Origin of the sequence: Shewanella litorisediminis (assembly GCF_016834455.1) — a bacterium.
Taxonomy (GTDB): Bacteria; Pseudomonadota; Gammaproteobacteria; order Enterobacterales; family Shewanellaceae; genus Shewanella; species Shewanella litorisediminis.
Window position 1 is genome coordinate 3,824,861 of the sequence record NZ_CP069213.1, and the last position, 57,671, is coordinate 3,882,531.

Here is a 57,671-nt window from a genome sequence, read left to right on the forward strand (position 1 = left end):
ACTGTTGCTGAGCACCACCCTGAGCCTCGCAATGGGCTGCGGCTCAAACAGCACAGGCATTTCAATTCCGGCATTGGGGTTGGTCTGCGCCGAACTGGCGGCATGGCCCGAACGCACAGTAAAACCATCGAGACTGGCCAGCTCAACAAAGCTGACCGCGGGCAGGCGCGACACCGCCAACACAAGATCATTCAGCAGAGGCCTGTCCGCATCCCACAACGCCTGGGCGATGGACGGCAGTATCAGCTCGCTGTAACCGCGAATTTCGGCCTTGGCATTGTCCACGGCCCCCAGATAGTTCCACACAAACTGGATAAGCATGGTAACCAGCGCCAGCAGAGTGCTGACGCCAATGATCATGCCTGTCACCTTACGGCTGATGGAATGTACGCCGGAGCTCAACAGTTCACCTTCATTCGAGTTAGATTGACACGGGAAAACCCATCACAGGCTTCCGGGTATCCTTGTGGGGTCGAGCACCAGATCCAAAAGTCCCGCCCAGTCACGCTTTTCCAACGCATCAAACAGCGGCGTGTCCGGCTCCAGCAATCGGAACAATGAAATATGCACCTCAGGGTACTGGCCGGTGTCCCTGAACTGGCGAATATTCGCCAGGGCAACACCAGCAACCAGAAAATGCCCGCCGCCCAGGGCATTGATTTCCCCGGCGCGCCTGAGAGCCAGTACCTGGGGTGACGTGTTGATGGTGGACAGCAAGACATCCTTACCCGGTGTAAGTTGCTTTTCTTTCAGCGCCCGGATAACACCAAAGGCCATATGGTCGTTGGCGGTCCACACCGCATTCAAAGAGGGATAGCGCTGCAACAGCACCTGAGCCTGCTGATATGCCTTGTCTTCCTGCCACTGACCATAGACGGTTTGCTCCACAGTGACGTCCGACTCAGCCTGAAACACAGCCAAAGCCCCTTGCGTCCGCTCCACCGAGGCGGGCGTTGTTTTATCGCCGGAGATCAGCACCAATTGAGCTGGTTGCTGCCCCAGTTTCTTTACCAGTGCCGTCGCCGTCAGAGTGCCAACGTCCTGATTATCTGGGACAACCGCCGGCAATAAGTAGGTGCGCCAATGTGGATCCTTAAGCAGGTTTTGGCGCTCTTCGAGACTGATATCATTGAGGATGAACTGGATATATACGGGTTTGCGGTAAAAGGCGTCGAGCATCCGAAGACCGCCGTGCTTTTCGTTAACCATCAGCACAAATGCCGGAAGTGTCGCACGCCCAGCTACTTCCGTGGCCTGACGTATCATATGGAAGTGGTTGCGGTCCGAGTGCAGGGTCTCGACTTGCATGTCCAACCGGGCGGCGCTGGCCTCGAGCAAGCTATCAACATCGCCCCAAAAACTTTCGCTGCTGTATCCCGGATTCAGAAACAACACTGGCGTTTTTGCATAAGAAGGGGAAAAAATCAGCCAGAACCCCAAGATAAACAACAGCCGCATGAGCACACCTTAATCTCCCAAGAGCCTTGTATCCGTGCCGGTGGAGCATCTTCCCTGATGATTATTTACAGTCAATTTAACCATAAATCTCACATTTGATAACACAATGCAATGTAGCATTTGGTGGCCTTGTCTCTTGGTGAGATAAAACACCATGGGATTACATTTTCCCGACACCTGCTAAGCTTAGGTCATCTTTGGAACAAAAGGACTTGTCCCATGGCCATTGCCTGTGTCGCCACCCGTGCCAGCCTGGGGGTTGAAGCCCCGGCGGTTACCGTTGAAGTCCATCTCGCCAATGGCCTGCCCGCCTTTAATCTGGTTGGCCTGCCGGAGGCCTCGGTCAAAGAGGCCAGAGAGCGGGTACGCAGTGCCCTGGTGAACGCCGGGTTCGAGTTCCCCATGCGCCGCATCACAGTGAATCTCGCCCCCGCCGATCTGCCCAAACAGGGTGGCCGTTACGATCTGCCCATCGCCATCGGCATTCTTGCGGCCTCCGGCCAAATCCCCCTCACCAGTCTTAAAGACCGCGAGTTTGTTGGCGAACTGGCACTGTCGGGAGATATTCGCCATTGTCCGGGTCTGCTGCCCGTTATTGTGGCGGCTCGCCGGGGTGGTCGCGAACTTATATTGCCGCTCGCCAACCGTGCCGATGCCGAACTGGTGGATTATCCCGCCATTCGCCTGTGCAGCCAGTTGGTACATCTGGTGGCCTTCCTTCACGGCCAGCAGCCCCTGCCGGGGCTGGAGCAGGGCGCCGAATGGCTCGATGACACGCCAAGCAGCGCGCTTTGCCTGAGCGACGTGATTGGCCAGTATCAAGCCAAACAGGCACTGGAAATCGCCGCTGCAGGTTCACACAATTTACTGATGCTGGGCCTTCCCGGCTGCGGTAAAACCATGCTCGCCAGCCGTATCATGGGGCTGCTGCCCCCCTTGGGCTATGACGAAGCCCTCGAGGTCGCGGCGCTGCATTCAGTAGCAGGGCTCAATATCAAACCCAGCGAGTTCCACCGCCGTCCGTTCAGGTCGCCCCACCACACCTGTTCAGCCATCTCCCTGGTGGGGGGTGGCAGTGTGCCCAAGCCCGGGGAAATCTCCCTCGCCCACCGGGGCGTGCTGTTTCTCGATGAGCTGGCCGAATTCCCCCGCAAGGTGCTCGACTGTTTGCGCGAACCCATGGAAACCGGCGAAGTGGTGATTTCACGGGCAGCCGCAAAGCTCACCTTTCTCAGCCGATTTCAATTAGTTGCCGCCATGAACCCCAGCCCCTGCGGCAGCATGGGACCAGGCAGCCGCTCAAGCCCTGATCAGATAAACCGCTACCTCGGCAGGCTCTCGGGCCCTTTTCTTGACCGCTTCGATTTGTCCATCGAAGTCCCCCCTCTGCCACCGGGCACCCTGACTCAGGAAGGCAACAGTGGTGAAACCAGCCAAAGCGTCGCCCAGCGCGTTCACCGCGCCAGGGAACGGCAGCTTGCCCGGGCAGGCGTACTGAATGCCGAACTCTCGGGCAAGGCACTGAAAAACGCAGGATTTAACAGCACAGACCTCAGTTTTCTTGAGCAGAGTGTCAATCGACTTGGGCTGTCGGTACGCAGCTTTCATCGCCTGCAGCGGGTCGCCCGCACCATCGCAGATTTGGAAAACAGCAATACGGTAGAGAGGCGCCATATCGCACAGGCGCTGGGTTACAGGGCCATGGACAGGCTGCTCGCCAATCTTGGACAGCAACTCGGGCGCTGACTCTATCACATCCCATAAAGCAACAAAGGACTGATTTTTGAGGAATCATCCCTTTGGATTCTGGGTACAGAGCCATAACTATCCCGGATACATTGCAGCGAAATTCAGGCGGGATTCAGATTGATGGACTGGATCCACCATTGGATATTGGCCAGGGAGGAGACAACAGTGCACGCAACGCCCTGTGCTTATCGGGCCGATACCAGTGGTCATCGAAGTGCGCTGACAGCGACGTCAGTGGCTTTGTGCGGGGAGCGTATCTGTGGCAGCGTTCAGGTACCTTTGATATAGCGTATCGAGCGTGCCATCCTGGCGCATCTCATACAGCGCCGCCGCCAAACGCGCCGGCACACTGCCAGCCACAAAACGCTGTGGCTGATTGTCTACACCGACAGGAATTGACGGATCGTAGTCAGGGTTGGGTTCAAGCTCCGCCCATCGGGAATTTTTGGAAAACCCCAGGCTTGCCCACTCATTCCCCTGATGCAACCGGCGGTGCAATTGCACCTTGGTACTGCGACTCTGTGCCAGAGCGTATTCAAGGGGTTCGGCCTCGTACAGATAGGCATCGGCTCGACCTTTTTCAATCATATGAATGGCTTTTTGCAGGTCCATTTCGGCCACGTCTATCCGGGTAACCCTGGCCTCACCAAAGCCGAGCATCCCCAGATAGTCTGGGTTACCGAGGACATGAAGCATAACCAAGCCATCAAAGTCTTCCGTACGCTCCAATCGCTTCACCTCTGGGCGGGAAATGGCGTAGTAATTGACCCTGAGACCATTGGCCACGAACTGACAATAGCCCTGTCGGCTATCGCTGAAGGTGAACTGAGGATAAAAGTCCACACTGCCATCCATCAATCCCTTGATAACCCTGACCTTGGGCAAGCGAACTATCTGAAGCGACACCCCAATACGCCGTGCCGCCTCGAGGTACATGTCTTCAAACAGCCCGTGATTATCGGGCGCCCTGGCGATAAAGGGCAACTTTTCGGTGGTGCGGTAAGCCATGGTGAGCGTCACCGCATCGCCAGCAAGAATGGGCAAGCTCAGCACAGGAAGCAAAAGCATCAACAGCAATATAAGTTTGGAGGGCATAAAACCAATCAGGACGAAAATGCCATGAACGAAGTGTTACCCATGTCCCCTCACTATGCCATCGCCTGTTGCGTCTTCAGCCGAAAAAGAACTGCTGCCTGTGGTAGTCGATGACCAGCCTACCCTTGGAAAACTGCGCAAGACCAAGCAATAAAAAGGGTTTTTCAGCATACCCCAGCTGATTGAACACATGCAGGTCCGCCTGATACATGCCGGGGTCAGTGACTTGATGCGATCCCAATTGGTACTGCACATTGGCCAGCCCCAGCCGCGACTGAGTGGCGCCTGACAACCCCTGGGTACTGTCGCTCTCCAACTGCTCAACGTTCTGCAGCAGGCTTAGCAGCGCCGAGTTCATGTAGCTTTTTGGTGCCCCGGTATCCAGCAGCACATCCACTTCGACGCCCTCAAAAGTCGCCTTGGTCCAAATAAACTCATTACGGATCTCGAAGGGAACTGCCTTGAGTCCACGTGTCCATTCATCCGGGCAGGCAGAGTCTGCCAGCATCAATGCGCCCTGACCAAGATTGGCTGCCACACAGAACTGTGCGAGAAAATTGTGCCCCACAATGCCGGGAACCAGGCCATTACTGAGTGTCAGCTCATCCATGTCCCTGAACAAAAAGTCCAGCTGCTGCCGCGCATACCCTGCCAGTCGAACCTCTTCCACCTCGGCCTCTTCCAGCTTGATGGCGCCGGTCGCCGTTTGTACTTCGGTAGTCTCAAGGCGAAGGCCCGCGTCAGTCAGCCTGCTTTTGAGGCTTTCGGGCAATACGCCTTTTTGGGCAGCGGTATCCAGAATCAAGGGATAATCCTCAACGCCATTAATGCCGGCATAAACGTAGGCGTGGCCCTTGTCGGTAAACTTGAGCGGCAAACTGATGGCCACCGGGGCTGCCGGAGACGGGGTGGGGGATGACAGGCCACAGCCAGCCAGCAAACAACCTACAACCACTAAAGAAATCAAAGGCTTTTTCATTAACTTAGTCCTTAACACTGAGGCGATAGGGCTAAGTTAACAGGGAGTTGTCAAGAAATTATCAAGGCGCCTTAACCAACCAAAGCTCAAACAGGCACCCCTCGCCCGGTGCCGTCGTCAGGGTCAGTTCGGCGCTCATCAGCCTTGCCAGCTCGGCAGAAATCGCCAGCCCCAGCCCCAAGCTATGACGTTCACTCCTGTGCTCTGCGGCGCGATAGAAACGATCGAATGCCCGCGCCTGCTGACCAGCCGACATCCCAGGCCCCCGGTCTTTCACATAAATGCACGCCCTGTCATCCCCAAGCCGGCAACCCAGGGTCAGCACTCCTCCGGCATGGGCATATTTAATGGCGTTGGTCATCAGATTGGCCAGTATTTGAGTCAGTCGCTGAGTGTCAGCCACACACCTGGCATCGGTGGCAATCTCCAGCTCAAGCGTCATCCCAGCCTGTAAACACTGGGGCATAAAGCTGCTTTTCAGGCTTGGCAGCAATGCGTCCACCGTCACAGGCTCAAGCTTCATTGGCAACTGACCGGATTCGGTGAGCGATAACAGACACAGCTGATCGATAAGGTGGGTAATGCGCCCCAAATCCGCCTGCACTAACAACAGCTGGTTATCATCCCTGGGCAACAATCCATCCTGCATAGCCTCGAGCCGCGATTGTACGCCGTTTAGCGGAGTGCGAAGCTCATGGGCCATATCGGAGCTGAGCTGCTTGTACTGCCCTTGGAGCCGTTGAAGCGCCTCAGCCAACTTGTTGAAATTATTTCCTATCTCAGCAATTTCATCCCGCCCTGCAATTTTCACCCGTACGCCGAGATCGCCCGAACCCAATTGAGAGAATCCCAATTCCAGCTGTTTGAGAGGACGCAGAAACAGCTTTGCGCCCACCCAGGCCAACACCACAGCAAGCAGCGAGAGCAGTGCAAAGCTCATTGCAAAGCCGTTACTGAGCTGACGCTTGAGCGCATCCTGCTCATCCCCAAGTGCCAACAAGGACTTAGGCACCCAAATCAACCCCAGCTCCGGCGGCATACCGGGGATCTCATAAGGCTTACGGCCAAAATTTATCGCCACAGATGGCAGACTGCCGACCCTCAATCTGAAACTCAGGCCCTGGGACGTTGGCCATAGCGCCTCCAACGACACACTTGACGGTAAGTTGTGGGCTCTCAGCACGCCGCTTTCAAGCAGAAAAAAGAAATGATCATCGAAGCGGTTTGCCAGCCGCTCTACCACCTGTTGTGGCGGCAGGGGCATATCACCTGTTTGGCCCCAGTTGGCGACGTCCCCCAACACCAGATCATCATCCAGCAGCACATGCCCCAGGGTCACGGCGCTGCGCTGATTGAAGTCAACGATGGCATTGCTGGCATTGAACATCGCCAACAGATAGTAGCCACCCAGCAGCGTGAAAGTACAAAGTCCCACCAGCAGGGCAGCTCGGGTGGCAAGCTTCATGGTTGGCACTCCTTCGCAATAAAGCAGTAACCAAGCCCATGACGGGTTGCAATAAAACGCGGGGCTTGTCTGCTGTCGGCCAACTTTTTCCTGAGATTCGCCAGATGAGTATCGACAGTGCGCTCTGTCACGTCCGGATTTTCACGCCAGAGAGCATCCAGCAAACTGGTACGGCTGAACACCTGACCCGGGCGGGATGCGAGCCATACCAGCAAGCTATATTCACTGGCCGTCAGTGCCACGGGACCCCCGCTCAGAGCGACTGCCGCACTGTCCAAATCGATACTGAGGTCTTCAAACACCAGACGACGCTGCTGATGGCCGCGATAGCTGCGTTTCAGCAGCGCATTGACTCTGGAGACCACTTCCCTTGGGCTGTAGGGTTTGCAAATGTAGTCATCGGCCCCAAGTTCAAAGCCCTCAAGGCGCGCTTCTTCATCGACTCTGGCGGTGACCATGATAGCGGGGATGTGCTTTTCCACGGCCGTTTTCAACAGGCTCCGGCCATCGCCTCCCGGCAGCATCACATCCAGAAGCGCCATATCAAACACCAGGTTTTGCAGGGCCCGTGCGGCATCCTCCGCGTTGTCGAAGTGACTGACACTGTAGCCTTCGCGCACCAAATACAGCTTGAGGATCTCTGCGGAGCCCGGCTCGTCCTCCACATACAGCACCCTGTAATTGCCTGACACTGAAACAACTCCGGTTATCCTTGTTGGCATCTATCTTACCAAGCAACGCAAAAATGGCCATGGAGACAACCCGACAAGCGGGCATCACTGGTAGTGCCAACCGCATCGGCACTGCGGCGCGATTGAGCAATGGGTCATTCACGGTTAACATAGGCATCCACAAATTTATGGAGGTATGAATGCTCGCGTTGCTGTTGCTTATCCGAGGCTCACTGGTTTTTCTGGGTTACACCCTTAACACCTTGTTTTGGTTTGTCCCTATCCTGCTGCTTGGTCTGGTAAAGCTGCTGCCCATTCCTGCCCTGCGCAAGCTGATGTCACATCTTGTGGATGGTTGCGCCTCCAACTGGATTTCAGTGAACGGTTTTATCCAAAATGTGCTGCACCCGGTGCGCATTGAGGTGCTGGGTGACGCTGAACTCACCCGTGACGAGTGGTACATGGTGATAGCCAACCACCAGAGCTGGGTCGATATTCTGGTGCTGCAACGTATCTTTAATCGCAAGATCCCCTTCCTGAAGTTCTTCCTCAAGCAACAGCTGCTCTATGTGCCTGTGCTGGGTCTCGCCTGGTGGGCACTGGATTTCCCTTTCATGCGCCGTTATTCCACCGCCGAGCTGAAAAAGAACCCCAAGCTTAAGGGCAAAGACATTGAAATCACCCGCCGCGCCTGTGCCAAGTTCAAAGACAAGCCGGTGAGCGTAATGAATTTTGTGGAAGGTACCCGTTTTCGGGCTGCCAAACATAAGAAGCAGAACTCCCCCTTCCAGCATTTGCTGCGCCCCAAAGCAGGCGGTATGGCCTTTGCGCTCTCCGCCATGGGGGCGCAAATCCATAAACTGGTGGACGTGACCATTTACTACCCCGGCAAGGTGCCCAGTTTCTGGGAATTTATTTCAGGCCAGGTGGATGAAATCCGCGTCCATGTGACAGTGGCAGACATCGCCGCCGAGATGCGCGGTGACTATATCAACGACCGCGAGTTCAAACAGGATTTTCAGGAACAACTCAATCGCATTTGGTCGCGCAAGGATGGCATACTCGAGCAACTGTCGGGGCAGGAAGAGTTGAAATCAGAGGTTGTTGAACAACATGTTTAATTTTTTGCCGGGGCCGCTGCTGTTTGTAATAAGTAGCATCTTGCTCATTATCAACACCGCTATTTGCGGCTCGCTGGTGTGCATCGGCGGCCTGTTTAAGCTGCTGACGCCCTTTAAAGCAGGCAGGGTCAACATCACCAGGCTGATGAACCGCTTTATGTGGCTGTGGGCAACCTGTAACGGCGGCATCCTGCGCCTGATTGCCAAAATCGAATGGGACGTGAAGGGCCTGGATCAGCTGGATAAAAACGGCTGGTATCTGGTCATAAGTAACCATCTGAGCGGCTTCGATATCGCCGCCCAGACCTATATCCTGCGTAACCACATTCCCATGCTCAAGTTCTTCCTCAAAAAAGAACTTATCTATGTGCCCATCATGGGGCTGGGCTGCTGGGCGCTGGACATGCCCTTTATGAACCGTACCAGCCCCGAGAAGCTCAAGAAGAACCCCAAGCTCAAGGGCAAGGATCTGGAAACCACCCGCAAGGCCTGTGAGAAATTCCGCGATCTGCCAACCTCCATCATCAACTACGTGGAAGGCAGCCGCTTTACTGAAGAAAAGCGCGACAGGCAAAATTCCCCTTATCGCTATCTGCTGCGCCCCAAGGCAGGCGGTATCGCCTTTGCGCTCTCCGCCATGGGAGAGCAGTTCAGCCACCTGCTGAACGTCACCGTGGTGTACCCCGATGCCCCCAAAGACATTCTTGCCGGGGTAATGCAGGGCAAGGTGAGCAAGATAGTGATTCGGGTCGAAGCACTGCCCGTGCCCGAGGTGGACGACAAGCAGTACTTCAGCAATGCCGAGTACCGTGCCCAGTTCCAGCGCTGGCTCAATGGCATCTGGCAGGAAAAAGATGAGCAAATCCACGGGCTGCTGGCCGAGCACAAGGCCAGCACCAGCAGCTACCGCGAGCTGGCCGAGCGCAGCCGCTGAGTTACCTAAATCGCCCATAAAAAACGCCGACCCGAGTCGGCGTTTTTTATGGCTGATGTTTTATTGGGGCTGTGGCTTATCCGTGGTCAGTTCTCAAGCTGCGCCAGCCGCTCGGCCAACTGCTGCAACTGATATTCGGTAAACACTTCAATGCCGTGGCGACCGAGCAGGGCCGCAGTAATGCCGTCGCCCTCAATCAGGGTGCGGGAAAAGCTGCCATCGTAAATCTGCCCATTGCCACAGGACGGGCTGCGGGCTTTTAACACAGCAAAACGAATATTGGCATCACGGGCAAGCCTTAATGCCGCCTCGGCGCCCTGCACAAAGGGGGCAGTCACATCCTCCCCCGTGACTGTAACGACCCGGATGGCGTCTTTGGGATCAGGCACCTGTGTTTCTGCGCCACGTCTTTTGACGTCTGCTGACGGGCTCTTGATTTCTGCCGGAGGCCGGGGCGTCGGCAAACCACCGGCGCACTCGGGGCAGACGCTGACAAAGCGTCCCTCACGCTGCCAGCCTTGCCACAGGGGCGAATCGACCAGATTATCTTTGCCGTCGTATCGCACCGCTTCACCCAGCAGGCAGGCGCTCACCAAAATTTTTTCCATTGCTTCTTTGCTCGACACGGGGCAGCGTCTTTCGCGAAATACCGCCGCAGCTACCCTTATTGGCTGATAGCCACATCATCCCATGCCTTGCAGACAAAGTGCAAAACCGCCAGTTGTCGACAATAAATCTTTTTAACTCGTTGTAACGCTAACAAAACAGCAAACAATACACCTTTAATTAAGCGTTTTTATTCAATAATTTAAGACGCTTTTAAATCAAAATACACCAATGGTTAGACTTACGTCTACGTCAACAGATTGTTGACAATCCGCCATAAGAGGTCTAATTTTCAACCATTGTCAGCGACAGGGCCGCAGCTAAAGCGGCAGCAAGCACCCAATGAGCCAGAGCACCCCAAAAGATCTCAGCACTGAACGCGGCGCCAGCGAGCGCGGCGCGGCCACCCTGGCCGATCAGATCCTGAGCGCCATTCAAACTGCCATCATCAAGGGCGAACTGGCCCCCGGCAGCAAGATCAACGAACAGGCACTGGCCGCCCAATTCGGCATCAGCCGCGGTCCCACCCGTGAAGCCCTGCAAACCCTGGAGCGCCAACGTTTGGTGGTGCGCATGCCCCATGTGGGTGCCCGGGTGGCTCAGCTTTCAGTGGAAGAACTGAACGACCTCTACGACCTGCGCTCCACCCTCGAAGCCATGGCCTGTCGCCTCGCGGCTGAGCGGATCACAGAGGCACAACTTGCCGAGTTGCAGGCACTGCTCGAACGCCAGGAAGCCGCGCTCAAGCAGGGTGACACCTATTTCCAGGAGCAGGGTGATGTGGACTTCCACTATCAAATCATCCGCGCCAGCGGCAACAAACACCTGCAGGAAACCCTGATGGGTGGCCTGTACCACCTGCTGCGCATGTACCGTTATCAGTGCAGCAACCACCAGCGCCCAAGCCGTGCCATCGCCGAACACAGACGCATAGTCGAGGCCATTGCCGAGCGTGATGGCGAGCTGGCGGCGCTCTTGATGCAGCGCCATATCGAACAGGGACGACGCAACACAGAGGCGCGTCTTAAAGAACTCAAGGCCGAGGCCAGCGCCCGTGAGCACAGCTCAGCTACCTTCGCCAATACACAGCAATTAAAGGGAGAGACAGCATGACCCACAGCGCAGGCAAGCGTTTTCGCGACGCACTGGCACGCTCCAAGCCACTGCAAATCGTCGGCACCACCAACGCCTATTTCGCTCTGATGGCCGAAAAGACCGGCTTTCAGGCCCTCTATCTGTCAGGTGCCGGGGTGGCCAACGCCTCCTATGGTCTGCCTGATCTGGGCATGACCTCCATGAACGATGTGCTGATTGATGCCGGTCGCATCACCTCCGCCACCAAGCTGCCACTTTTGGTCGACATCGACACCGGCTGGGGCGGCGCCTTCAACATCGCCCGCACCATCAAGGAATTTGAAAAGGTCGGTGTTGCCGCGGTGCACATGGAAGATCAGGTATCGCAAAAGCGTTGCGGCCACCGCCCCAACAAGGCCGTGGTAAGCACCGAAGAGATGGTTGACCGCATCAAGGCCGCCGTGGATGCCCGCACCGACGAGAACTTCGTCATTATGGCCCGCACCGACGCGGTAGCCGTGGAAGGCCTCGACGCCGGTATCGAGCGCGCCCAGGCCTATATCGAGGCCGGTGCCGACATGATTTTTGCCGAGGCGCTGACTGAACTGCCCCAGTACCGCAAGTTCAAGGACGCGGTAAAAGCCCCCATCCTCGCCAACATGACCGAATTCGGTCAGACCGAGCTGTTCGACAAGTCAGCCCTGTATGAAGCCGGTGCCGACATGGTGCTGTACCCGCTCGGCACCTTCCGCGCCGCCAACCAGGCCGCTCTGAAGGTGATGCAGGCGCTGATGAACGATGGCCACCAGCGCAATGTGTTGGGCACCATGCAAAGCCGCAAAGAGCTGTACGAGTTTTTGAACTACCACAGCTTTGAAGACACGCTGGACCGCCTCTTTGCCGAAGGCAAAAACAAATAAGGCCGCAGGCCTGAACAAGTAAAAGATAAGCAAGGACGAAGACAGCGGGGCATTAAGCCCAGGCAGTAGCTGCTTCCCGCACCGGGCAAGACCCCGGGGCACCAAAAGTAACCCATAAATAGTGCCGGGACCCCATCGACCCTACCCGATGCCGGCAGCCAAGAACAAACGAGTTAACGAGAGGGAATGCAAAATGGCTGAGACAACCGATAAAAAACTGAGTGGTGCAGGCCTGCGTGGTCAAAGCGCCGGTGAAACCGCCCTGAGCACAGTAGGTAAATCCGGCTCAGGCCTCACCTACCGCGGCTATGACGTAAAAGATCTGGCCGAAAACGCCAGCTTCGAAGAAGTGGCCTTTCTCATTCTCTACGGCGAACTGCCCACTCAGCTGGAGCTGGACAACTACCGCGCCAAGCTCAAGGGCCTGCGCGGTCTGCCACAGGCACTGAAAGAAGTGCTGGAGCGCATCCCCGCCAATGCTCACCCCATGGACGTGCTGCGTACCGGTTGCTCTATGCTCGGCAACCTGGAAACCGAACACAGCTTTGCTGACCAGTTTGACGTGACCAACCGCATGCTGGCGGTGTTCCCGTCCATCATCTGCTACTGGTATCGCTTCAGCCACGATGGCGTGCGCATCGAAACCGAGACCGATGACGAGCAAATCGGTGCCCACTTCCTGCACCTGCTGCACGGCAAGGCGCCTTCTGCCCTGCACGCCCGTGTAATGGATGTATCACTCATCCTCTACGCAGAGCACGAGTTCAACGCCTCTACCTTTACCGCCCGCGTCTGTGCCTCCACCCTGTCTGATATGCACTCCTGCGTAACCGGTGCCATCGGCTCACTGCGTGGCCCGCTGCACGGCGGCGCCAACGAGGCGGCCATGGAGCTTATCCAGGACATGCGCGACGAGCAGCACGCCCGCGACGTACTGGCCGGTATGCTGGAGCGCAAAGAGAAGATCATGGGCTTTGGTCACGCCATCTACCGCGAGTCCGACCCACGCAACGCCATCATCAAAGAGTGGTCTGAAAAGCTTGCCAAGGAATACGGCGACGACCGTCTGTACCGTGTTTCCGTGGCATGTGAAGCCTTTATGTGGGAACAGAAGAAACTCTTTTGTAACGCCGACTTCTTCCACGCCAGCGCCTATCACTTCATGGGCATTCCCACCAAGCTGTTCACCCCCATCTTCGTATGCTCACGGGTCAGCGGCTGGACAGCCCACGTGATGGAGCAGCGCAGCAACAACCGCATCATCCGCCCAAGCGCCGATTATGTGGGTGTGGAACTGCGCAGCGTTACTCCCATCAGCGAGCGCGGCTGATAACCGCGGGGCCGACGAGCAGTCGGCCCCCTTAACGCCTGTCGCACCAAAAACAACAGCCACTCACTATTCGCGCCCCTTTTGCATGTCTGGAACGCCGTTATGAACACTCAATTCCGTAAGCCGCTGCCCGGCACCAATTTAAGCTTCTTCGATACCCGCGAGGCGGTGGACGCCATCGCCCCCGGCGCCTTCGACAAACTGCCCTACACCTCCAAGGTGCTGGCCGAAAACCTGCTGCGCAAGGCCGAGCCTGCGCGCCTGAACGACTTCCTGAGCCAGCTGATTTTCCGCAAGCAAGACCTCGACTTCCCCTGGTTCCCTGCCCGGGTGGTATGCCACGATATTCTCGGCCAAACGGCCCTGGTAGATCTTGCCGGCCTGCGGGATGCCATTGCGGCCAAGGGCGGCGATCCGGCCAAGGTAAACCCTGTGGTGCCAACCCAGCTGATTGTGGACCACTCACTGGCGGTGGAACACGGCGGCTTTGAAAAGGATGCCTTTGAGAAAAACCGCGCCATCGAAGACAGACGCAACGACGATCGCTTCCACTTTATCAACTGGACCAAAAAGGCGTTTCGCAATGTGGATGTAATTCCACCCGGCAACGGCATCATGCACCAGATAAACCTGGAAAAGATGTCGCCGGTAATTCAGGTGCGTGACGGCATCGCCTTCCCCGACACCTGTGTCGGCACCGACAGCCACACTCCCCACGTGGATGCCCTCGGCGTTATCGCCATCGGTGTGGGCGGCCTTGAGGCCGAAAACGTGATGCTGGGCCGCGCCTCCTGGATGCGTCTGCCCGATATCGTGGGTGTTGAGCTCACCGGCAAGCCAAACCCCGGCATTACCGCCACCGACGTGGTACTGGCCCTGACCGAATTTTTGCGTAAAGAGCGGGTGGTGGGTGCATACCTTGAGTTCTTCGGCGAAGGCGCCAAGGCGCTCACCCTGGGTGACCGCGCCACCATCTCCAACATGACCCCCGAATATGGCGCTACCGCCGCCATGTTCTATATCGACGAGCAGACCATCGACTATCTGCGCCTCACCGGCCGCGACGAGCAGCAGGTGCAGCTGGTTGAAAACTATGCCAAAACCACAGGTCTGTGGGCGGATGCCATGACAGGCGCCGACTATGGCCGGGTACTGACGTTTGACCTCTCCAGCGTAGTACGCAACATGGCGGGGCCTTCCAACCCCCATGCCCGTTTGGCCACCAGCGACTTGGCCGCCAAGGGCATTGCCGCCGACTGGCAAGAGGAAGAAGGCAAGATGCCCGATGGCGCGGTGATCATCGCCGCCATCACCAGCTGTACCAACACCAGTAACCCCCGTAACGTAATCGCCGCGGGCCTGATTGCCCGTAACGCGGTGCAAAAAGGTCTGGTGCGCAAGCCCTGGGTGAAAACCTCTCTGGCGCCCGGCTCCAAGGCGGTAGAGCTGTACCTGAAAGAAGCAGGCTTGCTGCCGTATCTTGAACAGCTCGGCTTCGGTATCGTCGCCTTCGCCTGCACCACCTGTAACGGCATGAGCGGCGCCCTCGACCCAGCCATTCAGCAGGAAATCATCGAGCGGGATCTGTACGCCACCGCCGTATTGTCTGGCAACCGTAACTTCGACGGCCGTATTCACCCCTATGCCAAGCAGGCGTTTCTGGCCTCCCCGCCATTGGTGGTGGCCTACGCCATCGCGGGCACTGTGCGCTTCGATATCGAAAAAGATGTGCTGGGTACTGATGCCGATGGCAACGCGGTAACGCTTAAAGACCTGTGGCCTGAGGATGCGGAAATCGATGCCATCATCAAGTCGTCGGTGAAGCCTGAGCAGTTCCGCGCCGTGTACGACCCTATGTTTAATCTCGCGGTGGAATACGGCACCGAGAAGCCACTGTACGACTGGCGTCCACAGAGCACCTACATCCGCCGTCCACCTTACTGGGAAGGCGCCCTTGCCGGTGAGCGAACCTTAAGCGGCATGCGGCCACTGGCGGTGCTGGGTGACAACATCACCACCGACCACCTGTCGCCCTCCAATGCCATTCTGGCAAGCTCGGCCGCCGGTGAGTATCTCGCCAAGATGGGCCTGCCGGAGGAAGACTTTAACTCCTACGCCACCCACAGGGGCGACCACCTGACTGCCCAGCGCGCCACCTTCGCCAACCCCAAACTCTTCAACGAGATGGTGAAAGACGCTGACGGCAAGGTGAAGCAGGGCTCACTCGCCCGCCTGGAGCCGGAAGGCAAGGTGCTGCGCATGTGGGAAACCATTGAAACCTACATGGAGCGAAAGCAGCCGCTGATCATCGTGGCTGGTAAGGATTATGGTCAGGGCTCCAGCCGTGACTGGGCCGCCAAGGGCGTGCGTCTTGCCGGTGTTGAAGTGATTGTGGCCGAAGGCTTCGAGCGCATTCACCGCACCAATCTGGTGGGCATGGGCGTGTTGCCGCTGGAATTTATGCCGGGCGAAACCCGCCTGACCTATGGCATCGACGGCACCGAGACCTTCGATGTGAAGGGCGAGCGTACGCCGGGTGCCGAGCTTACGCTGGTGATTCGTCGTCAAACCGGCGAGACAGTGGAAGTGCCGGTGCGCTGCCGTTTGGATACCGCAGAAGAAGTGTCCATTTACGAAGCAGGTGGGGTCCTCCAACGCTTCGCCCAGGACTTTTTGGCCAATTCATAACGCGACCTGTTGCGCCCGGGGCTTTGTTGGCCGTGCTCATGTAGGACCTCCTACACTGCGCGCGGCCGCCTCGCCCCACACGCAACATACCTGCGTCTGAAACAGCCAGTGTTTGAGAAACGGGTAGCGAAGAGCTAAAGACAGAGATGCTTACAGTTTTCAGAACCAATTTATGTCAAAGGATCCAATGCCATGGCATGTAAACCACAGATCCGCATTCCAGCCACCTATATGCGTGGCGGATGCTTTGTCGATCCGGCTTCGCGGTGTCAACCGCTTCGCCTTATCGCTGCACAAAAATGCGATTTTTCCTTGCTCGCAGGCACTGCCGTGCCTGGCGGTAGTTCCCTCTACCGCTGAGGTTCCGCCCACGGTTTTTGGAGACAAGTATGTTTAAACCACAGATCCGCATTCCTGCCACCTATATGCGTGGCGGAACCTCTAAAGGGGTGTTTTTCCGCCTCGACGATTTGCCTGAGGCAGCCCGGGGGCCGGGCGCAGCGCGTGATGCGCTGCTGCTGCGGGTGATTGGCAGCCCCGACCCCTATGGCAAGCACACCGACGGCATGGGCGGCGCCACTTCCAGCACCAGCAAGTGCGTGATCATGAATAAAAGCAGCGTGCCCGGTCACGATGTGGACTACCTCTATGGTCAGGTGTCCATCGACACCGCCTTCGTCGACTGGAGCGGCAACTGCGGCAACCTGTCCACCGCCGCGGGGGCTTTTGCCATTCACGCAGGCTTGATGGATTCTTCCCGGGTGCCTGAAAACGGTATCTGCGAAGTACGCATCTGGCAGGCCAATATCGGCAAAACCATTATCGCCCATGTGCCTGTGACTAATGGCGAAGTGCAGGAAACCGGTGATTTTGAGCTCGACGGGGTGACCTTTCCGGCGGCCGAAATCGTGCTGGAGTTTGTCGACCCGGCCGATGGCTCTTCTCAGGACGGGGGCGAAGACGGCGGCGCCATGTTCCCCACCGGCAATCTGGTGGACGAGCTGGACGTGCCCACCGAGGTGCACTTAAGCGGCAAAATTCAGGCAACCCTGATCAACGCCGGTATCCCGACCATTTTTGTCAATGCCGAAGACCTTGGCTATCGCGGCGACGAGCTGCAGGAGGCCATCAACGGCAATCCCGCAGCCCTTGCCATGTTCGAGCAGCTGCGCGCCCACGGCGCCATCAAGATGGGGCTTATCAAGACCCTCGATGAAGCCAAGACCCGCCAGCACACCCCCAAGGTGGCCTTTGTGACGAGGCCGATGACCCATGTGGTGTCGAGCGGCAAGACAGTGCAGGCAAATGATATCGACCTCTTGGTGCGGGCGCTGTCCATGGGCAAGCTGCACCACGCCATGATGGGAACAGCCGCGGTGGCCATAGGCACGGCGGCCGCCATTCCCGGCACCCTGGTGAATCTTGCCGCCGGTGGCGGTGAGCGGCAGGCAGTGCGTTTCGGCCACCCCTCGGGCACGTTGCGGGTTGGCGCTGAGGCCAAACAAGTGGACGGCCAGTGGACCGTCACCAAGGCCATCATGAGCCGCTCGGCGCGGATTCTGATGGAAGGCACGGTGCGGGTGCCCCAGGACTGATGCCAGCTTTGTCAGCGGCAGCATTATTGATGTGACCGGAGGCCTGTAGTTTGTTTGAAGCCTTATCCTTACTGGCCATCGCCACTGTGCTGTTGCTGGGCTCACCGGGTCCAGCACCGCTGACATTGGCAGCCCTCGGTGCCGCCCAGGGATTCAGGCGCAGCCTGCCATTTTTGGGCGGATTGATAGCTGGCCTGCTGCTTATCATGTTGGCCGCGGCCAGTGGCCTTGCCAGCCTGCTGCAAAGCTTTCCTGTGCTGGTAAGCACGCTCAAGTGGCTGGCGGCGGCCTATATTCTGTATCTGGCATTTCGCATTGCCACCGCCCCCTTGGTGATGGTCGATAGCGACAACGCCGTAGGGTTCAGGAATGGACTGCTGTTTAACCTGATGAATCCCAAAGCCTATATGGCGCTGTTGTCACTGCTGAGCCAGTTTGCCCTGCCCCTTGGCAGCCCGCTGGCAAGCTACGCACTCACCATCGCCGTGTGCCTGCTGCTGGCAACCTTAGTGGATGTGCTCTGGCTGGCGCTGGGCAAACTTGCGGGCAGTAAGCTGCTATCGCCCAAGCAGATCATCTGGCTTAAGCGTTTGATGGCGCTTGGGATATTGGTGGCGCTGCTGGTATCGCTGGCCCAAGGGATGCCCCGATTCAGCCAATAGCCACATCTTTCATTGAGGCATTGGCAGCACTGAAATACCTCATTCAATTCGGTTTTTGAAGGCTCCGCTTATTCCCTTCCGGCGGGGCCTTTTTTCTTTTTATCATTTTGCGTTACATGCAAATTGACACACCTTTCCCCGACGCTAAAATCTAACACTGACAACAAAAATGAAACACCAGGTTATCCTCTGCAAGGATCGCAGTGCATTCATGCCACCCGGCACTGTCAATCCGGGTCGTAAGCAGACGCAGCCCACTGCGCACAGGCCAATACCTTGAAGATTGGAGAAGCATGTTTCGAGCACTATTTTGCGCTCTGTTGAGTTTGATTCTTCTGTTTGGCGCCTTACCGGCCAGTGCAGAACACGGCAGTTATCACTATCACAACACCCTGGAATTTCAGCATTTCAGCAGCAGTGACGGCCTGAATCAGAACACCATCACTCGCCTCTATACCGACAAGGCCGGCATGCTCTGGGCCGGCAGTCAGGATGGGCTGCACTATTTCAACGGCCAGGAATTTGGCGTCTTCTTACCCGACCCCAGCAATGCAGACAGCCTGTCGGAAGGCTTCATCACTGACATAGTCCAGGACCCGGAAGGCTTCCTGTGGGTCAGCACCTACACCCAGGGGGTGAACCGTTTGGATTTGCAAACGGGCAAATTTACTCGCTACGGCGAAGCCGATGGGTTGAGCGAACTTAGAGTCAGACGACTTGCCGTTATCGGTGACAGCCTCTGGATAGGGACAGAGAAGGGCCTGTTTGCAATGCAAAGACGCAGCGGGCAGATCCGGCCCATTCCCCTTGGCAATGCGCTGACACCTCAGATAACCAGCCTGGGCAATATAGAAGACGAGTATCTGTTGGTGGGCACACAGGCCCACGGCACCTATGCCATCAGCAGCAACAACATAGTTAAGCTTAAGCTGCCCGCCACCAGCCCTGTTAATCAGATCCACAGCCGAGGCAATACTGCTTATCTCGCCATTGGCAAAGAGTTATGGCAGTACGAGATGGATACCCATACGGCAAAAACACTGTGGCAGAGCGAACCCCAGGGGTTCTTCCATGGTGATATCCGGGATTTTACCCTGGCCTCGTCCGAGGAAATCTGGGCTATAGCCCCGGGTGCCGGTTTAATCGAGCTGAAAAAAAACGACCGCTGGCGTGCCCGCTACCACAGAAACAACTCCCGCAGTTTTCGCGATATCAGCGACAACAACCTGATGAGTGTCCTGCTTGACCCCAACGGGGTACTGTGGCTCGGCGGCAGCTTCTCGGGGCTCGACAAAATCAATATCCGCCGCCAGTACTTCGAGCACCTGTTCGATAACAGCATATCTTTACCTCAACAAGTCAATATGGTGCGGGCCATCCATCAAACCCGCGATGGGGTCATCTGGATTGGCACCGAAGGCGCGGGACTCAAAACCCTCAAGCCCAACGAAGACAGTTACCAGTATCACACAGATCTCTTTGCCAATGCCCTTAACGTCGCCCCCGAAGCCATCTCTCTGGTGGTGCGCGACATCATCGAAGACAAAGAAGGCTCACTCTGGTTTGCCAGTAATTATGGCCTGGGCCATCTTCATCCTTCCGGGGCCTTCAGGCTGCTGCAGCCTCCCCAGCATAAGGGGCTGGGACGCACCCTGGCCATAGACAAAAATGGCACACTCTGGATGGGTTCTGACGAAGGGCTGTTTTATCTGCCCATTCAAGGAACTGAGCTTCAGCGCTTCACGCTGGGTGAAAAGCTCGCCAACACGCTGACTGAAAGCCAGATTTTGGTGCTGGAATTTATCGACGACTGGCTCTGGATTGGCACCCTGGATGGCCTTATCCGTCTCAACCCCAACACCAATGAAGTCCAGGTCTTTACCCACGACCCGAGCAACAGCAACAGCCTTGGCAACAACCGTATCCGCGATATCTATGGCGCAGCCAATGGCGATATTTGGGTAGGCACCCACGGCGGTATCAGTATATTGCGCCTTGAAGAAGACGGCTGGCATATTCGCCATTTGAGCAGTAATGAAGGGGTTCCCAGCGATACCATCTATGCCATTCTGGAAGACAGGCAGGGTCAATTCTGGTTTTCCAGCAACGCGGGCATCAGCCGTTATACCCCAGGTGAAGACAGCATCATTACTTTCAACAAATTTGAGGGGCTGCAGGAGCAGGAGTACAACGGCGGGGTGAAATTTGTCGGACAGGATGGGTATTTCTGGTTTGGCGGCATTAATGGCATCACCCGCTTTGTGCCTGAGCTTATCCCCAAAAAACGTCAGGAGCCCCCGCTGGCACTCACCAGCTATAGCCTGGGCGGCAAGCGCACCCGTATTCTGGATCTGAGCGCCCCGCCCAGCGTCGAGATGAGCTTCGAAGACAAGGTCGTCAGCTTTGAAGTCACGTCGCTGGATTTCTCCTATCCGGGAGTTGACCGGTTTGCCTACTATTTACAGGGCTTTGATAGCCAGTGGCGCAGCGCTCAGGCTCAGACCCACATCACCTATACCAACCTTAGCCCGGGTAATTACCTGCTCAGGGTTCGCCATGGGCTGGCGCAAAACCCACTGGGCTACCAGATCCTCACAGTGCCCTTAACCGTGGTCGCCCCCTGGTATCGCACGCCCCCGGCCTATTTGCTGTATACCCTCACGCTTGCCGCTATTCTGGGATGGTTATGGCGCGAGCGGCACCTTAAACGGCGCCAGCGGCGCGATTTTGAAACCAGTATCCGCGCCTCGGAAGAGCGCCTTAAACTGGCGCTGTGGGCCTCGGGTGATGGCATGTGGGACTGGGATATTCCCAGCGGTCAGGTGTTTCGCACCCGTATGCACCCCCATACACAGCAACAGCTCAATGGCCCAGTGCTGCTTGATCGCATCCATCCGGAAGACAAGCCCAGGGTGCTCAAAGCCATCGAACAGCATATCGACGGCAGCCGTGCCTTTTACGAAGCCGAATACCGCATCGAAGACAGACCCGGTCACTGGATATGGATCATGGACAGGGGCAAGGTGGTGGAACGGGATAAGCATGGCAAACCCGTGCGTATGGTGGGCACCCATAAGGACATCACCAGCCGTAAAAACACCGAAAACGAACTCAGGCTGTCGGCTCAGGTGCTGGCCAGCATGAACGAGGCCGTGGTGGTGGGTGGCCTGGATTACCGTATCGCTTCGGTCAACCCGGCCTTTAGCCTGATCACCGGCTTCAATCCTGAACAGGTGCAGGGCAAGCATTTCCTGTTTTTAACCCATGACCGCAAGCAGCAACAAATTTACCAAGCCATAGAGCAGCAACTGCTGCGCAATAAGCACTGGGCCGGGGAGCTGAAAATCCGCACCCGGGATCAGCGCTCTATCCTGATTTGGCTCGAAATCAATCAGGTACTCGACAGCAAGTCCGAAGCCAGCCACTTTGTGGCCGTATTTACCGACATCACAGACCGCAAGAAGGCCGAAGAAGACCTGCGCCTCCTGGCCTCCTACGATCCGCTCACCAACTTACCCAACCGCACCCTGTTCCAGGACAGGTTGGATCATGCGCTGGCCCAGGCACACAGAACCGGCAACATGGTGGCCTTGCTGTTTTTGGATCTCGATCGATTCAAACACATCAACGACTCCATGGGGCACCATATAGGGGATCTGCTGCTCAAGGCCGTTGCCAACCGGCTGCAAAACTGTGTGCGCGAAGGTGATACCGTGGCCCGCCTGGGTGGTGATGAGTTCACCATCATTCTGGAAGGCGTTGCCAAGACCAAGGCCGCCACCGTGATTGCTGAAAAGCTGATTCGAGCCTTTCAGACACCTTTTATTCTTGAAGACCAGGCGCTGAATATTTCCCCCTCCATAGGTATCAGCCTCTACCCCATGGATGCCAGCGACAGCACCTCGCTGGTGAAATACGCCGATACCGCCATGTACCACGCCAAGTCGCTGGGACGAAACAACTTCCAGTTTTACACCTTAAGGCTGAACGAATACGCCATGCGCCACGTGCAGCTGGAAGCCGGGATCAAGCAGGCCATAGTCCGCCAGGAACTCAGCCTGATGTTCCAGCCCAAATTCCGGGTCAGCGATGGCAGTATCACAGGTTTTGAGGCACTGCTGCGCTGGAACAGCAAGGAGCTGGGGCCCATTTCACCGGCGGAGTTTATTCCGCTGGCCGAAGAAATCGGCATCATCAATCAACTGGGGCACTGGGTGGTCAACGAGGCCTGTCGCCATATGGCGCACTTCGCTGCCGCAGGCTTTGATAACCTCCATGTAGCGGTCAACCTGTCGGCGCGCCAGCTCAAGGCCGATATTCTGTCCACCATCGAAGTGGCATTGGCGGTGGCGGGACTGCCGGCCAAATGCCTCGAGCTGGAACTGACCGAGTCGATGATCATGAAAAGCCCACAGGAATCTGTGGCCGTATTGCAGCGGCTCAAGGCCCTTGGGGTGTCGCTGGCGGTGGATGACTTTGGTACCGGCTACTCGAGCCTCGCGTATCTCAAGCGATTCCCGCTGGATACCCTGAAAATTGACCGGGAGTTTGTGCGCGACATCAGCACTGACCCGGACGACGCCGCCATCACCGGCGCCATTATCGCCCTCGCCCACAGTCTGGAATTGAATGTGGTGGCCGAAGGGGTTGAGAACGAAGCCCAGCTCGAGCACCTGCGCAAACACGGCTGCGATCAGGTGCAGGGCTTCCTGCTTGGCAAGCCCATGTCAGCAAGGGATGCCATGGCGCTGCTGAAGAGTAGCAGTCTGGAGACCTGAACCGCGCTACCAGCGGTTTACAGGCATGAAAAAGGCTCCCACGGGAGCCTTTTTGTTTTGGCTGAGTGCCCGGCTATCAGCCGCGGCGCTCGACCTTACGCACCCAGCCTTCCGGCGCGGGGCGCAGGCCCTTTTGCATCTCGGTGTACACCTTGTAGATGTGGCTGATGCGCTCACCCACCTTGCCATCGCCCACGGTCACGATACGGCCATCTTCAAAGATGTAAGAGCCAACGGGGGAGACCACGGCGGCAGTCCCAAAACCACCGGCCTCAACGATGTCACCGGCTTCGATATCGGCAATAAAATCGCTGAGTTTTACGGTCTCCTGACGCACTTCACAGCCCAGCTCTTTACCCAGAGCCAGAATCGACTCAGAGGTAATGGAGCGCAAAATGGTGTCGGTGAACTCAGGAATAATCAGGGTGCCATCTTTACGGATATGGAAGTGGTTCATGGCGCCCACTTCTTCGATGTACTGGTTGGTTGAGTCCAGATACAGCACCTGGGCAGCACCATGGGCGGCGGCGGCTTTGCCGGCACGCAAGGATGCGGCGTAGTTACCGGCGGCCTTGGAGGCACCAGTGCCACCGGATACGGCGCGGTGGAACTGGGTGGTAATAAGCAGGCGAATGGCATTGAGGTTTTTGCCATAGTAGGCACCGCTTGGGCTTAACACCACACAGAAGGTGTACTGGTTCGCCGGGCTCACTGACAGGCGGTCTTCAGTGGCAAATACAAAGGGGCGGATATAAAGACAGGCACCTTCCTGACGGGGGAACCACAGGCGGTCCACATCAATCAGGGCGTTGATGGCCTCAAGCTGCACGTCTTCGGGAATATTCGGGATACAGACGATGTCGGCCGAGCGATTAAGGCGCTGGGCGTTTTTGTCGAGACGGAAGGTGTAAATTTCACCGTCGTCATGCATAAAGGCCTTGGCGCCTTCAAAGATGGACTGGCCATAATGCAGCGCCATGGCGCCGGGCATCATTTCAAAGGGGCCGTAGGGCAAAATACGGGCGTTCTGCCACTGGCCATCCTTGTAGTCCATCATAAACATATGGTCAGTTCTGAGCTTGCCGAATCCAACGTCTCCCTGAGGTTCAAAGGGCTCAGTGCGGCGCTCTGATGCGGGTTTTAAATTGTACTTTATATCCATTGCATACCACCTTGATGACTGACCTTGCAGACTAGGGAGCAGCAGGGATAAAGTCAATAGCGGCACTAAGGAAGGTGCGAACAAGTCCTCGCACAGCTCTGGCTTTGATAGCGACGACAGTTCAAGGCATTCAACTGAAGGCATGGCTGGGCGCCCCCGCCGTCCTGCTGAAGTTGAATAACGCCGAAATGGTGTTGCTATCAAAGCCCCGTAGGGCGTGGCTTACAGCGGTATCTGCTGCGTTACCTGCTTTTGAATTCAAAGAGGTGCGAAGGACTAAGGCCATTCGCTGCAAACTGTGCCTTGCATCTATCCACCTTAAGCACACGCAGAGCAAGCACGGGACTTATTCGCACCTTCCCTTATTCCAACAACAAGCTGTAAACCGTTAAGGAAACTCCATGAAACAACCGCTCAAAGGCCTGCGGGTATTGGATCTCTCAAGGGTACTGGCCGGTCCCTGGTGCAGCCAGTTACTGGCCGATATGGGTGCCGAAGTCATCAAGATTGAACATCCTGACGGCGGCGACGATACCCGCCACTGGGGCCCGCCCTATGCCGGAGGCCACACCGATGGCGATGCCGCCTATTTTCTTGCCGCCAACCGGGGTAAAAAATCCCTGCTGCTGGATTTGAAAAATCCCGAAGATGTAGCACGAATTCAAAAGCTTGCCCGCCACAGCGACATACTGCTGGAAAACTTCAAAGTGGGCGGCCTGGCTAAATACGGCTTGGATTATCCAAGCCTTAAGGCGATAAACCCCAAGCTGGTGTATTGCTCGGTCACCGGCTTTGGCCAGAGCGGCCCGGACGCGCCCCGGGCAGGCTACGACTTTATGATACAGGCCATGGGCGGGCTGATGAGCCTCACCGGCGACGATACCAGCGAGCCCATGAAAACCGGCGTTGCCATTACCGACCTCTTTACCGGGCTTTATGCCGCCAATGCCATTCTGGCGGCCATAGTGGCGCGCCAGTCATCACACCTTGGCTGCCATATCGATATGGCGCTGTTTGATGTGCAGCTCGCCATGCTCGCCAATCAGGCGCAAAATTTCCTCGCCGCTGGCACCAATCCGCCCCGCCTTGGCAACGCCCACCCCAATATCGTGCCTTACCAGGCCTTTGCCTGCGCCGATGGCCACCTGATTCTGGCGGTGGGTAACGATGGTCAGTTTGCCCGCTTCTGCGAGCTGGCAGGACTCAATGAACTGCCCCATGACAGCCGCTTTGCCACCAATGCCGGGCGGGTCAGCCACCGCGAGGCGCTGCTGCCACTGATAAAGGCCGCCATGCTGAGCAAAACCAAGGGCGAGTGGCTTGCGCTGCTTAACGGCGCCGGTGTGCCCGCCGGACCCATCAATACCGTGGCAGAGGCCCTCGATGAGCCCCAGGCCAAACACAGGCAGATGCAAATAGTGCGTGACTTTAACGGCGAAAGGCTGCCCTTTATGGGCAGCCCGCTGAGAATGGATGGTGAGACGCTTAACTCGCCGCTGCCACCGCCACGGCTTGGGGAGCATCAGACCGAACTGCTGGCCTGGCTCGATACCCTCGAATAACCCTCATTCTGGCGTTAACGATTGAGCCTGGCAGCCTGTCTGCGACCCCGCAGGCAGGCACCCAGCGCCAACAAAGCCAGCGCACCGGCGCTCAGGCTGCCACCGCCTTCTACTTCAATCACCACCTCTTCCTGGTCATAGTTGGCACTTTCCAGGGGCAGGGCGTACAGACCATCGGTATCGTCGGAGCTGATGGTGGCCACTATGTCGCTGTAGCCCACTTCATAGAGGTCAATCAGCACATCGTAATGGTCTGTGCCATAGCCCTGGGCCAGGGTGGTCACCACTTCGTAGTCATCCAGCTCATTGGCGCCGCGAATGTAAAAGGTCTCTGTGGTGAAGTAACGCACCCAGTCACCGCCGTTGCGGCTTAAATACAGCTCGGCATACACGGGCACTTGCTCGTCGGGATAGTTGGAATACACATCCGCATCGAAGGTCACCGAAAAACTGCGATGGAAGCCATCGTAGTCCCTGTCTTCAAACAGGCGGGCAAAGGCATTGTAAAAACTGAAGTCGTGATACACGCCATAGCTTTGCTGGCGGCTGCGCTGCAGTTTGGCGCTGGTTTCTTTCTGCGCCGTTACCTGTTCACGGGTCTTGGGCTCGGCGGCCACGGCCTGGATTTGCTGCACCCTGGCCTTGAGTTCACTGGCCATGGCGTCGTCCACATAGCGGCTGCTGTCTGGCTTGTCGCTGAGCTGAGCCCCCACGGCCGACACCATGGGCGCACCAATGGGCGTACCTGTTTGTGTGCCTGCTGCTGTTTCTGCATAGGCCGAGGTGCCCGCCAGCATCATGGCTGCCATGAGGGTTTTGATACTCAGGGAAGAAACTGTGCCTTGGAATGGAGTCTTCATAGTCGCGTCCTCATACTGACTTGTTGAAGCCATTAAATCCGCTTCGCCATGAACGCTTCCTGAACGCGGTTTTTGAGTACTTTCAGCCAATGTTCAGCCGTTAACCGCTATCAATATGCCAATGGATTTCCAGAAACGCCCCCGGATGGCACAACGCATCCTGCGAGTTAAGTCGCTGTTCGCACTTTCCTTTCACGCGGGGGATCTTTTACACTGGCACCATTGATACGCAGAGAGAAAAGACATGAAGCACCGGTTTTTGCTGACAATCCTGTTTGGCGCCTGTCTGCAACTGGCGACGCCGGGCACAGCCATGGCGAAGGCCTATGCCCAGATGAACAATCAGGGCCAGCAGCAGTCGCTTAAGGTCACCAGTGGCGATCAGGCCGCCGGTATGGCCGCCAGCCGCTATCCGGGCCGGGTGCTCAAGGTCAGCCGCAGTCAGGTGGGTGGCAACCCCGGCTACCGGGTCAAGATGGTCAGCAACGACGGCAAGGTCTTTTACGTATCTGTGGATGCCCGTACCGGACGGGTTGGGAGAGACTGACAATGCGCCTGTTACTGGTTGAAGACGACGCGGCCCTGGCCGCCAATCTGGGGGATCACCTCAGAGAAAACCTCTACAGCGTGGATGTGGCCGCCGACGGCGAGCTGGGGCTGTTTCAGGGGCTGGAATACGACTACGACGCCGCCATTATCGACGTGGGCCTGCCCAAACTCGATGGGATCAGTCTGGTCACCAAGCTCAGGGCCGAGGGCCGCGAGTTCCCCATCCTTATCCTCACCGCCCGCGACAGCTGGGAAGACAAGGTCGAAGGCCTGGATGCCGGCGCCGACGACTACCTCACCAAACCGTTTCACCCACGGGAACTGGCCTCGCGCTTAAAGGCCCTTATTCGCCGCAGCGCCGGTAAGGCAAGCCCCATCATCGAAAACGGCCCCGTTACCCTCAATACCGCCAGCGGCGAAGTGCTGCTTGGTGGCGAGCGGGTCAGCCTATCGGCCTCGGAGTTCCGCCTCCTGCAATTTTTGATGATGCACCGGGGCGAGGTGCAGTCCAAAACCGTGCTCACCGAGCATATTTACGATCAGGACTTCGACCTCGACTCCAACGTGATTGAGGTGTTTATCCGCCGGCTGCGTAAAAAGCTCGACCCGGACAACCAGCTCGGGCTGATTGAAACCCTGCGCGGCCAGGGCTACCGGCTGAACCTGCTCAACTGATGTCAGACCCAGCCTCTAGGTCAAAGCCTGCGCCAAAGCCTGCGCCTTTATCTCGGCCAAGGCCAACCTCAGGCGTTATCGACCGCTTATCGCTGAAGACCCGCCTCTTCGTCAGTGCCGCCATTCTGGTGTTACTGCTGCTGCCTGCCCTCGGCATTGCCCTGTTTCAGGCGTTCGAGCGTCAGGCCCTGGCGGGCAGCCGCGACGAGCTCGGCGCCCTTATCTACTCGGTGCTGGCACAAACCGACGTGATAGACGGCAAGCTGGAAATGCCGCCTTTTCTCAACGAACCCCAATTCAATGTTGATGGCTCCGGCCTCTACGCCGAGGTGCGCTCAGGCGAAGGAGAGGTGCTGTGGCGCTCGGGCTCCCTGATTGGCCACGGCGCCATCGATAAGCTGCCCAGCCCCGCCCCCGGCGCCGATGCCAAGGTGTTTGGCGAAACCACACTCAACGGCGAGCCGCTGTTCGTGATGAGCTTTACCGCGGTGTACGAGAGCAAGGGCGTGGATGTGCCCTTAAGCATTCATATTCTGAAATCCCAGCAGCGTTACCGCGAGGCACTCACCGAGTTCGAGTCCAGCCTGTGGCGTTATCTGCTGCTGGCGCTGGCGCTGCTTGCGGTAGTACTTGGCCTGTGGCTGCGCTGGACCCTAAAGCCGCTGTCACGGTTCGAGGCCGAACTAAAGGCCGTCGAGCACGGCGACAAGGAGCGCATCGACAGCAACTACCCGGCGGAACTTGGGCCGCTGGTGCATCAGCTCAACTCGCTGTTAACCACAGAGCAAAACCAGCGCAAGCGTTACCGCAATGCCCTGTCTGACCTGGCCCACAGCTTAAAAACCCCACTGGCGGTGCTGCAAAGCCACCCGGGGCTGGATGAGGCCGTGATGGAGCAGGTGGACAGCATCAGCCACAGCATCAGCCATCAGCTGAAACGGGCCCAAAGCGCCGGCGCCGCCTCCTGGCACCAGGGGGTGGAAATCCTGCCCCAGGCCGAGCGCTTAAGTCGTACCTTAAGCAAAATCCACGGCGACAAGGGCATCGACTTCGAGCTTAAGCTCACGGCCGATTTGGTGTTCAAGGGCGATAAGGGCGATTTGACCGAGCTTTTGGGCAATCTTCTGGATAACGCCTGTAAGGCGGCTCGCTCACGGGTGTGTTTAACCGCCACCAAGCACGATGGCAGGCTGCGACTTATCGTCGAGGACGATGGCCCCGGGGTGGACGATTCGATGCGGGAGAAGATTTTTGAGCGCGGTATCCGCGCGGATACCTATGATAAGGGCCATGGGATTGGGCTCGCCATAGTCCGCGACCTGACAGACGCCTATCAGGGGAAGCTGCGGGTCGAGCGCAGTGATTTGCTCGGCGGAGCGAGGTTTGAGGTGTCGTTTCCTCAATGACGTGAGAGTCGTATTCAGAAGGTCGCTAGACTTGGCGACTGGAAGTTTTTTTGAGGTCGTTTTTCAAACGACTGAAAGCGATTTTGTTGCTCTTCGAGCAACGAGAGATGATAGTCGCTTTGCAAGCGACAGAAGATCGTGGGTCTTCAACCCACACCCGAGGAAAGGGGGCCGTTTCGACAGGCCCCCTTATCCAATCCCCCAGCGACCCCAGACGAAGCCGACATCCCCTCGGTCTTATGGACGAAATTGGCTAGCGCTTCAGACGCTCATCCCTGATTCGACTGAAGCTGGCTCGGCGTCCTGCCTCGCCCACACCATTTCGTCCAATGCCCTTCGGCGGCTTCGATTGGGGAAAAAGCTGGTGCAATCTGCGAGTGAAGTGTTATGCCTGTCCTCACTCTTTTCGGCCGCTTCAAGCGGGATTGAGGTAAGGTGTAATCCGTGAGGGAAGTGTTAGGGCTGCCCTAACTCATATTACCTTCACTCAACGCAATAGACGAAACGGCTTCGAATTGGAAATAAGTAGAAGGTCGATCTTCAAGTAAAATGTTATCTAAGTCTTGAAATTTGGTTATACTTGCCATCTTACTCAAAAATTAGAGTTCTACACCGTAGAAAATGACAGAATTCCAGATAAAGAAAAGACTTATAGGATACCTTTTAGAAAATAACCCTTCTATTCTTTTAGCCTGTGAACTACGGTTTCTAGATGGGAGAAGGAGAGCTGACGTAGCATTGATCGATAATAACTTGGCGTCTGGATTTGAAATAAAGAGTGAAAATGACTCAATTGACTCATTAAATGAACAGCTAGAAGATTATAAAAAGTACTTTGACTATGTCAGTGTTGTTTGTGAGAAATCCAATATTGCCGCTATTAGAAATAAAATAAATAAAAATTATGGGATAATTTTAGTAACAGAAAATTCAATTAAAGCTATCAGAAAGCCAAAACATTTTAAACTATTGTCAAAAAGAGCGTTACTAAACTCAATGGACCTCACAAATCTAAAGGAATTTGACAGCTATTCAAAGCTTTCTTCAAAATCAAAGATTATTGACATTTTAGAAAGAAAACACTCACTTTCAAAAATAAAAGAAATGTCTAGAACAGACCTAATGAAAAAGCTGGAATACAAGAATAAACTCTTCCAATCTGAAAAGATGGAAGAGATTTTCCATGAAGACATTTTAACCCTTACGAGGGCGTCCCCCCAAAAATTAAGTTAAAGATTCCTTCTTAACTCTACTCTTGTTTTCATGTAATGTGCCATCCTAACGGAAATCCAGTATGCTGGGCTAATACCATCAGGCTTACCACTTGCAGCTTTAACTATCTGGTTAGACGCCCATGAAGAATCTGTTTTAAAACGAAAGTCTAGCATAACTTCTTTAGCGCACTTAATATAACCACCTGCGTCACGTCTGTAGCGCTTATAAAAGAAAACATCTTCGATAGCTATATCAATCCTTGGAACGAATGTTCCACCTTTAATTTCAATTTGCTCTGTATTAATAGATGCGTAGTCACCATACTTTAATGGTAACTGGCTCCGATTCTCTGGATAGGACTCACATATTTTTTGATATAATCTTTCTTCGTAAATAACAAACTCGCCTGATGAATCCCCTTTACCAGTCGATGCTACATTCGAGGGGAATGATGTACTCATAAGTACTATATCCTCAATTTTTTCAGAGAACTCATTTATTTCATTAGCTGCTGAAATAAACATATCAGAGAGCCCCTCAAGATCTCTTTCTGCCTCTGCCCGCATATAGTCACAGTCAATAATTACAAAAAGCTTTGTGCTACCTTGCAAGCTATTGACAATAGGAGATATGTACTCAGAGTACTCACCTCTTCCCAGGTCGTAAGGAAGTCTAACTGCTAATGCGGGGTATTTATCTCCAGCTGATATTTTTTGAACAAAACGTTCGACTTCTCTAAATCCAAATTGTTCATCAGCATGAATATGAATCATTGGAATGAGGTTGCAATCCTGATGCTGTCGAATAAAATGATACCAAGCTTCAAACCCTGAAGTTTCGTCAAGCAAACTTTCAATTTGAGAGTTTATATATTTATCATTTGTGGTCAAATCCAAGATAAAAGGACGATCTTCTTGAATACTCTTTATTCTCTCCATCCGCTTATAAATATCGCCGTCAGGTGTTTTTAGAGTTTTACGAGACTTTGTCAACTCATAAATCGGCAACATGTCATTGAAAATATTTGACTCAATATTCTCCATGCATCTCATTTCCGCATCTCGAGTTTTAACCAAAGGGAAATAAAAGTACTTTTTCATGTTCATAAGTTATGTCCCGTAAAACCGAGCTGCTTCGCTCTAACTCTAACAGCCATAGTAGAAACTTGAAAATTATTTGCTATATCCTCAATTACATTAGATTCAGAGCTAACAAAATGGATGAAATCATCTTTTGGCATTAGAAGCTCGGCGGCGAATTCATTAGCCTGTCTTTCTATATAGTTAGATTCATTGGAACGATGAAATGCTTTATCAATAAATTCATCAGAAATAGCACCATGAAGCACGTGATGCCCTAGTTCATGAGCCATCGTAAACCTTTGTCTATTCGGATGATGTAGTGAGTTAATTGTCATTACCCACTTAGATAACTTAGGACACTTATGGAGCTTACCAGACTCTTCATCACCCATAGGTTCAAATCGTAGTGAAATGCCGAGTAGGTAAACAAGAGCTGCAATATCTAATGGGTTTACCTCTATATTATGTTTTCTAGCCAAGCTTAAAAGTTGCTCTGGGGCTTTAATATCAGATGTGTCTACTCCGCTTAAACTAGTAGAGTTATTTTTACGCTTAATAAATGCCATCTTAATCCTCCCCTACTGGTGCTTCACGCTCACTTTCAACTAATTTTAACTTATCACTTCGGACTTCCTCAACGTGCTTTTTTTCCAAAGTTGAACTATCTCTCTCTGAGTCCATTAATGCAATCTTGTGTGATATTAAATTAATCCATCTCTTTATATCTTCGCTGTCACGATTGAATCTTTTTTCTATAGCATCATGTTGTTCTGCAAGCTCTTCAAGAGTTTTACTCAAAAATACATAATCCGTTTGATATCCACTGTCATTTAATGCTGATTCCGCACTCTTTTCCAATGCAGTTCTAAATCTCTCACTACTGATATAAATATCAACAGTCTCCTGAGCTACTCGACTTGATTCCTTTTTTGCAGTATCGATTGCTGCAGCATTTGAAGAAGAACGAACAAGTAAAAATGCAAACGTACCAACAAATGCATTTAACGCGATAAGAACGGATATCAACACCTGATAAAACGAACGTTCAAAGTTCCACAGATCTTGTATGCTAAGTATTTTTCTGTCCGCAGCTAACAACCCTATTGCACGAAGCTGATCATTATCTAAACTATCCGTTTCAGTTAAAACGTGCACCGAGCTTAACTCCGAGCTATCAAGCAGCATATTTGGTGTAATTTGGTTAATAACACCTAAAAATATGATGAAAGCAAACCCGATTGAAACCAGCCATCGAAAGGTAGATTCCATAGTTGACTTGGGCAATGACATAGAAAATTCGTTGCTATTGTTACTCATTTTTCGACTCTAGTTTTCAAACCTACCCAAGTACTCTGCTGCATAGGCTAATTGATCGTTGATTTGTACACAACTCATTGAAAGAAAATCAATGAGCAGTCAGGCCCCCCAGATTTCATGCTACGCTTTCATGCTACGCACTTATGTGATAAAGGGGTCGGAGTTAATTAAACCCAATCATCGGCGACCTGACAGACTAAGCAATACAAGGTCACCCACAATTTTTCCCAAAAGACGTCGAAAAGTGCAGACACCCACAACTCCCTCCCCCCAACACTGCAACTAAAGGTTTCACCCATCCCGCTTGAAGCGGCCGCGGGGTATTGGTGTCTGTTGCGTGGCCGAGGTATGGATACCGAGGCAGCGTCAGTCGAATCAGGGATGAGCGTCTGACGCGATAGCTATAGGACACCAAATACCCAAGGAGTCGTCCGCTTCGTGGCGGGTCGCTGGGGGATTGGATAAGGGGGCCTGTCGAAACGGTCCCCTTTCCCCGGGTGTGGGTCGGCGACCCACGATTTTCGCCAAACGAAGTTTGGCAAAACCACCAAACCACCCGCAGCTTGGCTTACCTGCCAATTCATCCCGGCAAAGCGCAGCGCCCGAATTTCGTGTTGGCTACCGCACCGGCGCTTGCAGCCTTAGAGCGTACCTGACCTGCTGGCTTGGGTTAAAAGCCGTTTGAAAAAAATCCAACTAAAACAACAGCAAGTTAGCAGCTTGGGCGGTGACAAACCCAGGGTTAGGTCAAGTTTTGTGCAGTGCCTTCTGTTTAATACTGCTTAATGCTACTTAATGATCTGCGGGTGCCACTTGGCCTTGTGAGATGAGGGGAGAAGCTGAAGGGTGAGCGGAGCTTTTAGCTTAAAGGCGCTTGGCTGGCGCTGTCCCTGCGTTGCTGGCCGTACCTGTGAAGGCGTGGCTTAGCGGTTCTTCCCTGATCCACATTGTTGTACTGCTTACCGTTTACCGTTTACCGTTTACCGTTTACCGTTTACCGTTTACCGTTTACCGTTTACCGTTTACATCGTGCTTAATTAACACCTGCAATTCATCATCTTAGGGTTAACAAAGCCTTGTCAGTAACAAGTTTAACGAGCGTACCGTAAACAAATCTCTTGGGCAATAAGCACATATCTGAATACGGGCAGCAAGAGGCATTGCACCCAAGTTGAAGATGGCGCTGAAAGCATTCCCCATCAGTGCCGCTGAGGGTATTGCGATTGGGCGCGTAGCCGAGACAGGGACGTCGAGGCTGGTTCGGTCAAGCAAGGATGCGAGTCCGAATCAGTAGCAAGACCAATCACATAAACCCGAAGGGCTTTCGGCACCGTCTGGGGTCGCAGGGGGATTGGACAAGGGGGCCAGTCGAAACGGCCCCCTTTCCCCGGGTGTGGGTAGGAGACCCACGACCTTCGGCTGCGGCACGCAGCCAATCCCGCCAGGGATATAAGGCTTCCGTCGCTTGCAACGCGACAAAACCCGCAGGGTTTTAAAAAAAAAGTACATTCTGCGCCCAGAATACACTCTTCAGCCTTCGTTCATCTTCGGCCCTGTAGCCTGTAATCAAACTGGCATCATGCCCGTGTGAAACAATCAAGGAGGCCCTATGAACAGGTCTATCAGAATACAACTTGTGTCGGCCCTGATGTGTTTGCCCCTGTTTTCCGGCTGCACCTCGGTGGCCCAGGCCGAGCCGAGTGAATACAGCAGCAGTATCCGCGCCGAGCGCTTCAGCGAAGCTGAGCTGGCACGGCTGCTGGCACCCATTGCCCTGTACCCCGATACCCTGCTGACCCATATCCTGATTGCCTCCAGCTATCCGCTGGAAGTGGTGGAAGCAAGCCGCTGGCGCGAGAAAAATCGCAAGCTCAGCGACAAAAAGCTCATGGATAAGGCCGAGAAGCAGGGCTGGGACCCCAGCGTGACCGCGCTGATTGCCTTCCCCAATGTGCTGGAGCGCATGAGCGATGACCTGAACTGGACACGGGATCTGGGGGATGCCTTCCTTGCCGATGAAGAAGCGGTGCTGGACAGCATACAGATGCTGCGCCGCCAGGCAGACCGCGCCGGTAATCTGGATGGCGGCGAGAATCTGGTGGTGAAACGCCAGCCCACGCAAATCATTATCGAGTCGCCCAGCCCCGAAATCATCTATGTGCCCTACTACGACCCACGGGTGGTGTATGGTCACTGGCGCTGGAACCGCTACCCACCCGTGTACTGGGCGCCCTTCCCCGGCTACGTACACTACCATCGTCACTTTGGCTGGCATTCGGGCATCAGCATCTCCTTTAACTTTTACTTCTCGAATTTCCACTGGTACGACAGGCACGTGATAGTGCATCACCATCATCACTATCGCCGCCCACCGGAACCAAGGTACGCCATCAGCCAGGGTGCCAAGCGCTGGCGCCATGACCCGGGTCATCGCCACGGTGTGGCCTACCGCAGCGCCGATGTCCGCCAGCGCTTTAATGTGAGCACCCCCAGCCGGATTGAGCGCGACCACAGACGCCATGACGAGTACAGCCGTGTTGTGTCGCAGCAGCACAATCCCCAGGTAAGGCAACGGGAGCTCAGCCACAGCCGCGAGCAGGACTTCAAGGCCCGCATGAACAGCAGCGAGCGCCGCTTTGAAAACGCTGGCCATAGCGCCCGCGAGCGGGACGTGGGCCATAACGCCCGCGACCGGGAAATGGGACATCAATCCCGTGAGCGTGAGTTACGCCAGCAGCTGAACAGCCGTGAGCGTGCAGACAGCCGTGAGCGAAATGACAACCGTGAGCGCAGCCAGCCGCAGCAGCGCGGATTCGAGCAGCGTGAACAGCAGCGCGAGCGCCAGCAGTTCCAGGAGCGTCAGCGCGAGGTGCAGCCACAGCCTGCCCAGCCAAGGGAGCAACAGGTGCAGCGTGAACGCCAGCGCGAGGCACAGCAGGAAGCCCGCCAGCAGCGCCAGCAGCCCCGTGAGCATCAGCAGCCCCAGCGGGAACGCCCTCAGCCACAGCGTGAGCGCCACAATGACCATCCCCGCGAGCGCAACCTGTAACCGCGTTTAAGGGCTGTGCTGACATTGCCCACTGGCATCCATTGCCCACAGGCAGCGATTGCCAGAGCGCTGAAAATATGCCAAAAACAAAGACCGGCCCTGCCGGTCTTTTTTATTGCCTGGGTTTTACTGAGACCCGCTTTAATTGGACTCGCTCTGGGTAGACTCGCATTAATGAGACCCGCACTCATTGAACCCGCACTCATTAAACCCGCATTGGGCACCACCTTTTTCCCGCCCACAGGAATGGGCATAGCCAAGTCAGGGAGCCCATTTTCATGTCCGCCCAAATCAGTGCAGCCGAAGCCGCGCAAACCGAGCACTTTCTAATCGCGATTAAAGGCGAATAAAAAAGCCGGTCAGTGACCGGCTTTTTCATATCCAAGGCTAAGGCTTACTTACAGTTACGGCCCTTACAGGTGTTTCCACCACCGCCGTTGCCGCCACCATTGCCATCACAGCCATAGGTGGTCAGGTAATCCACGGCGTCTTTGGCTTTCACCAGACCATAACCGTAGGCATCATCACGACCGGCTACACCCAGGTCTTCTGCAGTGGCGCGCAGCGCCGCACGGATTTGGGTGTTGGTACAGTTGGGGAAGTGGCTCCACACCAGCGCAGCCACACCGGCTACGTGTGGGGTGGCCATGGAGGTACCGTCGAAGTAGGCATAGTTACCGGCGCCGATGCTGACGTTGGCGTTGCTGCCAACCTGGGCCAGCATGGCCGCACCGTCTACATCGCTCACGCCCACAGATGGGATAGAGGTGACCACGCCGCCCATGGTGCCGTTCAAAGGACCGGCCACGTTGTTGTAGATGATGGCCGCGACACCGCCGCCATTTTCACAAGCCTGCACCTTCTCGGCGAAGGAGATCACGCCGCGCTGGATAAGACACACCTGACCATTGGCGTTACAGGCAGACTCACCTGTGCCACAGTCGGCCAGCATGCCAGAGGCATTGCCGGTGGGTGAACCTTCCATGCCGATGGCCTCATAACCGGTACCTGCCACAGTGGTGCTGGCCACCAGTGCCGTGCCGGTTGGCACAGACGAGAGTACGCCTACGCCGGGACCAGAGAGTTCAACCTGGCTGGTCTTTTGGGAGAAGTCGGCAACCACCTTGTTGCTGTCGATGGCAGCAACAGATACCACAGAGTTGTATGAGGCTGGGTAAGAGTGACGGGTGTTGCCATCGTTACCGGCGGCGGCGATGGACAGCACGCCACGGCTTTCAGCGGCGGCAAAGGCCGAGTCTTCGGTGCGGCTTGAGCGGCTGCCACCCAGGCTCATGTTGATTACCTTGGCACCGGCCTGTTCACACTTGTTCAGCGCCGAAACCAGAGAAGACGAGTAGCCCCAGCCATCGGCATTGAATACCTTGATGATGTGCAGGTTCAGGTTGCCATTGGGGTTAACACCCACCACGCCAGTGTTGTTGTTCAGGGCGGCAATGGTGCCGGCCACGTGGGTACCGTGGCTGTTTTCGTCGGTGTACCAGTTGCCGGTACCGGCATCGTTGGTGCCTGTTACCTGGTTACCGGCCAGATCTTCGTGGGCCAGTTCATAACCAGAGTCGATGATACATACAGTCGTGTTGGAGGTGGCGGCGTCGCTCAGCAGATCGGCCTGCACCATGGGGATGCCGTAAGGTACAACCTGACCCAGAGGATAGCGCTTGGCATCCACTTCAACGTATTCCACGTTGGGGTTGTTTTCGAGCCCTTTCAGCGCCTTGGCTGGCAGGGTAAAGGCGGCGGCATTGTGGCTGCTCAGATCCAGTGCCATCTTGCCACCCTGAGACTTCAGCTGAGCCATCACGCTTGGGCCCTTGCCTTCTTTGAACTTAACGATATAGCGTTCCTGATCGGCAGCATAAGCGCCAGAACAGAGCGCCAGAGTGACAGCCGCGGCCAGTGGTTTGTAAATGGATTGCATTGCTTACTCCTGTGCATATTCAAAGCGGTCATCTGATGGAACAGTCGAACGCCATACAGACCTTGTTATTATTTTTGATTACATTTGTAACACTTTTGTATCACAAATGCCTGTTATACGCACAATCCATGGCAAACACAAGCCGTTGCCGACAAAGATATCGTTAAAGCGCTTACATCAGGTTAAACCTCTGCCAGCTGCCTGAAGTCCCCCTGGGAGGCGGCATCGGTCAGGCTGAATACATGGGGATGAATATGCCGTGTCAGGTGCACATCCAGCATCAGGGTTTGGTCGGCCCTGAGGTAATCGGCAAGCCTGCCGGCACAGCGAAACTCCACCGGACGGTAGTGGGCCAAACCGCTGCCAGGCCGGGGGAGAATGCGAAATCCCCAGCAGCCTTCGGCGGTTTTGAGCATGCGGTCGTGGTTAAGGTACAGAGTCAGGGCGTTGCCGATACGCTGATTCTTTTGCCGGTCCTGAAAAAAGCCCTTTGGCAGCTTGCCCGGATCGTAGTCAGGCCCCGCCAGCAACAAAAAGTCGAAGTCCCGTATGGGTTCACCCTCTTTGTCCCACACTCGCACCACCAGCTGGGTAAAGCGCGGGCCAGACTTGTGGCTGCTGTCAGCCATTTCCTGACAGAGGGCGGCAAAGCCTTCGGCAGAGCTGACCTGTAAACACTGCAGGATGCGGCTGACCACCGGCCTGGGCTTGGCCGCGCGGGCACTGACCGAGGTCATGATCCCCAGCTTGCTGCCGCTGTGGCTGGCCCTAGGCAGCACCTCAAAACCACAAACCGGCGCTTTTTTGTCTGCCGTTGGCAGCAGCTCTGCCCTGCCGTTATCGTCCAGGGTTTGGGTTTCAGTGAGTTCGAGCCAGCGATAATTGAGATTGGCCCCGGCGAGGCGCACTACGCCATCGCTGCCGGGCTCGGCGGTGTAGCTGTTGAGGAAGTCATAGAGATTGCTGTCTATGGTCTCGCCACTGATAACAAAGGGATACAGGCCATCGGCCGCCGGTTTTTGCGAGAGCCAGTAGTGGCTCAGCTGATGTTGCCCCAGACTGCCAAGCTCCAGCCAGTCGAGGATTTGTTGCCCCGGCTCTACGCCATCAAACCAGGATTTAAGCCGCCCCAGGCGGGATTTGCCCAGCTGCGCCAGCGCCGAGCCGTGATTGGCGGGGGCAAGCATAATCAGATGGGTGAGCGGGCATTGCTTCAGTCCCTTTGGCCCCTGCGCACCCTGCGAGCCCTGAGCCCCCTCAGAATAGTAGCGGGCGAGCCAGGTTCTGATAACCGGCGCCCCGGTGGAATGGGTCACTACGGCAAACTGGCTGTCTTGCAGCCGCTCCTGCCGCGCTCGCTCGAAGGCGTCGGCCACATCCGCAAGGCGTACCTCGTCATTGAAGCTGATATAACGGCCCAGAAAGATGTGCTCAATATCCAGCGCCAGCGACTCGGGGGCAAAGCGGGCCAGTGCCCCGGGCAAGCCGCCATACACCCGGGTGTCAGTGACGCTCCAGCCATGTACCATCACCAGTTTCACTCCGGCATCCTCCCTGAAAAAGCCCATCAATTGAATGCCATACAAGAGCACAAACCGCAGAAGCTGACAAGATCAGGGCAGCATCCAATCCCCAACGGCCTGCAGCGGCAGCGACTTGTATTCCACCCAGGCAACCAGTGCAAGGCGGCTCGCCTGCTGCCACTCAGGCCGGGATGTCAGCTCAAACTCCTCCGCGAAATGGACGCCTGTGTCAGTGGCGCTCCCCTTGAATTGCCAATGTTGCAGCACCACAAAGTCCTGTGTGAGCCGTTTGCCACGGTTCTCACCCCGGCCAATGGCACTGACCAGCCCCATACCGACCACCGCCAGATGCAGGCTGTCGGCCTGGCCTTCAAAGCGCGCCTGCAGGCTTTGCCCTTCCAGCTTTAACCAGAGCTGCCCCGCCTGGGCTTTTGGCACCTCATCGCCGCGCCATTCCCGCCCTCCGATAAAGATTTGCGGTGTGTACACCCCTTTACTGTGTTTGCGATTCCAGTGGGCATATTGGCGCTTGCCGTGGGCGGGGTCAGCGAAGGGGTCTTTCCAGCCGAGGTAATCCCAGTAACTGACATGAAAGGCCAGGGGAAATAGACTGCGCCAAAGCCCGGTCTCATTGGCGAAGCCAGATATCCAGGCCTCGGCCGGTGGGCAGCTGCTGCAGCCCTGTGAGGTATAGAGTTCAATAATTTGGGGCTGTGCGCTGTGGCTTTTCGCTTCAAATTCAAAGGCCGCTATGGGCACAGCAATGGGCAAGACGAGCAGCAGGCCAAACAGGAACATCGCTTTCAAGGTGAACACTCCACCGCCGGCAGGTATGGAGTAAGACCTTACCGCCGCGCAGTGGATTTCAGTGGCCAACTTGAAAATTGCGTTTAACTCACTAAGGTTAAATCGACACCGCCTGTCACCAGATGCTACTCATGGAGCTTTATGCAAGATTATCAACGCATTGCCTGCGACCGCTATGATGTGCTGGAGTTGGCCTGCATTCGCAGGTACCCGCTGCTGCTGGAACTTAAAGATGAGGGGCGCATTCACGGGCGGGCGGTGACCACAGAGACCCGCGCCGACAAGAGCGAGTGGCTGCTGATAGAAACCGCCACGTCGCAAAGGGCCATCAGACTCGACCGCATCATCGCCATCACCCCGGATATCGAGGGTGCCGGGTTCGGCCGGGTGCTGATAGGTTAGATTCAGGCCCTGAGGGCCGCCACCACGGAAATTTCCACCAGATATTCGGGCTCGGCAATGGCCGCTTCCACACAGGCCCGCGCCGGGGCGTGCCCTTTGGGGACCCAGGCATCCCACACTTCATTCATGGCGTCGTAGTCGGCCATGTTTTTCAGATAAATGGTGCAGCTCAGCAGGTGCTCACGGCTGCTGCCCGCCTGACTCAGCAGGGTGTCCACTTCTTCCAGCATGGTTTGGGTCTGGGTGCGGATGTCGGTCAGCTTGTCTTTGGCCACCTGACCGCACAGGTACACAGTGCCCTGATGTATCACTATGCTGCTCATGCGGGCGCCGGTATCCATTCGAATGATGCTCATGGGGTTCTCCATCGTAAAAGGCAGGATTGTAGCCGGACAGGCCAAAACAGGCTAAGCCTGTCCATCCTGCTTGAGTAAATTTCCACTGGCGCACTTACTTTGCCACAGCCACAACAGCCCAATTCCCGTCAGCAGGGTCAAGGTCCAGGCTACGGGCGAAGACGCCCCCAGATTCAGCAGCTGAAAACCGCACAGGGCAGCGATGGCCGCAATCAGGGCAAAGGGCAGCTGGGTGGTGACGTGCTCATGTACAGACGCGCCGCTGGCGGTGGCACTGAGGATACTGGTGTCGGAAATCGGCGAGCAGTGGTCGCCAAATACTGAGCCTGCCATCACGGCAGCCAGCGCCGGCAACAGAAGCTCAGGGGCCAGACCCTGTGCCACCTGAGCACAGAGGGGGATCATGATGGCAAAGGTACCCCAACTGGTGCCGGTGGCAAAGGCCATGATGGCACAGAGCGCGAAAATACCGGCAAGCAGCAGGCTGGGGGACAGGAGGTCATTGGCAAGCGCCGAAATACGTGCGCCGCTGCCCAAATCCTTGATAAGCGCCCCTATCATCCAGGTGAGCAACAAGATGCCCACCGCGAGCGACATGGATCTCAGCCCCACCAGCATATCTATTATCAGGGGATGCATTCCGCGCCCACGCCCCTGCCCGCGCCCCCTATCAGACCAAAGCGCCATCAAGGCCGCCAGTACGACGGCGGTCAAACTGGCATTGCGCATGGCCGCGCCCACGTCCGCGGCGGCAAGCCAGGCAGCCATGCCCGGCTCTTTGGCCAGTGAGGCGCCTGATGCAAGGGTGAACAACAAGGCGCCCACCAGCAGCCCCAACAAGGGCAACAACAGCGGCCAGGGCGAGGCGGTTTTCAGCGAAGGGGTTTGCTGATACCCACTGTCAATAGGGGAAGCCTCGAGATTGGACGCATCATCGACCTTGGCAGACCACCCCCAGTTAAAGAGGCTGCCCACCCCCACCAGTACCAGGGCCGACACCGCATAGAAATTAACCGAGGCGATGGTGATAAAGGCATCCAGCGCCGAGACAGGCAGAAAACTGATCCCCGCCAACAGAGCCATCACATAGGGCCCCCAGCTGGCAACGGGCACCAGTGAGCATAGGGGAGACGCAGTGGTGTCGACCATATAAGAGAGCTGCGCCGGCGAGATACCATATTGGCGCGCTATGGGGCGCCCGACACTCCCCACCGCCAAACAACTGAAGATACCGTCGATAAACACCAGAAAGCCCAGGCCTATGATGCCCATTCTGGCCTGACGGCGGCTTTGTACCCGCGCCGAGAGCCAGTGGCCAAACTCATCCACAGCGCCGCTTCGACCGAGTAAACTGGTCATCACCCCAAGCAGCAACATGGCAAAGAGCACGTTGAGATGCCACCACCGCCATTGGTTCTGCTGATAAAACAGCTCTGTCAGGGTATCAAACAGGTAATTGAGGCTGGTTAATGGTGAAAAATCATTCAAAATCAACGCACCCAGCACAACGCCTGCGCCAAGTGCAATGAGGGTGCGCCTTAGCAGCAAAGCCAGTGCCAGCGTCAATAACAGGGGAATAAGTTCCATCAAGTCAGCCACATCCATTCGAAGAGTCTGTCGGATACTGCCAGCATAACTGCCACGGGGAATATGGCAAAGAGGGGAACTGGCTGAAAATGGGTAGCAGAAAGCGTGAAAAAGCGCATTAGCGCTAGGTCCGGCGCCATGAGCCTGCTAGAATCTGGGCTCCATCCAGAACCTTTTACAGGACCTTTCCCATGAGCCTCGAATTATTGTCCCAACTGGAAACCAAAATCCAGACCGCCCTGGAAACCATTGAGCTTTTGAAACTTGAACTCGACGATGAGAGAGAGAAAGCGGCCAACCTGGCGGAGCAAAACCATCAGCTTAAACAGGAGCTGAGCTCCTGGAATGACAAGATCACTGGTCTTGTTGGTTTGCTGAGCAACCAGGTTGACTGATCTATCAGGCCGTTTTGACCTCTTGATTTTGAGCCTCTATTAGCTCATTCAATTCCAGAATCGCCTGCTTAACCTGAGGCAGGCTCTTTCTGGGCAGTAAAAATCTTCCCTTTTCAAACTCCAGCCTTCCCAGGTCCTTAACCCAGATTGCCCCCGTCAAAAAAATCCGTACATGTTTGACGATGAGCTTGGGAGCATACACAGGAAAAACCCTCACGAGACCCTCCTTTTGTTGTTCTATTTTTGGTGAACCCATCAAATGGACATCAGTTTTAGCAGTCGAGTTTCATCCGGTACAGCAGAAATTTCCAAATTCTCCGTTCACTTTACGTAAGCTGCTGATTTACCTCTTGGCCGAACACACATTTTTTGTCACGTCAATTCTCTGGCGCTTGCCAAGCTTCTGACTTATTGCTACATTTGACGCGTTACTCAGGGTAAAACTGAGCCAAATGGCTCTATGCCGTGCTTCTTGCGACCAGGGAGTACGGTTTTTTTTTGCCCCTGGATTTTCATCGGCTTACAGTCTGTGAAAACCCACTCAGCCCCTTTGGGGGATAAAAAAAGCGCCTCTGGGGCGCTTTTTTCGTTGAGTGTTGACACTCAGTCTTTCTTGGTCGCCAGGTAGAAGGCGATATCCAGCATTTCTTCGTAGCTCTTGATGGAGTCGGTCAGTACCTTGTACTTACCGTTTACCACCAGAGAAGGCACACCGGACAGCTTGGCGTTTTCGGTATCGCGCTTCATCTTGGACATTTGCGCGTTCACCATAAAGGAGTTGGCAGCAGAGTCGAAATCTTTGCCATCCACACCGTTGGCCACAAACAGGGCACGCACGTCGTCACGATTGGTGAAGTGCTGCTTCTTGTCGTGGATAGCGGCGAACAGGGCCTTTTCCATTTTTTTCTCAACTTTCAGCTGATGGGCCACGGCAAAAGCACGGGACATTTCAGGGCCCATTTCGCGGCCGATAAAGTCAACGTGGGCCTGATTAAAAGCAACACCTTCCGGCTTTTTGGCTTCGATCATGGGCACGACAGTTTTGGAGAAGCTGTAGCAGTGTGGGCAGTAGAAAGAGAAAAACTCGGTGATTTCGGGCTTGGCACTGCCAGGGCCTTCGTTAATCACTTCGTAATGCACACCTTCTTTGAAATCGGCGGCCATGGACATCAGGGGAGCAACCAGCAGCGCGGCTGCCATTAAGAGTGCTTTTTTCATTTTTATTTCCTTGCTTAGCGGGTCCGGTGGACCAAATCTCATTGGGCGATGCCTAAACTAATACGCTTTTTGATGCCATCTCAAGCCCCTAGTTCAACTTTGTGTTACAAAACACGTCAAAAAGGCTGCAAACTCAGAGGTGGCTCGGCAATTTGCGCCACCTGCGCCTGCATATCGCGAATTTGCCGCTGCCAATAGGCATCCTCGGCAAACCACGGAAAGTACATGGGAAAGGCCGGGTCGTCCCAACGGCGACTGATCCAGGCCATGTGGCTGAGCATACGCAATCCCCGCAGGGGTTCTATCAGCGCCAGCTCTCTGGTGTCGAAATCGCAAAATTCCTCATAGGCACCCAGCAGGGTATCGAGCTGCAGGCGACGCTCATTGTCGTCCCCCGCGAGCATCATCCACAGGTCCTGAACCGCCGGGCCGCTGCGGGCATCATCCAGGTCAACAAACCCCGGACCATCTGGGGTCCAGAGAATATTGCCCGGGTGCAGATCGCCATGGAGGCGCAGGGTGTCTGTCTTTACCCAGACCGATTCGATGGCGCTCACCAGCGCCTGTCCCGCGGCGGCGAAGTCGACCATCAGGGATTGTGGCACATGGGGAGAGGCAAGGAGTACCTGCAAGGCTTCATTGGCCATGGCCGAAGACAGGGTTTCGCGCTCACTGAAGCGCCCGGCTTTCCCCACCTGATGCAGGCGGCCTATGAAGTGGCCAACGGCCTCCAATTGGTCGAGATTATCCATCTCGAACTGGCGCCCGCCGATGGACGGGAAGAGCGCAAATCGAAAGCCCTCAAACTGAAACAGGCTCTGGCCTTCAATCACCACAGGCGCCGCCAGGGGCACCTCGGCATCACCCAGTTCAAAGGCGAAGGCATGTTCTTCCAGTATTTGCTCATCTGTCCAGCGCTCGGGCCGGTAAAACTTGGCCACATAGCGATTGGCACGATCGCAGCGGAACTGATAGACACGGTTCTCGAAACTGTTCAGCGGCGTCAGGCCGGTTTCCGGGTAGATGCCCACCGACTCGATGGCATCGAGTATGGTATCCGGCGTCAGGGTCTGAAAATGAAAGGCGGGGCTCAAGACTGCTCCTCCCGAATGAATGGCTTAAGCAGGCTGGCGAGAAACGTGAGCACCTCGAGATCCTCTTCGCGATCGCTGGCAAGCCAGGCCACGTCGCCGTAGAACTCAAAGTTCAGCCACAGGCGGCAGCCTTCGAAGTCGAGCAGCCACTGATGGCGGTCGGCGCCCCACTGGCGCTCAAGCACCCGGCAATCCATCGCCGCGGCCAGGGGTTCGGCGAAATCATCAAAGCGGTCAAAATCGATATCACCGCGAATGGCCAAACTCACTGCCTCTTTGTCGAGGCGGATGTCATAGATGTTCATTGGCTCTCTTGGGCAATGGGGGAAGACGTTGACGGGGCAAGAAGCGCGCAGCTGAGCTCGCCTTGCTGTGCCTCACATTGCTGAGCGCACAGGTATTGGCCTTTGTCACCACCAAGACGCACCAGTCCATCGCCCTTGGCCTGACACTGTTCGAGGCTGTGGTAGTGGCCGGCCACTTCACTGAATTGCCAGGGGGCATCCGAAGGCGCAGCCCTGAAGGCCAGCGTCCACTGGTCTGCCTGAGTACAGGCACCAACCAAGAGGACAGTGATGAGCACAAGTGCGGCGCGTATCAAGGGCATCTCCCAATAAAAAAGGCGGTGCCAGATGCACCGCCCGCTATTTTATCCTGCTCAGAGGCGCACTTACTAGCCTGCGGCCTTGTCGCGCGTCTTCTCGATGCGGCTGATGCGGCCTTCAAAGCCGGTCACAGTGCCATCGGACAGACCATGATCCACTGCCTGACGACAGAGTTCGATGGCACCGTTAAAGTCGCCTTTATCATTGAGCAGGGTCGAGAGCTGCATAAAGCCCACGCCTTTTAACGGCTTGCCCATGCCCAATACCTTGATGGCCAGTTTGGCATACTCATCGGCAAGGCCGGCGCCAAATCCGAGATGGGCAGCATCTTTACGCTGTTTATAGCATTCATTGATGACCGCCAGCAGGCTTTGATGTTTGAGCTCTTCGCTGCCCGCGCCATTGTACTCGCCAATGGCACGCGCCATCGCTTCGTTGGCAAAGCCAGGTACGGCCAGGCCCTTGGCAGCGGGTGCCGGCGTTTCAATAACGGGCTCTGGCTCTGGCTCTGGCTCTGGCTCTGGCTCTGGCTCTGGCAGTGTGTTTTTCACGGGCGCTGCTGCAATCACAGGCGCGTCGGGCGTTTCTTCTGCAGGCTTGGCCGCTTCAACCTCTGCTGTTGATGTCTCGCTTTGGCCGGCAAGGGTACGTGTTTTGTGTACCTGATGCTCTTCGTTGGCCAGACGCTTGGCGCGTTTGTAGAGGAAGACCCCAGCCAGCACCAGCAGGAAGAGTACGACGTATTTCATGGTGTGTGTCCTGTTTCTCTTGGCAGCCAAGCCGCCATTCCCCAATGTCCGGCCCGCTTCAGGCGCCGGGAACAGTGGTTATTATTAGAGCATTTCACCTGTTCAAATCAAGTATTTATGCACCTTTCATGGCATCGGGCATCAAAATTGCCACCGACTTCAAAAGACTCTTTTTGTGCGCATCTTCATGCTTTGGCGATCCACTTTTGAGTTGGCCGGGCGCGGGGACTAAGATAAAACCAAGTAAATTGCTTGGGTATTTATCATGTCAGAGTCCTTCAGCTTGAGCGGTAATCTGGGACGGGAATTTGCCACCATTTGCGCCATGGTCGCCATCTACTGCCGGGACCATCATGGCGGCAAAACGCCCTGCGGCGAATGTCAGGCCTTTATGGAATACGCCAAGACCCGCCTGGACCGCTGCCCCTACGGCCAGGAAAAACCCACCTGCAATAAATGCCCGGTGCATTGCTACAAGCCCGAACCCCGGGAGCAGGCGCGCCAAATCATGCGTTATGCGGGCCCCAGGATGCTGCTGCCCCACCCCATCATGGCGATACGACATCTGTTGCTGGAGCGTAAACCCGCCCCCGATAAACCGCCCAAAAACCTTTCAAATCGACATCTGCGGTTACAAAAAGCCGCATCAGAATAAGGCAGGATTGCCACCACTGGGCACATGGGCTAAAAAAGGACTTTCAGCAGTCGATTTTTCAATCACATGAGTGCGTGCCCATGATGGAGTTTCTGGAGCAAACCTTTAAGTGGCTTTCGCTGCTTGGCGCACTCCACTGCCTGGGTCTGGGACTCTATCTGCGCTATCTCTATCGCTCAAACAGCGGTCATCACAGGCTGCTCGCCGGGATCTTCTCGCTGCTGTCCCTGACCTTCTTCAGTGGCCTGCTGACCCGCGAGACTGTGTCGCTGCCCATGCCACTCATTTATAGCCTGTTTATTCCGGGCTATTTTTTGTTGATGCCGCTCCTGTATCAGTACTGCCTTCAGGCACTCGGCAAACGCAGCGGCCGATTCTGGTATCACTATTTGCCCGCGCCACTGATTGCCATTGGCGTAGCGATAGACCAGCTGCTGCGCCCCGGACTGATGATCTCAAGTGGCGCAGACAAGCTCTCCCTCGCCGACTACAGTCCGCTGGCCGCCCTGTTAACCGTGCTGCTGTTTATCCAAACCTGCTGCTACTTTGTGCTGATTTTCAGGTTATTGCTCTCTCACTCCAGCCGCGGTGCCCGCGCCCACGAGCAAAGCCTGCTGGATATCCGCTTTCGCTGGCTGATGACCCTGTGCCTGGCGCTGATGTTCAACTGGCTACTCAGGGTGGTGCTGACTCTGATCCCCATTTATTTCGGCGATGGTGTCACCGCCCTGATGCTGATGTTGCCGCGGATGATTTTACTGTTGAGCCTCTACCTGCTGGCATTTTACGGCCTGCATCAAATTACCCGTGCAGCCTACCTTCGCGGCCAACTCACTCTCCCGCCCAAAGTCAGCCAAAAATCCAGCAGCCAACTGCTCAGTGCCGACGAGCTCAACTACCTGCAAGCCTTGCTTCGTGAGGAAAAAAAGTAAGTTTTTCATGGTGATTTTGTATTCAACCCGATAAGGTAAAAGCACGTTCAGCAATCGGGGGAAACCAGATGTCACCGCTTTACCCACGCCTCTTTTTAGCCGGTTTGTTGGCTGCACCAGCCACCATGGCCGCACCAAGCCACCAGATCACCCTGGATGATTTTTTCGATATCGCCAACATGGGCACGGTTAAGCTAAGCCCCAATGGCAACCATGCGCTGTGGCTCGAAGGCCGTTGGAACAAAGACCTGGATAAGAGCCAGAATGACCTCTGGCAAATCGATATCAAGAGTCGTCAGCCAACGCGGCTCACCTTCACCGACGAGAGCGAGTCCAGCCCCGTGTGGAGCCCGGACGGCCAGTTCATCTACTTTATCGGCAAAGAAAAACGTGACGACGCCAAGGCGCCATACAATGGCAAGGCGCAGGTGTTCCGTATTCCCGTGACCGGCGGCGACGCCGTGCCCATGACCCGGGAAGCCGAAGGGGTCTCGGCCTTTGAGTTGGCCCCCAACGGCGCCAGCCTGTATTTTCTCGCCCACAAAGACACCAAAGACAAAGACCACTGGGCTGCCATGCGTTCCAGCCACAGTGCCCCCCAGTATGGTCACGGCAAGCGCGACACCAATCCGCTGTACAGGTTGGATCTGGTGAACTTCCGCCAGGAGCTCTTGCTGGACGATGACAAGGTGGTATGGGATTTCAGTGTCAGCCCCGATGGCAACCAAATCGCCCGCATCACCACCGAAGACAATGAACTCGTCTATCTCGAAGGCTGGTCGCAGGTGGAAGTGTTCGACACTGCCAATAAGCAAAACCGGGTGCTGGAAGACAAGGCCTGGCGCGAGCAGGCGGCTTCTCCCTATGGCTGGCTCGAAGGGCTGGCCTGGCACAGCGACAGCAAACGCCTGGCGTTTCGTATCGATTTTGATGGCCACCCCGGCCGCTTGTTTGTGGTCAACACCCTTGGCAAGGGCCAAATGGAGCTGAGTCGCCGCGGCAAAGCCACCCTCAACGGCGCCGATATCCAGTGGCGTCCCGGCAGCGATGAGATCTGTTACCGGGTGGCCGATGCTGCCAGAGTCAAATTGCAGTGCACCGAAATCGATGGACTGCAACAGGAAGATACCCGCACCCTGATTGAAGGGGATACTGTCATTGGCAGCTACAGCTTCAACAGCCGTGGCTCTCAGGTGGCATTCAGCCACAATGGTTTGGATCATTTCACCGATCTCTTCGTGGCCGACGCCAACAGCAAGCGGGCCTCGGCAAACCGTCTGACCGACATCAACCCACAGAGCGCCGACTGGCAACTGCCACAAATCAGCATCTACAAATGGCAGGCGCCGGACGGCACTGAGGTGGAAGGCATTCTGGAACTGCCCTTTGGCTGGGATAAATCCAAAGGCAAGCTGCCACTGGTGGTGCAAATCCACGGCGGCCCCACCGCCGCTACGCCTTACTCGCTGCAACACCGCAGCTACGGCCGCGCCAGCTTCCCGGCTCAGGGCTGGGCACTCTTGTCACCCAACTACCGTGGCTCCACCGGCTATGGCGATAAGTTCCTCACCGACCTGGTTGGCCGCGAACACGATATCGAAGTCAAAGACATACTCTCGGGCGTCGATAAGCTGATTGCCGACGGCATAGTGGACGGCGACAAGCTGGCGGTGATGGGCTGGTCCAACGGTGGCTACCTGACCAACGCCCTTATCAGCACCACCGACCGTTTCAAGGCCGCCAGCTCAGGTGCCGGGGTGTTCGACCAGCGTCTGCAGTGGATATTGGAAGACACACCAGGCCACGTGGTCAATTTTATGGAAGGCCTGCCCTGGGAAAAGCCCGATGCCTACAACCATGGCTCATCCCTGACCCACGCCGATAAAATCAAAACCCCAACATTAATCCACATCGGCGAGAAGGATGCGCGGGTACCCCTGGGCCATGCTCAGGGCCTGTACCGGGCACTGCATAACTATCTGGGCGTACCTGTGGAACTGGTGGTCTATCCCGGCGAGGGCCATGGCCTGTCCAAGTATCAGCACCGCAAAGCCAAGATGGAGTGGGATTTGAAGTGGTTTAACTATTACGTTTTGGGAATAGAGCCCTGAATCTGAGAAAGGCCTCGGTGGAATTCGCGGTGTATTTCTGAACCCCGGCTGACACCAAGGCAAAAAAAGCGCCTTCCGGGGCGCTTTTTTACTGAATGCTATTCACTTTTTCTGCTCCATGCCTATGCTGGTGTCAGTCACCCCCTCATCCGAAAAGGAGAGTACCATGAAATCATTCAAGCATTTGCTGCTTGCCACTCTGATGCTGCTGGGCATTGGACAAGCCTTCGCCGCAGAGGATGACGCCAAATATCAGGAGGCGCTGGCCACCTTTAAACAGGCCAGCGAAACCCACAGGTTTTTCGATAACGCCTATGGCTATGCCCTCTTCCCCACCATAGGCAAAGGCGGTATCGGTATAGGCGCAGCCTACGGCAAAGGCCGGGTTTATCGTCAGGGTGCCTATGTGGGCGACTCCAGCATGACCCAGGTGTCCATTGGCTTCCAACTGGGGGGCCAGGCCTACAGCGAAATCATTTTCTTTAAAGACGAGAAGGCTTTCAGCGACTTTACCAGCGGCAGCTTTGAGTTCAGTGGTCAGGCGTCCGCCGTGGCCATTAACGTGGGCGCCAATGCCCAGGCAGGCACCACGGGCAACTCGGCCGGAGCCGGTCAGGCCGGCGGCGCCCAGAATGCCACTGCTGCCTATATCAATGGCATGACTGTGTTTACGGCAGCCAAGGGCGGGCTGATGTTTGAGGCCGCACTGGCGGGTCAGTCATTCACCTTCGAAGGCAAGTAGCAGACTTAATGCCATCAGCAAAAAGGCGCCCCAAGGGTCGCCTTTTTCATTTGAACCGCGCGCTTTAGACGGGGTTATTTATGCCCCCAGGGCGCATTGGGCGTATCGACTGGCTGGGTTAAATCAAACTCCACCAGAAAGTCGCGGTTTTCCCGGGTGAGACGATAGCTGAAGACCTCCCCGGTCAACCCCAGATGCCAGACGTTGGTCACTGACTTGTCCAGCCCATTTTCTTTGAAGTTGGCAATGGAGTAGTCATCCACCGGAAAAGATTGCCACTCGCGGCTACCGGCATCCCGGGTATCGCCGCCGTATTGGGTGACCTTGTCTTCACTGCCATCCTGATGACGATGGTCGTGTTTGAGCCTGAGCCCTGAGTCAGTTTTGCTGATAACCCAGGTGCGGGAACTGTCGGCACCTACGTGGAAAGGCACCTTGATTTGATTCTCTGAGCACTCACGCACATGCATCACCAAACGCTGGTTGGCGAACGCGGAATCGGCCTCGTTTCCTTTAGTGACCTTGCCTTCGAATGCCTTGCCGCACAGGGCGCCGAGTCTGTCAAAAAAGTCCGCTGCAGCCGGTTTACCCCCAGCGACTGCGCTGGCGCTGACGGCCAGCGATGCCATCAAAATCAGTGTCTTGTTCATCTATTTCACCCCACCCAAAAGATGACAGCTTATCAATTCAGAGTGAATTGAGTCTGAAACTTACCAGCCGATGTAACTGCGGGAGCGATCGCCGAGTCTTGCCTTGATGGCATTGGCGGTGAGTACGCTACCTACCAGCAAAAATACAAAAATCCCTATCGACAATCCCAGACTGGCCCACATGTTGCCGGGAGCCAGCTTGAAACGCAGCAGCCCGGTAATGACACCGAACAGGATGGAAAACAGCGGATGAATAAAGAAGATGGCAAAACTCATCTCGGCCAGGGCGTTGAGACTCTTCTGGGTGCGCTCGGAGAGTGATTGCTGAGACAGCCACAGGCACAACCCAACAGCGAGGATCACCAAACTGAACTTCTGCACAAACTGCCAGTCTACCCCGCCCCAACTCAGGGCTTCTTTATGATAATTGCCCACATGGCCCTGCACATAGGTTTGCATATACAGGCTAATCAGGGTGCCCAGCAGCGCCAAACACAGCAGCGGCACGGCTCTTTCTTTGAGCCACTCTTCATGGGCCGAATACAAAATCCCCATCAGATAGAAGGGGGTGAAATACACCACGGAATGCAGCACATTGATGTTGCCGATGGGACGGTGGATAAGCAGGGCTATCACACAGCTCAGCACCAGCAGGGTCCAGCGCGCGGCATTGCTCATGCGGATATAGGCAGAAAACACCGGAGAGATGGCAAATACCGCCAGAATAAAGGGAATGTACCAATGGGGGTAAAGCACATACCCATTGCGCACCGTGTAATAGATGCCCTTGGCAACCTCAGACAGGGGCCTGTCGTACATCAGGCTCCACTGGGTCGCGAGCATGACAAGGCCCACCAGCGACACCCATAAAAATGGCAGCAGCACGTTGCGCACCTTGCTGACCATAAATTCTTTGTACACCATGCGCGGATGAAAAATCCGGTGATAAAAGTAGCCCGAGATAAACACAAACAAGGCGGTTCCGCCCCGAACCAGATTTTCCAGCGGCAATGGAAACCCGGCACCCGAGTTGTAAATGCTGTGTCCGGCCACTATCCACAAAATGGCGATGGCGCGCATGTAGGTAAATTCAAGTTGTTGTTTTCGCATGGAACACACCTAGGAATAGAAAGGTGCAGTGAACACGGAAGGAGCAAAAGCGTTCATTGATAATCTCGACAGGGCTACAGGGCGCAGCGTGGGCACAATATAGCCCCGGCTTCGAAAAACTGGAATAGGGTCAACAGAATATTTTTTGACCCGGGAGAAACATGTTTTACACCCTTTAAAATCATTAACTTGGACTATTATCTGTACCAAACCAAGCCTCCAGCTTTTCGGCCGCTCTGGTGCGGCTGCCCTCGTCAATATACATGGCCACCATGGTCAGTGCGGCGGCCAGGGCCCCCAGATCATCTGAAAACCCCATCAGAGGTGTTAAATCCGGAATGGCATCCACCGGGGTAATAAAATAGCCCAGGGCGCCATAGATGATGGTTTTGGCCCAGGTAGGTGTCTCGGGGCGCTGAGCGGCATAATACAGCCACAACGCCTTTTCTACTACCTCACGGCCCGCCTGCCTGGCAAAGTCCTTCACCTTTTTCCAAAAACCTGTGTCGCTGTACTGGGTGTCGTTCACGGCCAAGCCTCCCTTGCTGCACCTTCATCCATGTCACTGTACGCCAAAAGCGAACCTCTGTCAGCGTACCCAAGTCAGCGCACTGCGCGGTTATTCACTTTAGCCGGGTAAGCAGTCAGATTAATGCAAATAAATAAAATTTAAATTCATATGGCCGATTTATAAAATAATAAATGAGTACGAATTTAATTAAACATGCGTAAATTAATAAATAAAATTACACAGATTACATAGGGTTACATTTAGTAAAAGACTTTGCTTTTTATGATTCACTTCAAATTATCTTTCTTTCGACACGGATAAAATCACTTCGCCAAATGAGGCATTTTCTTTCAATGGTTTCTTGATATTCGTAATGGAGTTGTATATGAGAAAGAAATCAAAGATCATGGCGCATATTCGCCGAACGAGGCATATTATGATGCCTGAACAACGCGACTACTTCGACTATTCATTCTTCTTCCTGATTTAATCCTGCCTTCGCCGGACGCCTTGGGCTATCTGTCGCCCGAGAGTCTATCGCATACAAATACAATTTATCTGCCAGCCTTGGACTGACTCTGTCAGGGGAACACTGCGCCTTTTCATTAATTCGCAGCCCTTATTTGTCAGCACCTGTTCGGCTGCCCGGAATTTACCATGTCGATTTAAATATATTGACAGGGGTCCGGCTAACCAAAATTAATCAGGTTAATTATGAATTCGTTAAAAATTGCTGCCAGCTTATCTGTTCGTGCCTGTTTTGATACCAAACGGGAAGTCGTCAACGTATTAACCACTGACTTTTGTGATGTGGGCGCTGCCGTTGTTTCCGTCACCGACGTTAATAATGGCATTGTCGATAAAATTAAAAATACCGGTTTGAATTTACCGATATTTGTTTCTGTCTGCTGTGAAGAAGCCTTCCCCGATGATTTTTGCGAAGCCATCACAGGGGTATTTGAGCTGTGTAACGCCAAGACCGATTTTTACGGTAAGCAGGTGGAAACTGCGGTGCGCCGTTATCAGGAATCCCTGTTACCCCCCTTCTTTGGCACCCTGAAAAAGTACGTTGAAATGGGTAACTCCACCTTTGCCTGCCCGGGGCACCAGGGTGGTCAGTTCTTCCGTAAGCACCCCGTCGGTCGTCAGTTCTTCGACTTCTTTGGCGAAACCGTGTTCCGCTCGGACATGTGCAATGCCGACGTGAAGCTCGGGGACCTGCTTATTCACGAAGGCGCCCCCCATGACGCGCAGGCCTATGCCGCCAAGGTGTATAACGCCGACAAAACCTACTTTGTGCTCAACGGCACCTCAGCGTCCAACAAGGTAGTGTGTAACGCCCTGCTCGCCCCCGGCGATCTGGTGCTGTTTGACCGCAACAACCACAAATCCAACCACCACGGCGCCCTGATTCAGGCCGGTGCCACACCCGTGTATCTGGAAACGGCCCGCAACCCCTTCGGCTTTATCGGCGGTATCGACTCTCACTGCTTTGATGAAGCCTACCTGCGGGATGAAATCGGCAAAGTGGCAACCGAGCGGGTAAGGGAAGCACGCCCCTTCCGCCTTGCCATCATCCAGCTTGGCACCTATGACGGTACCATTTACAACGCCCGTCAGGTGGTGGACCGCATTGGCCACCTGTGTGACTACATCCTGTTTGACTCGGCCTGGGTGGGCTACGAGCAATTCATCCCCATGATGAAAGACTGCTCGCCGCTGCTGTTGGAACTCGGCCCCGACGATCCCGGCATTATTGTGACCCAGTCGGTACACAAACAGCAGGCCGGTTTTTCGCAGACCTCACAAATCCACAAAAAAGACAGCCATATCAAAGGGCAGGAGCGCTACTGCAACCATAAGCGCTTCAACAATGCCTTTATGATGCACGCCTCCACCAGCCCCTTCTATCCGCTGTTTGCGGCGCTGGATGTGAACGCCAAGATGCACGAAGGCGCCAGTGGCCGCTATCTGTGGCGTGAAGCGGTGAAGGCCGGTATCGAAGCCCGTAAGCTGCTGCTGAAAAAGTGCAAGTACATTCAGCCCTTTATCCCCACCACTGTGGAAGGTGAACCCTGGCAGACCTTTGATACCGAGAAGATGGCTGACGATCTGCGTTTCTTCGAGTTCGAGCCCGGCCTCAAGTGGCACGCGTTCGAAGGCTACGAGAAGGGCCAGTACTTTGTCGACCCCTGTAAGTTCCTGCTCACCACCCCCGGCATCAACGCCGAGACCGGCGAGTACGAGGACTTCGGTATTCCGGCCACCATCCTTGCCAACTTCCTTAGGGAAAACAACATCATTCCGGAGAAGTGTGACCTTAACTCCATCCTGTTCCTCATGACCCCCGCCGAGGACATGGCAAAGATGCAGCATCTGGTGACCCAGATTGCCCGCTTCGAGAAGCTGATTGACGAAGACGCGCCCTTAAGCGAAGTGCTGCCCAACGTCTATCGCGCCAACCGCGAGCGTTATGAAGGTTACAGCATCCGCCGCCTGTGCCAGGAAATGCACGACCTCTATGTCAGCCGCAACGTGAAGCAGCTGCAAAAAGAGATGTTCCGGGCGGCTCACTTCCCCAGGGCGGTGATGAATCCACAGGACGCCAATATCGCCTTTGTACGTGGTAAGGCCGAGCTGGTGCCACTCAGTGAAATCGAAGGCCAGATTGCGGCCGAGGGTGCCCTGCCTTATCCACCCGGCGTGCTCTGTATGGTGCCGGGGGAAGTCTGGGGCGGCGCGGTACAGCGCTACTTCCTGGCGCTGGAAGAAGGCATCAACCTGCTGCCGGGCTTCGCCCCCGAACTGCAGGGTGTGTATCTGGAACGCACCGATAACGGCCGGGTACAGGCCATGGGTTACGTACTTAAACGCTGATCAACGCGGGGCGGCCAAGGCGCGCTGCCCCTTAAAACCATCACGAATCGAGACACTATTATGAGTAAATCAAACAACAAGATAGGCGTGGTTCAACTCACCATTCTCACCATAGTTAACATGATGGGCTCAGGCATCATCATGCTGCCCACCCAGCTGGCCCAGGTGGGCACCATTTCGGTGTTGTCCTGGCTGGTAACGGCCGCAGGCTCCACGGCGCTGGCCTATGCCTTCGCCAAGTGCGGCATGTTCAGCAAGAAATCCGGCGGCATGGGCGGCTACGCCGAATACGCCTTCGGCCGCAGCGGCAACTTTATGGCCAACTACACCTATGCGGTCTCCCTGCTGATTGCCAACGTCGCCATTGCCATCTCGGCAGTGGGCTATGGCGCCGTGCTCTTTGACGTGGAACTGACACCCATCGCCACCTGTCTGGCCACCATTGGCGTGCTCTGGCTCGCCACAGTCGCCAACTTTGGTGGTGCCCGCATCACGGGTCAGGTGTCCAGCATCACTGTGTGGGGCATCATTCTGCCGGTGATTGGCGTGTCCATCATAGGTTGGTTCTGGTTTGACTTCGACCTCTACAAGTCGGCCTGGAACCCCCACGACCTGCCATTCTTCCAAGCACTGGGCGGCTCCATCGCCATGACCCTGTGGGCCTTCCTGGGGCTGGAATCAGCCTGTGCCAACTCAGAAGCGGTTGAAAACCCAGAGAAGAACGTGCCCATCGCGGTCATGGGCGGCACCCTGGGCGCAGCGCTGATTTATATCATCTCCACCAACGTGATTGCCGGTATTGTGCCAAACGGTGAGCTGGCTCTGTCCAACGCGCCTTTCGGTCTGGCCTTTGCCCAGATGTTTAACCCCACCATCGGCGCCATCGTCATGGCCTGCGCCATTATCAGCTGTACCGGCTCACTGCTGGGCTGGCAGTTCACCATTGCTCAGGTGTTCAAGGCCTCTGCTGACGAAGGCTTCTTCCCCAAACTCTTCTCCAAAGTCACCAAAACCGACGCCCCCGTGCTTGGCATGCTGGCCATCGTCTCTATCCAGTCGGTGCTCAGCCTGATGACCATCAGCCCCTCACTGAACAAGCAGTTTGAAGCCCTGGTCAACCTGGCGGTGGTGACCAACATCATCCCTTACATCCTGTCGATGGCGGCCCTTGGCGTAATGCAAAAGCAGATGAAGATCCCGGTCAGCAAGGCCCGTGTGGCCAACTGCATGGCGGTGATGGGCGCGCTTTACAGCTTCTATGCCCTGTACAGCTCAGGTGAAACCGCCGTGATGCTGGGCTCCATTGCCACCTTCTTCGGCTGGACCCTGTACGGCGTTATCTCCAAGAAAAACGAACTTCGCCTGCAACAGGCCTGAACACAACACACATAGGGCCTCGTCATAGG

The 57,671-nt window shown here is 55.5% G+C and carries 51 protein-coding genes (1 of these 51 cut by a window edge); 25 read left to right on the forward strand and 26 right to left on the reverse strand.

The features are described 5' to 3' along the window. Together JQC75_RS16880 and JQC75_RS16885 are read right to left on the reverse strand one after the other, a co-directional pair. A protein-coding gene (locus JQC75_RS16880; protein WP_203325175.1) for a sensor domain-containing diguanylate cyclase crosses the window boundary here: on the reverse strand, positions 1–402 show its 5' portion. Its footprint begins 1,428 nt before the window's first position; the window shows 402 of its 1,830 coding nt (coding positions 1–402); it begins with the start codon at positions 400–402; the stop codon falls past the left edge of the window. 42 nt (positions 403–444) lie between these two features. Further along, on the reverse strand, positions 445–1,458 hold the full coding sequence (locus JQC75_RS16885) for an ABC transporter substrate-binding protein (protein WP_203325176.1): 1,014 nt from the start codon (positions 1,456–1,458) through the stop codon (positions 445–447). A 219-nt stretch (positions 1,459–1,677) separates the two neighbouring features. Between JQC75_RS16885 and JQC75_RS16890 the strand changes: the two genes are divergently transcribed. Continuing rightward, entirely contained in the window at positions 1,678–3,204 is a 1,527-nt protein-coding gene (locus JQC75_RS16890) for a YifB family Mg chelatase-like AAA ATPase (protein WP_203325177.1), read from the forward strand. A gap of 234 nt (positions 3,205–3,438) precedes the next feature. On the opposite strand, the gene JQC75_RS16895 is transcribed toward JQC75_RS16890, so the two are convergent. The 4 genes from JQC75_RS16895 to JQC75_RS16910 form a co-directional block, all read right to left on the reverse strand. Next, complete coding sequence (locus tag JQC75_RS16895; protein WP_203325178.1) at positions 3,439–4,302, reverse strand: substrate-binding periplasmic protein; 864 nt, start codon at positions 4,300–4,302, stop codon at positions 3,439–3,441. A gap of 76 nt (positions 4,303–4,378) precedes the next feature. After that, a complete protein-coding gene (locus JQC75_RS16900; protein ID WP_203325179.1) occupies positions 4,379–5,281 on the reverse strand; it encodes an aspartyl protease family protein in 903 nt (300 codons plus the stop codon). A 61-nt stretch (positions 5,282–5,342) separates the two neighbouring features. Further along, positions 5,343–6,746, reverse strand: coding sequence for a sensor histidine kinase (locus JQC75_RS16905; RefSeq protein WP_203325180.1), 1,404 nt, complete (start codon positions 6,744–6,746; stop codon positions 5,343–5,345). Beyond that, positions 6,743–7,438 carry a response regulator transcription factor gene (locus JQC75_RS16910; RefSeq protein WP_203325181.1) on the reverse strand — a complete coding sequence of 232 codons (696 nt, stop codon included), beginning with the start codon at positions 7,436–7,438 and terminating at the stop codon, positions 6,743–6,745. Before JQC75_RS16910 ends, JQC75_RS16905 begins: the two co-directional genes overlap by 4 nt. Before the next feature lie 179 nt (positions 7,439–7,617). Here JQC75_RS16910 and JQC75_RS16915 point away from each other — a divergent pair, with 179 nt between their 5' ends. Together JQC75_RS16915 and JQC75_RS16920 are read left to right on the forward strand one after the other, a co-directional pair. Next, complete coding sequence (locus tag JQC75_RS16915; protein WP_203325182.1) at positions 7,618–8,538, forward strand: acyltransferase; 921 nt, start codon at positions 7,618–7,620, stop codon at positions 8,536–8,538. Next, the gene (locus tag JQC75_RS16920) at positions 8,531–9,472 is read left to right on the forward strand and encodes an acyltransferase (protein ID WP_203325183.1); all 942 of its coding nucleotides are present in this window, start codon (positions 8,531–8,533) and stop codon (positions 9,470–9,472) included. The genes JQC75_RS16915 and JQC75_RS16920 overlap by 8 nt, the downstream gene beginning before the upstream one ends. Before the next feature lie 86 nt (positions 9,473–9,558). Here JQC75_RS16920 and JQC75_RS16925 read toward each other — a convergent pair whose 3' ends face one another. Beyond that, positions 9,559–10,080, reverse strand: a complete 522-nt coding sequence (locus JQC75_RS16925; protein ID WP_203325184.1) for a 2-thiouracil desulfurase family protein — start codon at positions 10,078–10,080, stop codon at positions 9,559–9,561. Positions 10,081–10,420: 340 nt separating this feature from the next. On the opposite strand from JQC75_RS16925, the gene JQC75_RS16930 reads away from it, so the two are divergent. The 7 genes from JQC75_RS16930 to JQC75_RS16960 all read left to right on the forward strand — a co-directional run bounded on the left by JQC75_RS16930 (position 10,421) and on the right by JQC75_RS16960 (position 23,125). Continuing rightward, positions 10,421–11,191: a GntR family transcriptional regulator gene (locus JQC75_RS16930; protein WP_203325185.1), complete on the forward strand. Its 771-nt coding sequence runs from the start codon at positions 10,421–10,423 to the stop codon at positions 11,189–11,191. Then, positions 11,188–12,072, forward strand: a complete 885-nt coding sequence (gene prpB / locus JQC75_RS16935) for a methylisocitrate lyase (protein WP_203325186.1) — start codon at positions 11,188–11,190, stop codon at positions 12,070–12,072. The genes JQC75_RS16930 and prpB overlap by 4 nt, the downstream gene beginning before the upstream one ends. Before the next feature lie 193 nt (positions 12,073–12,265). Beyond that, positions 12,266–13,402 carry a bifunctional 2-methylcitrate synthase/citrate synthase gene (gene prpC, locus JQC75_RS16940; protein ID WP_011761402.1) on the forward strand — a complete coding sequence of 379 codons (1,137 nt, stop codon included), beginning with the start codon at positions 12,266–12,268 and terminating at the stop codon, positions 13,400–13,402. A 102-nt stretch (positions 13,403–13,504) separates the two neighbouring features. Further along, positions 13,505–16,090: a Fe/S-dependent 2-methylisocitrate dehydratase AcnD gene (gene acnD / locus JQC75_RS16945; RefSeq protein ID WP_203325187.1), complete on the forward strand. Its 2,586-nt coding sequence runs from the start codon at positions 13,505–13,507 to the stop codon at positions 16,088–16,090. A gap of 389 nt (positions 16,091–16,479) precedes the next feature. Then, on the forward strand, positions 16,480–17,685 hold the full coding sequence (gene prpF, locus JQC75_RS16950) for a 2-methylaconitate cis-trans isomerase PrpF (RefSeq protein ID WP_203325188.1): 1,206 nt from the start codon (positions 16,480–16,482) through the stop codon (positions 17,683–17,685). Positions 17,686–17,735: 50 nt separating this feature from the next. Further along, a complete protein-coding gene (locus JQC75_RS16955) occupies positions 17,736–18,347 on the forward strand; it encodes a LysE family translocator (RefSeq protein ID WP_203325189.1) in 612 nt (203 codons plus the stop codon). A gap of 293 nt (positions 18,348–18,640) precedes the next feature. Continuing rightward, positions 18,641–23,125, forward strand: coding sequence for an EAL domain-containing protein (locus tag JQC75_RS16960; RefSeq protein WP_203325190.1), 4,485 nt, complete (start codon positions 18,641–18,643; stop codon positions 23,123–23,125). A 76-nt stretch (positions 23,126–23,201) separates the two neighbouring features. Here the strand turns inward: JQC75_RS16960 and JQC75_RS16965 are convergent, their stop codons facing one another. Further along, entirely contained in the window at positions 23,202–24,287 is a 1,086-nt protein-coding gene (locus JQC75_RS16965) for a branched-chain amino acid aminotransferase (protein WP_203325191.1), read from the reverse strand. Between the two features lie 401 nt (positions 24,288–24,688). Between JQC75_RS16965 and JQC75_RS16970 the strand changes: the two genes are divergently transcribed. Beyond that, positions 24,689–25,849: a CaiB/BaiF CoA transferase family protein gene (locus JQC75_RS16970; RefSeq protein ID WP_203325192.1), complete on the forward strand. Its 1,161-nt coding sequence runs from the start codon at positions 24,689–24,691 to the stop codon at positions 25,847–25,849. A 14-nt stretch (positions 25,850–25,863) separates the two neighbouring features. On the opposite strand, the gene JQC75_RS16975 is transcribed toward JQC75_RS16970, so the two are convergent. Then, positions 25,864–26,709, reverse strand: a complete 846-nt coding sequence (locus tag JQC75_RS16975) for a choice-of-anchor H family protein (RefSeq protein WP_239002035.1) — start codon at positions 26,707–26,709, stop codon at positions 25,864–25,866. Between the two features lie 244 nt (positions 26,710–26,953). Here JQC75_RS16975 and JQC75_RS16980 point away from each other — a divergent pair, with 244 nt between their 5' ends. The 4 genes from JQC75_RS16980 (at position 26,954) to JQC75_RS16995 (ending at position 30,572) form a co-directional block, all read left to right on the forward strand. Further along, a complete protein-coding gene (locus JQC75_RS16980) occupies positions 26,954–27,256 on the forward strand; it encodes a PepSY domain-containing protein (protein ID WP_203325194.1) in 303 nt (100 codons plus the stop codon). A 2-nt stretch (positions 27,257–27,258) separates the two neighbouring features. Further along, positions 27,259–27,933, forward strand: a complete 675-nt coding sequence (locus tag JQC75_RS16985; RefSeq protein WP_203325195.1) for a response regulator transcription factor — start codon at positions 27,259–27,261, stop codon at positions 27,931–27,933. Next, positions 27,933–29,339 (forward strand): ATP-binding protein, encoded by a 1,407-nt coding sequence (locus tag JQC75_RS16990; RefSeq protein WP_203325196.1) that lies wholly within the window; start codon positions 27,933–27,935, stop codon positions 29,337–29,339. Before JQC75_RS16985 ends, JQC75_RS16990 begins: the two co-directional genes overlap by 1 nt. Before the next feature lie 621 nt (positions 29,340–29,960). Continuing rightward, on the forward strand, positions 29,961–30,572 hold the full coding sequence (locus tag JQC75_RS16995; RefSeq protein ID WP_203325197.1) for a sce7726 family protein: 612 nt from the start codon (positions 29,961–29,963) through the stop codon (positions 30,570–30,572). On the opposite strand, the gene JQC75_RS17000 is transcribed toward JQC75_RS16995, so the two are convergent. From JQC75_RS17000 to JQC75_RS17010, 3 genes are read right to left on the reverse strand one after another with little or no spacing between them, the layout of a single operon-like run. Continuing rightward, the gene (locus JQC75_RS17000) at positions 30,569–31,660 is read right to left on the reverse strand and encodes a beta family protein (protein WP_203325198.1); all 1,092 of its coding nucleotides are present in this window, start codon (positions 31,658–31,660) and stop codon (positions 30,569–30,571) included. The genes JQC75_RS16995 and JQC75_RS17000 overlap by 4 nt on opposite strands. Then, a complete protein-coding gene (locus tag JQC75_RS17005) occupies positions 31,657–32,202 on the reverse strand; it encodes an ImmA/IrrE family metallo-endopeptidase (RefSeq protein WP_203325199.1) in 546 nt (181 codons plus the stop codon). The genes JQC75_RS17000 and JQC75_RS17005 overlap by 4 nt, the downstream gene beginning before the upstream one ends. A 1-nt stretch (position 32,203) precedes the next feature. Further along, a complete protein-coding gene (locus tag JQC75_RS17010) occupies positions 32,204–32,926 on the reverse strand; it encodes a hypothetical protein (RefSeq protein WP_203325200.1) in 723 nt (240 codons plus the stop codon). Between the two features lie 1,636 nt (positions 32,927–34,562). Between JQC75_RS17010 and JQC75_RS17015 the strand changes: the two genes are divergently transcribed. After that, positions 34,563–36,002: a DUF3300 domain-containing protein gene (locus tag JQC75_RS17015; protein ID WP_203325201.1), complete on the forward strand. Its 1,440-nt coding sequence runs from the start codon at positions 34,563–34,565 to the stop codon at positions 36,000–36,002. A 394-nt stretch (positions 36,003–36,396) separates the two neighbouring features. Here JQC75_RS17015 and JQC75_RS17020 read toward each other — a convergent pair whose 3' ends face one another. From JQC75_RS17020 to JQC75_RS17030, 3 genes are all read right to left on the reverse strand, one after another. Further along, the gene (locus JQC75_RS17020) at positions 36,397–37,941 is read right to left on the reverse strand and encodes a S8 family serine peptidase (RefSeq protein ID WP_203325202.1); all 1,545 of its coding nucleotides are present in this window, start codon (positions 37,939–37,941) and stop codon (positions 36,397–36,399) included. A 182-nt stretch (positions 37,942–38,123) separates the two neighbouring features. Beyond that, positions 38,124–39,482: a lipase family protein gene (locus tag JQC75_RS17025; protein WP_203325203.1), complete on the reverse strand. Its 1,359-nt coding sequence runs from the start codon at positions 39,480–39,482 to the stop codon at positions 38,124–38,126. A 72-nt stretch (positions 39,483–39,554) separates the two neighbouring features. After that, on the reverse strand, positions 39,555–40,280 hold the full coding sequence (locus JQC75_RS17030) for a DUF1223 domain-containing protein (RefSeq protein WP_203325204.1): 726 nt from the start codon (positions 40,278–40,280) through the stop codon (positions 39,555–39,557). A gap of 132 nt (positions 40,281–40,412) precedes the next feature. Here JQC75_RS17030 and JQC75_RS17035 point away from each other — a divergent pair, with 132 nt between their 5' ends. Further along, the gene (locus tag JQC75_RS17035) at positions 40,413–40,673 is read left to right on the forward strand and encodes a Rho-binding antiterminator (protein WP_203325205.1); all 261 of its coding nucleotides are present in this window, start codon (positions 40,413–40,415) and stop codon (positions 40,671–40,673) included. A 2-nt stretch (positions 40,674–40,675) separates the two neighbouring features. Here JQC75_RS17035 and JQC75_RS17040 read toward each other — a convergent pair whose 3' ends face one another. Together JQC75_RS17040 and JQC75_RS17045 are read right to left on the reverse strand one after the other, a co-directional pair. Next, on the reverse strand, positions 40,676–41,029 hold the full coding sequence (locus JQC75_RS17040; RefSeq protein WP_203325206.1) for a RidA family protein: 354 nt from the start codon (positions 41,027–41,029) through the stop codon (positions 40,676–40,678). Between the two features lie 51 nt (positions 41,030–41,080). Further along, positions 41,081–42,616 (reverse strand): Na+/H+ antiporter NhaC family protein, encoded by a 1,536-nt coding sequence (locus JQC75_RS17045; RefSeq protein ID WP_239002036.1) that lies wholly within the window; start codon positions 42,614–42,616, stop codon positions 41,081–41,083. Positions 42,617–42,807: 191 nt separating this feature from the next. On the opposite strand from JQC75_RS17045, the gene JQC75_RS17050 reads away from it, so the two are divergent. Further along, complete coding sequence (locus JQC75_RS17050) at positions 42,808–43,011, forward strand: cell division protein ZapB (RefSeq protein WP_203325208.1); 204 nt, start codon at positions 42,808–42,810, stop codon at positions 43,009–43,011. Positions 43,012–43,015: 4 nt separating this feature from the next. Here JQC75_RS17050 and JQC75_RS17055 read toward each other — a convergent pair whose 3' ends face one another. The 6 genes from JQC75_RS17055 to JQC75_RS17080 all read right to left on the reverse strand — a co-directional run bounded on the left by JQC75_RS17055 (position 43,016) and on the right by JQC75_RS17080 (position 46,677). After that, positions 43,016–43,228, reverse strand: coding sequence for a DUF1107 domain-containing protein (locus tag JQC75_RS17055; protein ID WP_041409936.1), 213 nt, complete (start codon positions 43,226–43,228; stop codon positions 43,016–43,018). A 386-nt stretch (positions 43,229–43,614) separates the two neighbouring features. Next, a complete protein-coding gene (locus JQC75_RS17060) occupies positions 43,615–44,229 on the reverse strand; it encodes a thiol:disulfide interchange protein DsbA/DsbL (protein ID WP_203325209.1) in 615 nt (204 codons plus the stop codon). Between the two features lie 116 nt (positions 44,230–44,345). Next, positions 44,346–45,323, reverse strand: coding sequence for a serine/threonine protein kinase (locus tag JQC75_RS17065; RefSeq protein ID WP_203325210.1), 978 nt, complete (start codon positions 45,321–45,323; stop codon positions 44,346–44,348). Beyond that, complete coding sequence (locus tag JQC75_RS17070; RefSeq protein ID WP_203325211.1) at positions 45,320–45,628, reverse strand: DUF3630 family protein; 309 nt, start codon at positions 45,626–45,628, stop codon at positions 45,320–45,322. Before JQC75_RS17070 ends, JQC75_RS17065 begins: the two co-directional genes overlap by 4 nt. Continuing rightward, the gene (locus tag JQC75_RS17075) at positions 45,625–45,924 is read right to left on the reverse strand and encodes a hypothetical protein (protein WP_203325212.1); all 300 of its coding nucleotides are present in this window, start codon (positions 45,922–45,924) and stop codon (positions 45,625–45,627) included. Before JQC75_RS17075 ends, JQC75_RS17070 begins: the two co-directional genes overlap by 4 nt. A gap of 72 nt (positions 45,925–45,996) precedes the next feature. Then, positions 45,997–46,677, reverse strand: a complete 681-nt coding sequence (locus JQC75_RS17080; RefSeq protein ID WP_203325213.1) for a hypothetical protein — start codon at positions 46,675–46,677, stop codon at positions 45,997–45,999. 265 nt (positions 46,678–46,942) lie between these two features. Here JQC75_RS17080 and JQC75_RS17085 point away from each other — a divergent pair, with 265 nt between their 5' ends. The 4 genes from JQC75_RS17085 to JQC75_RS17100 all read left to right on the forward strand — a co-directional run bounded on the left by JQC75_RS17085 (position 46,943) and on the right by JQC75_RS17100 (position 51,117). Then, positions 46,943–47,332 (forward strand): nitrous oxide-stimulated promoter family protein, encoded by a 390-nt coding sequence (locus JQC75_RS17085; protein WP_203325214.1) that lies wholly within the window; start codon positions 46,943–46,945, stop codon positions 47,330–47,332. Between the two features lie 80 nt (positions 47,333–47,412). Next, positions 47,413–48,264, forward strand: coding sequence for a hypothetical protein (locus tag JQC75_RS17090; RefSeq protein WP_203325215.1), 852 nt, complete (start codon positions 47,413–47,415; stop codon positions 48,262–48,264). Between the two features lie 68 nt (positions 48,265–48,332). Continuing rightward, on the forward strand, positions 48,333–50,375 hold the full coding sequence (locus JQC75_RS17095; RefSeq protein WP_203325216.1) for an alpha/beta hydrolase family protein: 2,043 nt from the start codon (positions 48,333–48,335) through the stop codon (positions 50,373–50,375). 166 nt (positions 50,376–50,541) lie between these two features. Further along, a complete protein-coding gene (locus JQC75_RS17100) occupies positions 50,542–51,117 on the forward strand; it encodes a YSC84-related protein (RefSeq protein ID WP_203325217.1) in 576 nt (191 codons plus the stop codon). Positions 51,118–51,191: 74 nt separating this feature from the next. On the opposite strand, the gene JQC75_RS17105 is transcribed toward JQC75_RS17100, so the two are convergent. The 3 genes from JQC75_RS17105 to JQC75_RS17115 all read right to left on the reverse strand — a co-directional run bounded on the left by JQC75_RS17105 (position 51,192) and on the right by JQC75_RS17115 (position 53,406). Beyond that, positions 51,192–51,767 carry a hypothetical protein gene (locus JQC75_RS17105; RefSeq protein WP_203325218.1) on the reverse strand — a complete coding sequence of 192 codons (576 nt, stop codon included), beginning with the start codon at positions 51,765–51,767 and terminating at the stop codon, positions 51,192–51,194. A 60-nt stretch (positions 51,768–51,827) separates the two neighbouring features. Further along, positions 51,828–52,877, reverse strand: a complete 1,050-nt coding sequence (locus JQC75_RS17110; RefSeq protein ID WP_203325219.1) for an acyltransferase family protein — start codon at positions 52,875–52,877, stop codon at positions 51,828–51,830. Positions 52,878–53,061: 184 nt separating this feature from the next. Beyond that, positions 53,062–53,406: a YkvA family protein gene (locus JQC75_RS17115; protein WP_203325220.1), complete on the reverse strand. Its 345-nt coding sequence runs from the start codon at positions 53,404–53,406 to the stop codon at positions 53,062–53,064. Positions 53,407–53,824: 418 nt separating this feature from the next. Between JQC75_RS17115 and JQC75_RS19065 the strand changes: the two genes are divergently transcribed. The 3 genes from JQC75_RS19065 (at position 53,825) to potE (ending at position 57,642) form a co-directional block, all read left to right on the forward strand. Next, on the forward strand, positions 53,825–53,878 hold the full coding sequence (locus tag JQC75_RS19065; RefSeq protein WP_420832834.1) for a hypothetical protein: 54 nt from the start codon (positions 53,825–53,827) through the stop codon (positions 53,876–53,878). Between the two features lie 224 nt (positions 53,879–54,102). Then, positions 54,103–56,265, forward strand: a complete 2,163-nt coding sequence (gene speF / locus JQC75_RS17125) for an ornithine decarboxylase SpeF (RefSeq protein ID WP_203325222.1) — start codon at positions 54,103–54,105, stop codon at positions 56,263–56,265. 60 nt (positions 56,266–56,325) lie between these two features. Next, on the forward strand, positions 56,326–57,642 hold the full coding sequence (gene potE / locus JQC75_RS17130; protein ID WP_203325223.1) for a putrescine-ornithine antiporter: 1,317 nt from the start codon (positions 56,326–56,328) through the stop codon (positions 57,640–57,642). The last annotated feature ends 29 nt before the right edge of the window (positions 57,643–57,671 follow it).

Excerpts from the sequence above, each read along its gene's own strand:
- JQC75_RS16885 (WP_203325176.1), bottom strand. The coding sequence starts at position 1,458 with ATGCGGCTGTTGTTTATCTTGGGGTTCTGGCTGATTTTTTCCCCTTCT.
- JQC75_RS16890 (WP_203325177.1), top strand. The coding sequence starts at position 1,678 with ATGGCCATTGCCTGTGTCGCCACCCGTGCCAGCCTGGGGGTTGAAGCC.
- JQC75_RS16895 (WP_203325178.1), bottom strand. The coding sequence starts at position 4,302 with ATGCCCTCCAAACTTATATTGCTGTTGATGCTTTTGCTTCCTGTGCTG.
- JQC75_RS16900 (WP_203325179.1), bottom strand. The coding sequence starts at position 5,281 with ATGAAAAAGCCTTTGATTTCTTTAGTGGTTGTAGGTTGTTTGCTGGCT.
- JQC75_RS16905 (WP_203325180.1), bottom strand. The coding sequence starts at position 6,746 with ATGAAGCTTGCCACCCGAGCTGCCCTGCTGGTGGGACTTTGTACTTTC.
- JQC75_RS16915 (WP_203325182.1), top strand. The coding sequence starts at position 7,618 with ATGCTCGCGTTGCTGTTGCTTATCCGAGGCTCACTGGTTTTTCTGGGT.
- JQC75_RS16920 (WP_203325183.1), top strand. The coding sequence starts at position 8,531 with ATGTTTAATTTTTTGCCGGGGCCGCTGCTGTTTGTAATAAGTAGCATC.
- JQC75_RS16925 (WP_203325184.1), bottom strand. The coding sequence starts at position 10,080 with ATGGAAAAAATTTTGGTGAGCGCCTGCCTGCTGGGTGAAGCGGTGCGA.
- JQC75_RS16930 (WP_203325185.1), top strand. The coding sequence starts at position 10,421 with ATGAGCCAGAGCACCCCAAAAGATCTCAGCACTGAACGCGGCGCCAGC.
- prpB (WP_203325186.1), top strand. The coding sequence starts at position 11,188 with ATGACCCACAGCGCAGGCAAGCGTTTTCGCGACGCACTGGCACGCTCC.
- prpC (WP_011761402.1), top strand. The coding sequence starts at position 12,266 with ATGGCTGAGACAACCGATAAAAAACTGAGTGGTGCAGGCCTGCGTGGT.
- acnD (WP_203325187.1), top strand. The coding sequence starts at position 13,505 with ATGAACACTCAATTCCGTAAGCCGCTGCCCGGCACCAATTTAAGCTTC.
- prpF (WP_203325188.1), top strand. The coding sequence starts at position 16,480 with ATGTTTAAACCACAGATCCGCATTCCTGCCACCTATATGCGTGGCGGA.
- JQC75_RS16960 (WP_203325190.1), top strand. The coding sequence starts at position 18,641 with ATGTTTCGAGCACTATTTTGCGCTCTGTTGAGTTTGATTCTTCTGTTT.
- JQC75_RS16965 (WP_203325191.1), bottom strand. The coding sequence starts at position 24,287 with ATGGATATAAAGTACAATTTAAAACCCGCATCAGAGCGCCGCACTGAG.
- JQC75_RS16970 (WP_203325192.1), top strand. The coding sequence starts at position 24,689 with ATGAAACAACCGCTCAAAGGCCTGCGGGTATTGGATCTCTCAAGGGTA.
- JQC75_RS16975 (WP_239002035.1), bottom strand. The coding sequence starts at position 26,709 with ATGAAGACTCCATTCCAAGGCACAGTTTCTTCCCTGAGTATCAAAACC.
- JQC75_RS16980 (WP_203325194.1), top strand. The coding sequence starts at position 26,954 with ATGAAGCACCGGTTTTTGCTGACAATCCTGTTTGGCGCCTGTCTGCAA.
- JQC75_RS16985 (WP_203325195.1), top strand. The coding sequence starts at position 27,259 with ATGCGCCTGTTACTGGTTGAAGACGACGCGGCCCTGGCCGCCAATCTG.
- JQC75_RS16990 (WP_203325196.1), top strand. The coding sequence starts at position 27,933 with ATGTCAGACCCAGCCTCTAGGTCAAAGCCTGCGCCAAAGCCTGCGCCT.
- JQC75_RS16995 (WP_203325197.1), top strand. The coding sequence starts at position 29,961 with ATGACAGAATTCCAGATAAAGAAAAGACTTATAGGATACCTTTTAGAA.
- JQC75_RS17000 (WP_203325198.1), bottom strand. The coding sequence starts at position 31,660 with ATGAACATGAAAAAGTACTTTTATTTCCCTTTGGTTAAAACTCGAGAT.
- JQC75_RS17005 (WP_203325199.1), bottom strand. The coding sequence starts at position 32,202 with ATGGCATTTATTAAGCGTAAAAATAACTCTACTAGTTTAAGCGGAGTA.
- JQC75_RS17010 (WP_203325200.1), bottom strand. The coding sequence starts at position 32,926 with ATGTCATTGCCCAAGTCAACTATGGAATCTACCTTTCGATGGCTGGTT.
- JQC75_RS17015 (WP_203325201.1), top strand. The coding sequence starts at position 34,563 with ATGAACAGGTCTATCAGAATACAACTTGTGTCGGCCCTGATGTGTTTG.
- JQC75_RS17020 (WP_203325202.1), bottom strand. The coding sequence starts at position 37,941 with ATGCAATCCATTTACAAACCACTGGCCGCGGCTGTCACTCTGGCGCTC.
- JQC75_RS17035 (WP_203325205.1), top strand. The coding sequence starts at position 40,413 with ATGCAAGATTATCAACGCATTGCCTGCGACCGCTATGATGTGCTGGAG.
- JQC75_RS17040 (WP_203325206.1), bottom strand. The coding sequence starts at position 41,029 with ATGAGCATCATTCGAATGGATACCGGCGCCCGCATGAGCAGCATAGTG.
- JQC75_RS17045 (WP_239002036.1), bottom strand. The coding sequence starts at position 42,616 with ATGGAACTTATTCCCCTGTTATTGACGCTGGCACTGGCTTTGCTGCTA.
- JQC75_RS17050 (WP_203325208.1), top strand. The coding sequence starts at position 42,808 with ATGAGCCTCGAATTATTGTCCCAACTGGAAACCAAAATCCAGACCGCC.
- JQC75_RS17060 (WP_203325209.1), bottom strand. The coding sequence starts at position 44,229 with ATGAAAAAAGCACTCTTAATGGCAGCCGCGCTGCTGGTTGCTCCCCTG.
- JQC75_RS17070 (WP_203325211.1), bottom strand. The coding sequence starts at position 45,628 with ATGAACATCTATGACATCCGCCTCGACAAAGAGGCAGTGAGTTTGGCC.
- JQC75_RS17080 (WP_203325213.1), bottom strand. The coding sequence starts at position 46,677 with ATGAAATACGTCGTACTCTTCCTGCTGGTGCTGGCTGGGGTCTTCCTC.
- JQC75_RS17085 (WP_203325214.1), top strand. The coding sequence starts at position 46,943 with ATGTCAGAGTCCTTCAGCTTGAGCGGTAATCTGGGACGGGAATTTGCC.
- JQC75_RS17090 (WP_203325215.1), top strand. The coding sequence starts at position 47,413 with ATGATGGAGTTTCTGGAGCAAACCTTTAAGTGGCTTTCGCTGCTTGGC.
- JQC75_RS17095 (WP_203325216.1), top strand. The coding sequence starts at position 48,333 with ATGTCACCGCTTTACCCACGCCTCTTTTTAGCCGGTTTGTTGGCTGCA.
- JQC75_RS17100 (WP_203325217.1), top strand. The coding sequence starts at position 50,542 with ATGAAATCATTCAAGCATTTGCTGCTTGCCACTCTGATGCTGCTGGGC.
- JQC75_RS17105 (WP_203325218.1), bottom strand. The coding sequence starts at position 51,767 with ATGAACAAGACACTGATTTTGATGGCATCGCTGGCCGTCAGCGCCAGC.
- JQC75_RS17110 (WP_203325219.1), bottom strand. The coding sequence starts at position 52,877 with ATGCGAAAACAACAACTTGAATTTACCTACATGCGCGCCATCGCCATT.
- speF (WP_203325222.1), top strand. The coding sequence starts at position 54,103 with ATGAATTCGTTAAAAATTGCTGCCAGCTTATCTGTTCGTGCCTGTTTT.
- potE (WP_203325223.1), top strand. The coding sequence starts at position 56,326 with ATGAGTAAATCAAACAACAAGATAGGCGTGGTTCAACTCACCATTCTC.